This is a genomic window from Streptomyces sp. NPDC093260 (genome assembly GCF_040683715.1).
GTDB classification, from domain to species: domain Bacteria; phylum Actinomycetota; class Actinomycetes; order Streptomycetales; family Streptomycetaceae; genus Streptomyces; species Streptomyces sennicomposti.
On record NZ_JBFBEK010000002.1, the window covers coordinates 399,779 to 446,966 of the forward strand.

A 47,188-nucleotide genomic window follows, 5' to 3' on the forward strand; every position below is an offset into this window, starting at 1 on the left:
CCGGGGCCATGACCTGCCGGGCGTCCGTTTCACGTGGAACCGAGACCCGGTGTCGAAGGAGACCTCCTCACCCCGGGTTCGGGCGGAGGAGACCAGCGGCAGTTGCCGGGCGAGGGCGCGCGCGGGTCGGGGTGTCCTCCAGGGTTGCGTTGAGCCGGCCGGCGGGCCAGGAGACGCGTATCTGCATGGCGCGCAATTCAACGAGTTGTTGAAGTTGTTGCCGAGGGTCTGCCGCTGAGGTCGTGGGGGACCCCCCGGTGACATGGCGAGAATCGGTGCGTCATAATTGCTTGTGAATGTGAACGCGTTCACAAGCTAGTCCGATTGCTGCCCTGTTGTGCAGGTCACATCAGGGCAAACCGCCGTCGTGACCACGACGACGTAAGGAGAGTGACGACGTGAACCTGGCTTTGGCGCCGGAGACACTGGCGCGCTGGCAGTTCGGCATCACGACCGTCTACCACTTCCTGTTCGTCCCCCTGACGATCTCCCTGGCCGCGCTCACGGCCGGGCTGCAGACCGCGTGGGTACGCACGGAAAAGGAGAAGTACCTCAGGGCCACCAAGTTCTGGGGCAAGCTCTTCCTGATCAACATCGCGATGGGCGTGGTCACCGGCATCGTGCAGGAGTTCCAGTTCGGCATGAACTGGTCGGACTACTCGCGCTTCGTCGGCGACATCTTCGGAGCCCCGCTCGCCTTCGAGGCCCTGATCGCGTTCTTCTTCGAATCCACCTTCATCGGCCTGTGGATCTTCGGCTGGGACAAGCTGCCCAAGAAGATCCACCTGGCCTGCATATGGATGGTGTCGATCGGCACCATCCTGTCCGCGTACTTCATCCTCGCGGCCAACTCCTGGATGCAGCACCCCGTCGGCTACCGGATCGACAAGGCCAAGGGGCGCGCGGAACTCACCGACTTCTGGGCGGTGCTGACCCAGAACACCGCCCTCACCCAGGCCTTCCACACGCTCTCCGCGGCCTTCCTGACCGGCGGCGCCTTCATGGTGGGCATCGCCGCCTACCACCTCGCCCGCAAGAAGCACGTCGGCGCGATGAAGACCTCGCTGCGGCTCGGTCTGATCACCGTCGTCATCGCCGGACTGCTCACCGCGATCAGCGGCGACACCCTCGGCAAGGTCATGTTCAAGCAGCAGCCCATGAAGATGGCCGCCGCCGAGGCCCTGTGGGACGGCCAGAAGCCGGCCCCCTTCTCGATCTTCGCCTACGGCGACGTGGATAAGGGCCACAACACGGTCGCCATCGAGGTACCCGGCCTGCTGTCCTTCCTGGCGGACGACAGCTTCAGCTCCTATGTGCCCGGCATCAACGACGTCAACAAGGCCGAGCAGCAGAAGTTCGGGCCCGGCGACTACCGGCCCAACATCCCCGTCACCTTCTGGGGCTTCCGCTGGATGATCGGGTTCGGCATGGCGTCCTTCGCCATCGGCCTGGCCGGACTCTGGCTCACCCGCAAGAAGTTCCTGCTGCCGCAGCACCTGCGCGTCGGCGAGGACGAGGTGCCCCACCTGGTGCTGTTCAAGAACAAGGCACTGGGACCGCAGCTGACCACGTGGTACTGGCGGATCGCCGTCTGGACGCTGGCCTTCCCGCTGATCGCCAACTCCTGGGGCTGGATCTTCACCGAGATGGGCCGCCAGCCGTGGGCCGTCTACGGCGTGCTCCAGACCCGGCAGGCGGTCTCCCCCGGCGTCTCCCAGGGCGAGGTCCTCACCTCCATGGCCGTCTTCACCGCGCTCTACGCCATCCTCGCCGTCGTCGAGGTGAAACTGCTCGTGAAGTACGTCAAGGCAGGCCCGCCCGAACTGACGGAGGCCGACCTCAACCCGCCCACGAAGATCGGCGGCGACCTCCGTGACGCCGACAAGCCGATGGCCTTCTCGTACTAGGCCGAGGGAGTCACTGCCATGGAACTGCACGACATCTGGTTCGTCCTCATCGCCGTCCTGTGGACCGGATACTTCTTCCTGGAAGGCTTCGACTTCGGGGTCGGCGTCCTCACCAAGCTGCTCGCCCGGAACCGGCCCGAGAAGCGGGTGCTGATCAACACCATCGGCCCCGTCTGGGACGGCAACGAGGTCTGGCTGCTGTCCGCGGGTGGCGCCACCTTCGCCGCCTTCCCCGAGTGGTACGCCACCCTCTTCTCCGGCTTCTACCTGCCGCTGCTGGTCATCCTGGTCTGCCTGATCGTGCGTGGAGTCGCCTTCGAGTACCGGGCCAAGCGGCCCGAGGAGAAGTGGCAGCGCAACTGGGAGGCCGCGATCTTCTGGTGCTCACTGCTCCCCGCCTTCCTGTGGGGCGTGGCCTTCGGCAACATCGTGCACGGTGTGAAGATCGACAAGAACCTCGAGTACGTCGGCGGTCTCGGTGATCTGCTCCACCCGTACGCGCTGCTCGGTGGACTGGTCACGCTGACGCTGTTCACCTTCCACGGTGCGGTGTTCACGGCGCTGAAGACCGTCGGCGACATCCGGGAGCGGGCCCGCCGGCTCGCCCTGCGCGTGGGCCTGGTGACGGCGGTCGTGGCGCTGGCCTTCCTGCTGTGGACCCAGGCCGACACCGGCAACGGGCGGAGCCTGGTCGCGCTGGTCGTGGCCGTGGCCGCCCTGGTCGCCGCGCTGGCGGCCAACCAACTGGGCCGTGAGGGATGGTCGTTCGCCCTGTCGGGCGTCACCGTCGTGGCCGCCGTGGCGACGCTCTTCCTCTCGCTCTTCCCGAACGTCATGCCGTCCACGCTGGACCCCTCCTGGAGCCTGACGGTCACCAACGCCTCGTCCAGCCCGTACACCCTGAAGATCATGACCTGGTGCGCGGGGATCGCCACGCCGATCGTCCTGCTCTACCAGGGATGGACGTACTGGGTGTTCCGCAAGCGGATCGGCACCCAGCACATCGCCGAAGCCGCGCACTGAGTCCGGCCGGGGTGTGTTTCACGTGAAACACACCCCCTGGGACCGAAGGGCATGTTCCACGTGAAACCGATCGATCCGCGTCTTCTGCACTACGCACGGGCCACCCGGATCTTCCTGCTGGCCGTCGTCGTCCTCGGCGTCCTCGGCGCGGGGCTGGTCATCGCTCAGGCCATGCTCATCGCCGAGACCGTGGTCGGTGCGTTCCAGCACCGCATGACGGTCGGTGAACTGAGCGCCTTCCTCCTGCTGCTGGCTGCCGTCGCCTGCGGCCGCGCGCTGGTGTCCTGGCTGACCGAGCTGGCCGCCCACCGGGCCAGTGCGGCGGTCAAGTCCGAGCTGCGCGGGCGGCTGCTGGACCGGGCGACGGCACTGGGCCCCGGCTGGCTCAGCGGGCAGCGCACCGGGTCACTGGTCTCCCTGGCCACCCGTGGGATCGACGCCCTGGACGACTACTTCTCGCGCTACCTGCCGCAACTGGGCCTCGCGCTCGTCGTCCCGGTCGCCGTGCTGGCGCGGATCGTCACAGAGGACTGGGTGTCGGCGGCCATCATCGTCGCCACCCTGCCCCTCATCCCCGTCTTCATGATGCTGATCGGCTGGGCCACGCAGTCCCGGATGGACCGTCAGTGGCGGCTGCTGTCGCGGCTGTCCGGCCACTTCCTGGACGTCGTCGCGGGGCTGCCCACCCTCAAGGTGTTCGGCCGGGCCAAGGCACAGGCCGAGTCGATCCGCCGCATCACCGGCGAGTACCGACGGGCCACCCTGCGCACCCTGCGCATCGCCTTCCTGTCCTCCTTCGCCCTGGAACTGCTGGCCACCCTGTCGGTGGCCCTGGTCGCCGTGACGATCGGCATGCGGCTGGTCAACGGCGAGATGGACCTGTACGTCGGTCTGGTCATCCTCGTGCTGGCGCCCGAGGCGTATCTGCCGCTGCGCCAGGTCGGCGCGCAGTACCACGCGGCGGCGGAAGGACTGGCCGCCGCGGAGGAGATCTTCGCCGTCCTGGAGATCCCGGCGCCCGCGACCGGCACGGGCGCCGTCCCCGCCGGGGCACTGGTCTTCGAGAACGTGGGCGTCCGCTACCCCGGGCGCGCCGCGGAGGCAGTCAGCGAGGTCTCCTTCAGCGTGGAACCGGGGGAGACCGTGGCGCTCGTCGGACCGAGCGGCACGGGCAAGTCGACCCTGCTGAACGTCCTGCTCGGCTTCGTCACGCCCACCACGGGCCGGGTACGGATCGGGGGAGCCGATCTGACCGGCCTCGACCTCCAGGAGTGGCGCTCCCGGATCGCCTGGGTGCCGCAACGACCGCATCTGTACGCCGGGACGATCGCCGAGAACGTACGGCTGGCCCGGCCCGACGCCGACGCCGCCGCCGTCCGCACCGCCCTGGCCGACGCGGGCGCGCTGGAGTTCGTGGACGCACTGCCGGAGGGCACGGACACCGTCCTCGGCGAGGACGGCGCCGGGCTGTCCGCCGGACAGCGGCAACGACTCGCGCTCGCCCGGGCCTTTCTCGCCGACCGCCCCGTCCTGCTGCTCGACGAGCCGACCGCCGCACTGGACGGCGCGACCGAGGCCGAGGTCGTCGACGCGGTACGGAGGCTGTCGGCCGGCCGGACCGTGCTGCTCGTCGTGCACCGGCCCGCACTGCTGCGGGCGGCGGACCGGGTGGTGCGGCTCGACGGCACCGAGGCGCGGCAGGTCACGGGGAGCGCCGTATCGGCGCCCGTCCCGAGCCCGGCGCAGGTACGGCCGGACGGGGCCGGCGGACAGGACCCTGATGAGACCGGCGAACCTGCCGGGCCCGGGGCTGTCGTGAAGGCCGGGCGCGGCGGCGTCCTCGCGCGGGTCCGAGCCATGTCCGGACCCCGGCGTGGCCGTTTCGCCCTCGCTCTGCTGCTGGGCACCCTCGCCCTGGGCAGCGCCGTCGGTCTGATGGCCACCTCCGGCTGGCTCATCTCGCGGGCCTCGCAGCATCCGCCCGTGCTCTATCTGATGGTGGCCGTGACGGCGACCCGTACCTTCGGCATCGGCCGGGCCGTCTTCCGGTACGCGGAACGGCTTGTCTCACACGACGCGGTGCTGCGGATGCTGGCCGACACGAGGGTCGCCGTCTACCAGCGACTGGAGCGGCTGTCGCCGGCCGGTCTGCGCCGGGTGCGCCGGGGTGATCTGCTGACCCGGCTCGTCACCGACGTGGACGCCTTGCAGGACTACTGGCTGCGCTGGCTGCTGCCCGCCGGGTCGGCGCTGGTCGTCTCCGCCGTCTCCGTCGCGTTCACCGCCTGGCTGCTGCCCGAGGCCGGTGCGGTGCTCGCCGCCGGGCTGGTCGCGGCAGGCGTCGGCGTTCCGCTGGTCACCGGCGCCGTGTCCCGGCGCGCCGAACACCGGCTGGCCCCCGCCCGCGGAGCCCTGGCCACCCGGATCACCGACCTGCTCACCGGCACCGCCGAGCTGACCGTCGCGGGTGCGCTGCCCGACCGCGCCGCCCGCGCCCGGCGGGCCGACGCCGCGCTCACCCGGATCGCCTCGCGTGCGGCCACCGCCACCGCCGTCGGTGACGGGCTCACCGCGCTGGTGTCGGGCCTGACCGTCACGGCTGCGGCCCTCGTCGGTGCCCAGGCGGTCGCCGACGGGCGGCTGAGCGGCGTCATTCTGGCCGTCGTCGTCCTCACCCCGCTGGCGGCGTTCGAGGCGGTGCTCGGGATGCCGCTCGCGGTGCAGTACCGGCAGCGGGTGCGTCGCAGCGCGGAACGGGTCCACGAGATCCTCGACGCCCCCGAGCCGGTCCGTGAGCCCGACCGTCCGCGGCAGGCGCCCGCACGGCCGTTCCCGTTGGTGGTGAAGGGGCTCACGGCCCGGTACGCGGGGCAGGACCGGGACGCGCTCACCGGTGTCGACCTGACCCTGGAGGAGGGCCGCAGGGTGGCGGTGGTCGGGGCGTCCGGGGCCGGCAAGACGACGCTGGCGCAGGTGCTGCTGCGGTTCCTCGACCCGGAGGCGGGCGCCTACACGCTCGGCGGGATCGACGCCCGGTCCCTGGACGGCGACGATGTACGACGGCTCGTCGGGCTGTGCGCCCAGGACGCGCACCTCTTCGACAGCTCGGTGCGGGAGAACCTGTTGCTGGCCAGGAAGGACGCGACCGAGCCGGAGCTGCGGGACGCGCTGGCGCGGGCCCGGCTGCTGGACTGGACCGACTCCCTGCCCGACGGGCTCGACACGCTGGTCGGCGAGCACGGTGCGCGGCTGTCGGGCGGACAGCGGCAGCGGCTGGCCCTGGCGCGGGCACTGCTCGCCGACTTCCCGGTGCTGCTGCTGGACGAGCCGGCCGAGCACCTCGATCTGCCGACCGCCGACGCGCTCACCGCGGATCTGCTGGCCGCCACCGAGGGCCGTACCACCCTGCTCGTCACGCATCGCCTGGCCGGACTGGAGACCGTGGACGAGGTGATCGTCCTGGACGGCGGCCGGGTGGTCCAGCGCGGACCGTACGCGGAGCTGGCCGCGCTGCCGGGGCCGCTGCGGCGAATGGCGGCACGCGAGGCGGCGGCGGAGGAACTGGTGGGAGCGCGGTAGCGGCAGCCCGCGCCGCCCTGTCCGGCGGGAGCAGCTCCCAGCTGAGCATCGCTCTCGCCACCGGGCACTACGTCCTTCTGCCGGACGCCGTGGTGCCGCCCTCCCGCCGGGTGCGGCCGTTACAGCCCCTCCCCCAGGATCCGCTCGATCACGACGGCGACGCCGTCCTCGTTGTTCGGGGCCGTCCGCCCGGTCGCCGCGGCGACGGCGGCGGGGTGCGCGTTGCCCATGGCGTACGAGCGGCCGGCCCAGGTGAGCATCTCGACGTCGTTCGGCATGTCGCCGAAGGCGACGACCTCCTCGTGCGAGATGCCCCGCTCGGCGCAGCACAGGGCGAGCGTGCTGGCCTTGGAGACCCCCGGGCCGCTGATCTCCAGCAGGGCGCTCGGGCTGGAACGGGTGATGGTGACGCGGGCGCCGACGGCGAGCCGGGCGACGGTGAGGAACGCGTCGGGGTCCAGCGTCGGGTGGTAGGCGAGGATCTTCAGGATCGGCTGGTCGACGGCGACCCCCTCCGGCGCGAGCAGCTCGTCCGCCGGGGCGAGGTGGTCCGGCGTCTCCATGTGCAGCTTCGGGTACTCCGGCTCCTGGTAGAAGCCGTATGTCTGCTCGACCGCGCAGACCGTGCCCGGCGCGGCGTCGCGGATCAGCCGTACCGCGTCCAGGGCATGCTCCGGCGTCAGCTCCCGCACCTTCACGAACCGGTGGGCTCCGGGGCCGCCGTGCAGATCGACCACGGCGGCGCCGTTGCCGCAGATCGCCAGGCCGTGGCCGTGCACATGGTCGGCGACGACGTCCATCCAGCGGGCCGGGCGGCCGGTGACGAAGAAGACCTCGATGCCGGCCTCCTCGGCGGCGGCGAGGGCGGCGACGGTGCGGGGCGACACCGACTTGTCGTCGCGCAGCAGGGTCCCGTCGAGGTCGGTGGCGATCAGCCGCGGCGGAACGAACGGGGCGTCCCCCTGCTCCAGCGAGGTCGAGAGCTGGGAGGAAGCCGGGGTCTCGGACTGTCGGGTCGCTGAGGTCACCGCGCCATTGTCGCGCATATGCCCGCACGTGCGTGCGACAGTGCGCACATTTGAGTCGCCGCCCGTGCCGCCTCGGCTGCTCGGGGCCGGCGGCCGGTGCCCGCGCGTCCCACCTCCGCATCCCGTCACCACAGGCCCCGTCGGCATCGGAACCGTGAGGGAGGTACCGCCCGACCATGCGGGGATGCCCCTGCTGAGCCCGACGTAGGCTCGTTGCCATGAGTCTGCGCCTGAGCACCGTGATCCTGCCCGTCGACCGCTGGCACGAAGCGGGCCGCGCCAAGTGGCAGCGCGCCGAGGAACTCGGCTTCCACGCCGCCTACACCTACGACCACCTGTCCTGGCGCACCTTCCGAGACGGCCCCTGGTTCGGCGCGCTGCCCACCCTCACCGCCGCCGCCACGGCCACGGACCGCCTGCGTCTGGGCACCCTCGTCACCTCGCCCAACTTCCGGCACCCGGTCACCCTCGCCAAGGAGCTGATCTCGCTCGACGACATCTCCGGCGGGCGGATCACCCTCGGCATCGGAGCGGGCGGCAACGGCTTCGACGCCACGGTGCTCGGCCAGGAGGCGTGGACGCCGAGGGAGCGGGCGGACCGGTTCGGCGAGTTCCTACCGTTGCTCGACCGGCTGTTGACCGAGGACTCGGTGTCCCACGAGGGCGACTTCTACTCGGCGCACGAGGCGCGTGACATCCCCGGCTGTGTGCAGCGGCCCCGGCTGCCGTTCGCGGTGGCCGCCACCGGGCCGCGCGGGCTGAAGCTGGCCGCCCGGTACGGACAGGCCTGGGTGACCACCGGCGACCCGGCGCTGTTCGAGACGGGGACCGCGGAGCAGTCGCTGGCGGCCCTGCGCGGCCAGATCGAGAAGCTGGGCAAGGCGTGCGCGGAGATCGGCCGCGATGTCTCGGAGGTCGACAAGATCCTGCTCACCGGCTTCACCCCGGAGCGGAACACGATGCTGGACTCGCCGGCCGCCTTCGTCGACTTCGCCGGCCGCCACCGCGAGCTGGGCTTCACCGAGATCGTGCTGCACTGGCCGATCCCCGACTCGGACTTCGCCGCGGACCAGGCGGTCTTCGAGCGCATCGCCACCGAGGCCGCCGCACAGCTGCGCTGAGGCCCGCACTCCCGAAGGCCGGAGCACCCGCCCGCGCCCGGGGCGCGGAAGAAAAAGGGGGCGGAGATCCGAGACGCGGCAGGTCCGGGGGTGCGGGGCGGCGTCAGGGGCCGCCGGTCCGCCCGGCGCGGTCCGCGCCGCCCGGCTCCGGTGCGTACAGCCCGACGACGGCGGCCGCCGCCGACGCCAGTTCCGCACGGGCCTCGGGCGGCTCCAGCACCTCGACATCGGAGCCGAAGGCGAGCAGCGCGCGGACCGCGCGCAGGGCGGGGAACGCGAGTCCCACCTCCGCCCATCCGTCGTCGCGGGGGACGGGGGCGTCGGTCACGTTCGCGGCCTGGATCCGCAGGAACATGTCCGTCAGGTCCTGACGCACCCGACAGGTCACCCGTACGGCGTCGGTCGTGCGCTCCACCTGCTCCCGCAGCCTCGACCAGACCTCGGCCAGCCCGTGGCCCCGGCGCCGCCGCACCGGCTCGTCGGTCACCGCTGCGGCCGCCACCCGGTCGGCGCGGAACAGCCGCGGCTTCCCCTCCCGGTCCGCCACGAGGTACCAGACACCGGCCTTGTTCACCAGGCCGTACGGATCGACGGTGTAGTCGCGAGGCGCCGTCTCGCCGCTGCGGCGGTAGCTCAGCCGCAGTCGCTGGTCGGCGAACACCGCCTGCTGGAGCGTGCCCAGATCCACCTCGGCCGTGCTGTCACCGCGCCTCCAGCGCACCGGGTCGACCAGGATCCGTTCGCTGGTGAGCTCCGCCGCCGGACGGTGCCCGGCGGGCAGCGCGGCCATCACCTTGCGCAGCGCCGAGCCGATGGCAGCGCCGAGGCCCAGCGCCTCGTACGCCCCGTCGGCGGTGAGGACGAACAGGGCGCGGGCCTCGTCGCCGGTCAGCCCGGGGACGTCGGTGCGGTAACCGGGCAGCAGCCGTACGCCGCCGGTGCGGCCGCGCTCGACCCACACCGGGACGCCCGCCGCGGAGAGCGCCTCGATGTCCCGGTAGATCGTGCGGACCGACACCTCCAGACGGCGGGCCAGCTCGGGGGCCGAGGCGCCGTCTCTCGTCTGGAGCAGGAGCAGGATCGACAACAGCCTGTCGGCCTTCATGGTGGAGGAGTTTAAAACCTGACGGCAGCTGTCATGGATCGGTTGCCACTGTGGACTCACGTCGGCCGGGGCACGCGGTCCCGGCCACCGATCGAGGAGTCCTTCCGATGGACCGCACGTTCGACCCCCGTCCCCTGCTGCTGAGCGCTCTGGACCAGCTGGAGAGGCTGGTGGGCCGCCTCGACACCGCGCGGCTCGACCGGGAGACCCCGTGCGCCGAGTACGACCTGCGGGCCCTGCTCGGCCACACCGTCGGCGCGGTCCACCGCATCGCGTACGTCGGCGAGGGCGGCCGGGGCCTGGACGTGCCGGCGTCGACCGGGGAGATCGCGGACACCGACTGGGGCGGCGCCGTCGGCCGCGCCCACCGGCGACTGGCCGCCGCCTGGGCCGACGAGGCGAAGCTCGACCGGGAAGTGGAGGTGCCGTGGGGACTGGTTCCCGGCCGGATCGCCCTCAGCGGATACGTGATGGAGGTGGTGACCCACACCTGGGACATCGCCCAGGTGATCGACCCGGCGGCGGAGTTGGACGAGCGGCTCTCCCAGGCGGCCCTGGACATCGCGCAGGAGGTGCTGCCGCCCGAGCCGCGAGGCGGAGAGGTCCCGTTCGGGGCGGTCCGGCCGGTGCCGGAGGACGCCGATGTGCACAGCAGGCTGGCCGGCTGGCTCGGCCGGACGGTCTGACCAGCGCCACGAACGATCGGCCGGCCGGGGGACGCCCCCGGCCGGCCGGCCGGAGACCACAGGGAGAGAACCATGACGACCACCGAGTCGGCGTCCGGACGTTCGGTCAACGTACGACTGCCGGTCCGGGAGCCGTACGACTTCCGGTCGGCTCTCGCCTTCCTCGGGGCGTTCCCGGCGATGACGGGACAGCAGGGCGTCGAAGGCGGTGTCCTGACCCTGGCCCTGCGGGAGAACGGCAGCACGCTCGGCGCCCGGCTGCGGGCCGTCCCCGGGAAGCCGGCGCTCGACTGTTCGCTCACCGCGGCCGGCCCGATCGCCCCCGGCACGGTCACCGCGGCCGTCGACCGGCTCGACTTCCACCTCGGTCTGAGCGACGACCTGACGGAGTTCTACGAACTGGCCGACCAGGACGCGCCCTTCGCGCCTGTCCGGGAGCGGCTGCACGGATACCACCAGGTCAAGTTCCCCTCGCCGCTGGAGCTGCTGTGCTGGGCGATCCTCTGCCAGCGGATCCCACTGCCGGTCGCACGGTCGATGAAGCAGTCGCTCGTCGAGGCGGTCGGCAACCGGGTCGAACTCGACGGCGCGGTGCGATGGGCGTTCCCGGACGCCGAGCAGCTGGCCGCGTTCGACGAGGCGGAGTGGCACCGTCTGATCGGCAACCGGCGCAAGGCCGCGTATTTGTACGGTGCGGTGCGGCGCTGGCTGGACCTGGACGAACGGTTCCTGCGGACCGGCCCGTACGAGGAGGTGCGGAAGGAACTGCTCGCGCTTCCCGGTATCGGCCCTTGGTCGGCGTCGTTCCTGCTGATCCGCGGCCTCGGCCGGATGGAACACCTCGCTCTCGACAAGGAGATGGGCCGCGCCGTCCAACGCGTCTACCGCCGACCGGTGGACGAGGACGCCTTCCGGCGGCTGGCCGATCACTACGGCCGGTGGCAGGGCTACTGGGGGCACTACCTGCGCGTCGGCGGCTGACGGTTGGCCAGGACGGTGGGCCGGCACCGCTGTTTCACGTGAAACACCACTACACCTTGCCGAACATCACCGCACCTTGCCGCTGAGCCAGGGGGTGAGCCCGATCATCGGGACGCGCTCCTTGTACGTACGGTCTCCGGGCAGCGGGACCACCAGGCGGTAGCCGGGCGGGAAACGACGTGCCGTGACGAACGCCTGGCCGGTGAAGACGGACCGGAGGAAGGCGGGCACCTCGTCGCGGGGCAGATCGGGGAACTCGACGCCCTCGACCGAGATCAGTGCGTCGTCCTCCGGGTAGAGCCGTACGGTCACGCGGGGCAGGCCGCCGAACTCGACATAGGCCTCGTGCGGCAGCGTGCCGTCCGGGTCGGTGGTGACGCCGACGCCGGCCGCGCTGCGGCGCGAGGTCTGGTCGGCGCCGATGTCATGGGTGACCTCGATCTCCCGCAGGTACTCGGCGGCGAGGGCACGGCACGCCGTGACGGCGGACTCGGTGGTGGAGAGGCGGCTGTCCATGACGTCGATCATGCCGGACGGAGGGCGGCGGCCGAGCGTCAGTGGCCGGAGGGGAACCGCAGGTACTGCGGCGGTACCGCCCTGGTCAGCCAGACGCCGTTGGCGCTGACGTGGAAGACACGGCCGTCGCGGTGCATGGCGGCGGCGTCCACGGAGAGCACGACCGGCCGACCGCGGCGGGCGCCGACCCGGGCGGCGGTCTCCCGGTCGGGCGAGAGGTGCACATCGTGCCGGTTCATGGGCCGCAGCCCCTCCGTGCGGATCGGCTCGACGTAGCGGGCGACGGTGCCGTGGTAGAGGTACGGCGGCGGGGTCGCCGGAGGCAGTCCGAGATCGACCTCGACGGTGTGTCCCTGACTGGCCCGGATCCGGTCGCCGTCGATCGCGAAGCGCTGTTTGTCGTTGGCGGCCACCACGTGGTCCAGCTCGTCCCGGGTGAACGGGAAGCCATGGGCGGCGGCCGCCGTGACCAGCGCGTCGATCGCCACCCAGCCGCCTTCGTCCAGCGTGAGCCCGATCCGCTCCGGCTGGTGACGCAGATGCTTGGAGAGGTACTTCGACACCTTCACGGCACGCCGCTCGTTCATCTCCCCGGCACGCCGGTCGTCCCTCTCCCCGATGCGTCCCGCGCCCCCCTCGTCTTGTCCGGCCGTTCCGCCGGTGTGTCGTCCAGTCATGCCACCAGCGTGCCGGGAGAGACGAGCATCACGCAGGTTGTTTTCCGCGCGGAGGTTTGATCCACAGCAACGTGACGTTATCCACAGCGAAATCCGCGATTCTGTGGACAACCGAGCCGACTCGGGGCTGGACCGGGTTCCCCTAGGGCCTCGTACTACTGGAGTCTGATGCCCGGAGGGCCAAGACGGCTCTGGAGTCTGACGATCCGCGTGGCGCGCGTCACTACTGTCATTGACGTGACTGTGATCGCGACCGAAAGCCTGAGCAAGCGGTTCCCCCGGGTGACCGCGCTTGACCGGCTCTCCGTGGACGTCGGGCCCGGTGTGACCGGACTCGTCGGCGCCAACGGAGCCGGCAAGTCCACACTGATCAAGATCCTGCTGGGTCTGTCCCCCGCCACCGAGGGCCGCGCCGAGGTGCTCGGCCTCGACGTCGCCACCGAGGGCGCCGCCATCCGCGAACGCGTCGGCTACATGCCCGAGCACGACTGCCTGCCGCCGGACGTCTCGGCCACCGAGTTCGTCGTCCACATGGCGCGCATGTCAGGGCTGCCGCCCACCGCCGCCCGCGAACGCACAGCGGACACCCTGCGCCACGTCGGCCTGTACGAGGAGCGCTACCGTCCCATCGGCGGCTACTCCACCGGCATGAAGCAGCGCGTGAAGCTCGCGCAGGCCCTGGTGCACGATCCGCGCCTCGTCTTCCTCGACGAGCCGACCAACGGCCTCGACCCGGTCGGCCGCGACGAGATGCTCGGCCTGATCCGGCGCATCCACACCGACTTCGGCATCTCGGTCCTGGTCACCTCCCATCTGCTGGGCGAACTGGAGCGCACCTGCGACCACGTCGTCGTCATCGACGGCGGCAAACTGTTGCGCTCCAGCTCCACCACCGACTTCACGCAGACCACGACGACCCTCGCCGTCGAGGTCACCGACACCGACGAGCACCCGGACGGCACCCGCGCGGTGCGCGACGCGCTCCACGCGCGCGGAGTGCGCACCGAGGACGGCAGCGGACTGCCGGGCGCCGGACACGTGCTGCTGCTCACCGCACAGGGCGAGGAGACGTACGACCTCGTGCGGGACGTGATCGCGGACCTCGGGCTCGGCCTGGTGCGCATGGAGCAGCGCCGGCACCACATCTCGGAGGTCTTCCGGGACCACGACGAACGAAGCGCCCCCCAGGACGCCCGGGACGGCCAGGACGCCCGGGACGGCCACGGCGGGCAGCGCGACGGAGAGCGGAAGGAGGCGGTCGGCCATGACGGTTGAGCGGCCCACCGGCACACCGGTGACCACGGCGGGCGACCAGACCCGCATCCACAACATCGGCTACCGCAGCTACGACGGCCCCCGGCTCGGCCGCGCCTACGCCCGCCGGTCGCTGTACTCGCAGTCCCTGCGCGGCGCCTTCGGCCTCGGCCGCTCGACCCGGTCCAAGGTGCTGCCGATGCTGTTGTTCGCGGTGATGTGCCTGGTCGCGGCCATCCTGGTCGCCGTCACGGTCACCACCAAGGCCAAGGACCTGCCCGTCGAGTACACGCGCTACGCGATCATCATGCAGGGCCTGATCAGCCTGTACGTCGCCTCGCAGGCGCCCCAGTCCGTCTCGCGCGACCTGCGCTTCAAGATGGTGCCCCTGTACTTCTCCCGGCCCATCGAGACCGCCGACTACGTCCGCGCCAAGTACGCGGCGCTGGCCTCCGCGCTGTTCATCCTGACCGCCGCGCCGCTGCTCGTGCTCTACGTCGGCGCGCTGCTGGCGAAGCTGGACTTCACCGACCAGACCAAGGGATTCGCCGAAGGACTCGTCTCCGTGGCCCTGCTCTCACTTCTGTTCGCCGGCATCGGCCTGGTCGTCGCCGCCGTCACCCCGCGCCGCGGCTTCGGCATCGCCGCCGTGATCGCCGTCCTGGTCATCACCTACGGCGCGGTCTCCACCCTGGAGGCCATCGCCGACGCCCAGAACAACACCGCGGCCATCCCGTGGATCGGCCTGTTCTCGCCGGTCACCCTCATCGACGGGGTGCAGACCGCCTTCCTCGGGGCCACCTCCTCGGCGCCCGGAGCCGTCGGCCCGGACACCGGGCAGGGCGTCGTCTACGTCCTCGTCGTCCTCGGCCTCATCGCCGCCGCCTACGGCCTGCTGCTACGCCGCTACAAGAAGGTGGGACTGTGACAACCCTGCACATCGACCACGTCTCCCGCTGGTTCGGCAACGTGGTCGCCGTCAACGACATCACCATGACGATCGGCCCCGGCGTAACCGGCCTGCTCGGCCCCAACGGCGCCGGCAAGTCCACGCTGATCAACATGATGGGCGGCTTCCTCGCCCCCTCCACCGGCTCCGTCACCCTCGACGGGCAGCCGGTGTGGCGCAACGAGCAGATCTACCGGCACATCGGCGTCGTCCCCGAGCGGGAGGCGATGTACGACTTCCTCACCGGCCGTGAGTTCGTCCTCGCCAACGCCGAACTGCACGGGCTGGGCGCCAAGGCCGCGCAGAAGGCGCTGGCCACGGTCGAGATGGAGTACGCGCAGGACCGCAAGGTCGCCACCTACTCCAAGGGCATGCGCCAGCGCGTGAAGATGGCCAGCGCCCTCGTGCACGACCCGTCGCTGCTCCTGCTGGACGAGCCGTTCAACGGCATGGACCCGCGCCAGCGCATGCAGCTGATGGACCTGCTGCGGCGCATGGGCGACGAGGGCCGCACGGTCCTGTTCTCCTCGCACATCCTGGAGGAGGTCGAGCAACTCGCCCGGCACATCGAGGTCGTCGTCGCCGGGCGGCACGCGGCCAGTGGCGACTTCCGCCGCATCCGCCGCCTGATGACCGACCGCCCGCACCGCTACCTGGTGCGCTCCAGCGACGACCGGGCGCTGGCCGCCGCGCTGATCGCGGACCCGTCGACGTCCGGCATCGAGGTGGACCTCGCCGAGGGCGCGCTGCGCATCCAGGCCGTCGACTTCGGCCGGTTCACGGTCCTGCTGCCGAGGGTGGCCCGGGACCACGGCATCCGGCTGCTCACGGTCTCGCCGTCCGACGAGTCCCTCGAGTCCGTCTTCTCGTACCTCGTCGCGGCGTAGGAGGCCCTGATGTACGACCCCACAGTCGCCCGGCTGACCTACCGGGCCCTGCTCGGCCGGCGCCGAGCCCTCATCCTCGGCGCGCTGCCGCTGCTGCTGATCGTGATCTCCGTGGTGGTGCGCGCGCTGACCGGTGCCGACGACCAGACGGCGTCGAACGTGCTCGGCGGGTTCGCGCTCGCCACGATGGTGCCGATCGTCGGCGTCATCGCCGGCACGGGGGCGATCGGCCCCGAGATCGACGACGGCTCGGTGGTGTACCTGCTGTCCAAGCCGCTGAAGCGGCCGACGATCATCCTCACGAAGCTGATCGTGGCGATCGCGGTGACCATGGTCTTCTCGGCGGTGCCGACCCTGGTCGCCGGACTGATCCTCAACGGCAACGGACAGCAGATCGCCGTGGCCTACACGGTGGCCGCGCTGGTCGCCTCCATCGCCTACTCCGCCCTGTTCCTGCTGCTGGGGACGGTCTCCCGGCACGCGGTGGTCTTCGGCCTCGTCTACGCGCTGGTCTGGGAGGCGCTGTTCGGCTCGCTGGTGCCGGGGGCGCGCACGCTCAGCATCCAGCAGTGGTCGCTGGCGGTGGCGCACCGGGTCGCCGAGGGGGACCTGGTGACCTCGGACGTCGGGCTGACGACGGCGACGGTGCTGCTGGCCGCGGTGACGGTGCTGGCCACCTGGTACGCCGGGCAGAAGCTGCGGTCGCTGACGCTCGCGGGCGAGGAGTGAGCGGGCGGGGCGGCCCCGGCGGGCCGTCCCGGCGGGTTCTTGACGGGGGCTTCACCCCACGGCCGCGCACACTGGACGGAACGGACGACGGGGACGACCGGCAGGACCGGGGAGGACGGGATGGCGGGCGCGACACCGGGGCGCGAGGAGCGCGACGAGAGCGCACCCGGGACGGACGGGACCTGCGCGGACGGGACCTGCGCGGACGGGACCTGCGCGGACGGGACCTGCGCGGACGGGACCGTGCCCGGGGCAGGAGCCGGAGACGGCTGGGACGACGTCGTCCTGGACGCCGACTTCATACGGGCCGCCGCGACCGCAGAGCCGTCCGCGCGGGCCCGGATGCTGGCCGCCCGCTGGCGCCGCGAGCAGCCCGAGCCGCAGCCGTGGCGTTCCGACGAGCCGCCCGCGGGATGGTTCTTCGGCAAGGCGCGCAGACGGCGGTGGCGACGCCGCTGAGCCGTGCCCGGCGGGGCGGAAATTCGGTGGCGCGGGCATCGGCGGCGCGGCACAGTGGTCGTGTCCCCAGCGCCGGATCGAGCCGGCGCCACGTTCTGGGAGAGGAGCGGGGCGATGTCGATGCACGGCAGTACGCCGCGCTCCCGGCAGGGCAGCCCGCGGCGGGCTCCGGAGTAGTTACCCGCTCCGTCGAGTCCGCTGCGCACGGGAGCTGCCCGGGGCGGCCGCTTCGAGCACGCGATCCGCTGTCGCGTGGGCCGCCCACCCGGAGGATTGGCCGAGTGGCAAGGCACCGGCTTGCTAAGCCGTGGTCGGGGGAGACCCCGCGCACGTTCGATCCGTGCATCCTCCGCAGAAGAAACTCCGGCCGAAGGTCGCGGGAACCTCCGGTCGAGCCCGGCCCTTACGGTGCCGTGACGGCGTACGGAACCGCGACGCGGGTCGGAAGGAGAACTCGACTCGCTTCGGACCCGGCGCGCACCGGTGACCTGGGCCGGGGAAGGGACTGCCGCCGGGGCCGAGACCGAGCGCCCGGCCGGGCTCGGAAGCAGAGCGGCGGAAACCATCGCCGACGCGAAGTACGCGGAGACCACCGCCGGAGGCCGCCGCGGTCCCCTCAGCCCAGCAGTCGCTCCAGCACCGCCGCGATCCCGTCGTCGTCGTTCGACGTCGTCACCTCGTCGGCGACCGCCTTCAGGGACTCGTGGGCGTTGGCCATGGCCACCCCGCGGGCGGACCAGGTGAACATCGGGATGTCGTTGGGCATGTCGCCGAAGGCGAGCGTGTCGGCCGCCCTGACCCCCAGCCGCCGGGCCGCGAGCGAGAGCCCCGTGGCCTTGGACAGGCCGAGGGGCAGCAGCTCCACGATGCCCTCGCCGGCCATGGTGACCGACACGAAGCCGCCCGCGGTGCGGTGGGCCACGTCGGCCAGCTCGTCGTCCGTCAGCGTCGGGTGCTGGATGTAGATCTTGTTGAGGGGCGCGCTCCACAGATCGGAGGCGTCCGTGAACGGGGTGGCCGGGAGCGACCCGGTGAGGGCGTACCCCGGGCCGACCACGACGTCGCCGTCGAGGCCGTCCCGGCTCGCCGCCAGGTACAGCGGCCCGGTCTCCGCCTCGATCTTGGCCAGGGCCACCCCGGCCAGCCGCCGGTCCAGGGTCACCGAGGTCAGCAGCCGGTGCGCGCCGGCGTCGTACACCTGGGCGCCCTGGCCGCAGACCGCGAGACCCCGGTAGCCGAGGTCGTCGAGTATGTGCCGGGTCCACGGCACCGCGCGGCCGGTCACCACGAGGTGGGCGGCGCCCGCCTCGGTCGCTGCGGCGAGCGCGTCCCGCGTGCGCGGCGAGACCGATCCGTCGGAGCGCAGCAGCGTCCCGTCGAGGTCGGTCGCGATCAGCCGGTACGGCAGGCCGCCGGACGTCTCGTCGCCGGCGGCCGTGGGAGCGGCGGCGGTCACTTGGCCTGCGGCTCCAGGACCTCCCGGCCGCCGAGGTAGGGACGCAGCACCTCGGGCACCCGCACCGAGCCGTCGGCCTGCTGGTGGTTCTCCAGGATCGCGACGATCGTGCGCGGTACGGCGCACAGCGTGCCGTTCAACGTGGCCAGCGGCCGCACCTGCTTGCCGTCACGCATCCGGATCGACAGCCGCCGGGACTGGAACTCGGCGCAGTCCGAGGTGGAGGTCAGCTCGCGGTACTTGCCCTGCGTCGGGATCCACGCCTCGCAGTCGAACTTGCGCGCGGCCGAGGACCCGAGGTCGCCCGAGGCGACGTCGATGACGCGGAACGGCAGCTCCAGCGAGGTCAGCCACTGCTTCTCCCACTCCAGCAGCCGGCGGTGCTCCTCCTGCGACTCCTCGGGAGCGACGTAGGAGAACATCTCGACCTTGTCGAACTGGTGCACGCGGAAGATGCCGCGGGTGTCCTTGCCGTGCGAGCCGGCCTCGCGGCGGAAGCACGGCGAGAAGCCGGCGTAGCGCAGCGGCAGCCGCTCCGCGTCGATGATCTCGTCCATGTGGTAGGCCGCCAGCGCCACCTCGGAGGTGCCGACCAGGTACAGGTCGTCCTTGTCGAGGTGGTAGACGTCCTGGGCGGCCTGGCCGAGGAAGCCGGTGCCCGCCATCGACTGGGGGCGCACCAGGGCGGGGGTCAGCATCGGCGTGAAGCCGGCCGCGGTGGCCTGTGCCATCGCCGCGTTCACCAGCGCCAGTTCCAGCAGGGCGCCGACGCCGGTGAGGAAGTAGAAGCGCGAGCCGGAGACCTTCGCGCCGCGTTCCACGTCGATCGCGCCGAGGAGCTGGCCCAGCTCCAGGTGGTCCTTGGGCGCGAAGCCCTCGGCGTCGAAGTCGCGGATCGTGCCGTGCGTCTCCAGGGTGACGAAGTCCTCCTCGCCGCCGACGGGCACGTCGGGGTGGACGAGGTTGCCGAGCTGGAGCAGCAGCTCCTGGGTCTCGGCGTCGGCCGCGTCGCGCTCGGCGTCGGCGGCCTTGACGTCGGCGGCCAGCTGGCTCGCCTTCTTCAGCAGCTCGGCCTTCTCGTCGCCGGCGGCCTTGGGGATGAGCTTGCCCAGCGCCTTCTGCTCGGCGCGCAGCTCGTCGAAGCGGACGCCGGACGACCTGCGCCGCTCGTCGGCAGACAGGAGGGAGTCGACGAGCGCGACGTCCTCTCCACGGGCACGCTGGGAGGCGCGCGCACGGTCGGGGTCCTCACGGAGCAGGCGAAGGTCAATCACGCGGTCAAGGCTACCCGTGTGCCGTCGCCGCCCACGACCCAGTATTCCGAACCGCGCCCGGCGTGCCGCCGGACACGGATGGTGGCGAATTGCGGCGGAGTGTCAATAACGCGGCGTGTGCTCCCTGGAGGGAGGCAGGCCGGGATCGTTCGGTTGACCGAATTTCCTTGTGGGGCAGGGGACTTGGCGGCCTTCTTGTCCACAGGGATCCACCTCGGCCGAAGAGTTGTCCACAGGCTGTGTGGAAGATCTGTGGACTTCGGAATTGATCATCCGTGAAGCGTGGCAAGAAGGAAGAATTCCTGCCCCGAACCGGTCCGACGACCACGTTCGGGTGGAAAAAGGTCGCCCCAAAAGATGAACTACAGGAAACGGGTGGACGAAGGGTGACCTGTGGGACGGTGGCCCGACTGGGGAGCCATAGGCCGATTTGTCGACTGAGTCCCGGGTCCGTATCGACTTGTCCCCAGGTCGATCGGCCAGCCTGTGGATAACTCCTGTGGATAACAGCGCCGCGCCCGCGACCCCTGTGAAGGGACCAGTACTGGCTAGAAACGGCCGTCCTGGCAGCGGGCCACCCAGTCCGCGGCGGCCACGAACTCCTCGTCCGAGGTCCCGGTGAACGGCGGCCGCACATCCGCGACCCCGATGTCCGCCCGCGGGTACGAGCCGAGGAAGCGCACCTGGAGACACAGCCGCTTCAGGCCCGTCAGCGCCTCCGCCATCCGGCGGTCGGCGATGTGCCCCTCGGCGTCGACGCAGAAGCAGTAGTTGCCGATGCCCGCGCCGGTCGGACGGGACTGGAGCAGCATGAGGTTGATCCCGCGGGTGGCGAACTCGCCGAGCAGATCGCGCAGCCCGCCGGGATGGTCGGCACGCTGCCACAGGACCACCGACGTTTTGTCCGCACCGCTGGGGGCCGCGGGCCGGGCGGGCCGGCCGACCAGGACGAACCGGGTCTGCGCGTTCTCCGCGTCGTGGATCTCCGTCTCCAGGGCCTCCAGGCCGTACCGGGCGGCGGCGAACTCGCCCGCGAAGGCGGCGTCGTAGCGGCCCTCCTGGACCAGCCGGGCGCCGTCGGCGTTGGAGGCGGCCGACTCCCAGACGGCGTCCGGCAGGTTCGCCTTCAGCCAGTTGCGCACCTGCGGCTGGGCCGCCGGGTGGGCGGTGACCGTCTTGATGTCGGACAGCTTCGTACCCGGCCTGACCAGCAGCGCGAAGGTGATCGACAGCAGCACCTCGCGGTAGATCATCAGGGGCTGACCCGCGACGAGCTCGTCGAGCGTCGTGGTGATGCCGCCCTCGACGGAGTTCTCGATCGGCACGAACGCGGCCTCGGCCTCCCCGGTGCGGACCGCGTCCAGCGCGGACTGCACGGAGACGTACGGGATCAGCTCCCGCGTGGCCGCTTCGGGAAGCGTGCGAAGGGCGACTTCGGTGAAGGTGCCCTCGGGACCGAGATACGCGTAGCTCGCTGGCATGACCTCACCCTAATGGCCCCGCACCGGCTCGGCCCGCGTGTCTCACGCCCGCCCCTCCGGCGGGTGAACCCGCCCGCCCGGGCGGCCGAGCCGGTCGCCCTCCGTCGCCCGCGGTACGGCTCACCTCTGCTGCGGCGCCCGCCTCATCTCTGCGCCACCCCCAGCGGGCGCCCGCCTCACCCCTCCAGCAGCCGCTGCCCCACGTACTCGCCCTTCGCCGCACCGCCCGGCACGGCGAACAGCCCGCTGGCCTCGTGCCGGATGTACGGGGACAGCGCGTCGCCGCGGTCCAGCTTGCGCTGCACCGGCACGAAGCCGCGCAGCGGGTCCGCCTGCCAGCAGATGAACAGCAGGCCCGCGTCCGGGACTCCGCGGTCGTCGAAGCCGTCGTGGTAGGAGAAGGGCCGCCGCAGCATCGCCGCGCCGCCGTTCCGGTCGGGCCGGGTGATCCGCGCGTGGGCGTTGACCGGGACGACGTAGGAGCCGTCCGGGCCCGTCTTCTCCAGGTCCATCTCGGTGGTCTCGTCGCCCCCGCTGAGCGGCGCGCCGTCGGCCTTGCGTCGCCCGATGACGTTCTCCTGGCTGCTGGGCGACAGCTTCTCCCAGTCGTCCAGGAGCATCCGGATACGGCGGACGACGGCGTAGGAGCCGTTCGCCATCCAGGCCGGGTCGCCGTCGGCGGGGACGAAGACGCGCCGGTCGAAGTCGGAGTCGGACGGCTTGGGATTGCGGGTGCCGTCGATCTGGCCCATCAGGTTGCGGGCCGTCATGGGGTGCGCGGTGGCCCCCGGCGAGCGGTTGAAGCCGTTCATCTGCCAGCGGATCCGGGCGGCGCTGCCCGTGTCCTTCTGGATCGCGCGCAGCGCGTGGAAGGCGACCAGCGCGTCGTCGGCGCCGATCTGCACCCACAGGTCGCCGTCGCTGCGCGCCTTGTCGAGCTGGTCGGAGGAGAAGTCCGGCAGCGGGGCCAGGGCGGCCGGACGCTGCTTCTGGAGGCCGGTGCGGTCGAAGAAGGTGCGTCCGAAGCCGAAGGTGAGCGTCAGCGACGACGGTCCCGCGTCCCGGGCGACGTCCGTGTCGCCGTGCGCTGCGGGCTCGCCCGCCATCAGCCGCTCGGCCGTCGTCGACCAGCGGCGCAGCAGCGCGGCGGCCTCCCGGCGGCCCGCTCCGGCCGCCAGGTCGAAGGCGACGAGATGGCCGCGCGCCTGGAGGCCCTCGGTGATGCCGGGCTGATGTTTCCCGTGAAACATCGCCCGTCCGGCGCCCAGCGAGGTGAGCGGGGCGGCCCCGGCGGGCGCCGCCGCGTACCCGGCGGCGGCGCCCGCGGCGCCCAGGACGAGACCGGTGGCACCGGCCGTGCCGAGCAGCCGCCGGCGCGACACACCCGCAGCGGCGGGGGTGTCGGCCTGCCGTGGTGCGGGCAGCGCGGACGGGTCCTGGATGGTCCGGTCGGTCATGGTGGTTCAGCCGATCTGCGCGTTCTTGGTGACGGTCATCTGGTCGATGTCGGAGGTCCGCACGGTCACGGCGACCTGCCAGTCGCCCGCCATCGGGATCTCCACCCCGCTCGCCGCCCAGTGTCCGGTGGTGATGTGGTCGGGGGCCACCGGCAGCGGCCCGATGCTCTTCGCGGTCAGGGTGAGGGCGACCTTGACCTCGGGGACGTCGAAGGCCTTGCCGTCCGGCCGCTGCACATAGAGGTGCATCTCGTTGCCTCCCACGCGCGCGGGGTCGATGTCGAGCCGTACGACGCCCTTGCCGTTCCGGCCGCCCGTGTCGAAGGGCATGTCGAGGGTGACGGTCCCGCCCGAGGACGACGAGGACGAGGAGGACGACGAAGAGGCGGCCGCCGCGGCCTCCTCCACGGTGCGCCCGGGCTCGGTCTGCGTCAGCACGGTCGTGACGACGAGGAGGACCACGGCGACGCCCGTCTCGGCCAGTACCGAGCGGCGCAGCCCGGAGCGGTTCGGGTCGGCGTCGCGCTGCCGCTTGAGCCGGGCCGCGTCCATGGCGGCCCGCTGCCGGGCGAGCTGGGCGGACCGCCGCGCATCGCCGCCGGCCGCGGCCTCCGTGGACTGCTCGCCCTTCGTGGCGGCCTCGGCAGGCGGCTTCGCCGATGCCTTCGCCGGCCCCTCGGCGGAAGCCGTCGCGGAAGCCGCCGAGGACTCCGTCACCGTCTCCTTCGTACGGCTCTCGCCGCCCGCCTTTCCGGAACCGGCGCCGGCCTTTCCGGCGCCCGCGCCCGCCTTTCCGGCGCCCGCACCGGAGGTCACCGCGGCCTTGTCCCCCGTCGCCCCGGCCAGCCGGGCGGTCCAGCGCCGGGAGAACGACGCGATGGCGACGAGCACCAGCACCAGGGCGACCTTGACCAGCAGCAGCTGTCCGTAGCGCGTCCCGGTCAGCGCGGACCAGGAGCCGAGCTGGCGCCAGGACTGGTAGACGCCGGTGGCGATCAGCGCGACGACCGAGCCGAAGGCCAGGCGGGAGAAGCGGCGTACGGCGGCGGGCTCGACCGGCCGGTCCGCGGGCGCCCGGTACAGCGCGACCAGCAACGCGGCGAGCCCGCCGAGCCAGGCGGCCACGGCCAGCAGATGGACGACGTCCACGGGCATCGCGATGCCCGGCTGGAGGCCGACCGAGGCGTGCTCGGCCAACGCCCAGCTGGCCGCGAGCCCGGCGGCGACCACGGTCCCGCCGATCGCGAGCCCGAAGGTCAGGTCCCGCTTCTCCTCGTCCTCGCGCTTCTCGTACACCCCGAAGAGCACGGCCACGAACAGCGCCGCGGCGGCGAGCAGCAGCAGCCGGGAGACCAGGGCGGCGCCCGTCTTGGTCTGGAGCACCTGCCCGAGCAGGTCCAGGTCGACGATGTCCCCGGCCTTGCCGGAGGTGGTGTAGGAGCCGCGCAGGAGCAGCAGGGCGAGGGTGGCCGTGGTGAGCGTGAGCCAGCCGGAGACCACGAGCCGCTGCACGGCCCGTACCCCGGCCCCGCGCTGCCAGCAGGCCAGCACGAAGGCGGCGCCGCCGGCCAGCACGATGAAACCGGCGTACGAGGCGTAGCGGCCCACGCCGTACAGCAGGCCGACGAGCCCGCCGCCCACCTCCTGGCCGCCGGTGACGACCGACGTCCTGGAGGGCGCGCCGATGGAGAAGGTGTAGGCGCCGCCGACGGGATGGCTGTCGGCGGAGATCACCTGGTAGGTGACGGTGTAGGTGCCCTTGGCCAGGCCGCCGCGCAGCCGCACGGCGTACGTGGTCCCGCTGATGTCGGCCGGCTTGCCGGTGTCGACCCGCTTGCCCGCGGGGTCGAGCACGCGCAGCGAGTCGTCGCCCAGGGCGACCTGCTCGGAGAAGGTCAGCGACACCTGGGCGGGCGCCTGCGGGACCACCACCCCCTGCTGGGGGTCGCTGCCGGTCAGCGCGGCGTGCGCGGCGGCGGGCCCCGCACCGGCCAGCAGCAGGCCCGCGACGGCCAGGAGAAGCAGCACCAGGGGCCGGGCGGCCCGGGGGGTGATGGTCCGTGTCAAGGTGGTCCCTCCCTCAGTGGCCGGTCGACGGGTTGAACGTGGCCGGCTTGACCGGCAGCTCAACCCGCAGTTCGCCGGACTTGGCGAAGTGCAGGACGACGGAGACCGTCTGGCCCTGCTCGGGCCTGCGCTTGAGGCCGTCGAACATCAGGTGGTCGCCGCCGCTCCTGAACTCCAGCCGGCCGTGCGCGGGCACGGTGAGCCGGTCGGCCTCACGCATCGTCCCGCCGACGGTCTCGTGCGCGGTGACGGAGCCGGCCGCGTCGCTGGTGACCGAGGTCAGCTCGTCCGCGGCGCCGCCCTTGTTGACGATGGTCAGGAACCCGGCCGCCATGGAGTCCGACACCGGCTGGGGCATGTAGGCGGAGCCGACGGACAGGTCGGGCCGGGCCCCGGAACCGTCGGCGGAGGCGGAGGCCGAGCCGCCGCACCCGGTCAGCAGGACCGTGCCGGCCAGCGCGCCGGCCGTGAGGAGAGCCGTCGCCGCGCGCCTCACGGGTTCTGTCCCTTGACGATCTTGGGCAGGTCCCTGGTGAAGTCCTCGACGGTGGTGCTCTCGCCGTAGACCACGTAGCCGGCGTCCGTCTTCGGGGAGAAGGCGATCACCTGGGTGCCGTGCACGGAGACGAGCTTGCCGTTCTTGTCCTTCCTCGTCGGCTCGATGGCGATGCCGACGCTGCGCGCCGCGGCCTGGATGGTGGCGAAGTCGCCGGTCAGCCCGACGAACTGGGGGTCCATCATGCCGAGCCACTTGCGGAGTTCGGCAGGGGTGTCACGGGCCGGGTCGGTGGTCACGAACACCACCCGAAGCTTGTCCCGGTCCGCCTTGGGCAGCGACTTCTTGGCGACGGCGATGTTGCTCATCGTCAGCGGGCAGATGTCGGGGCAGTGCGTGTAGCCGAAGTAGATCAGCGTGGGCCGGCCCGCGGTCTCCTTGCGGAGGTCGTACTTCTCGCCGTGGGTGTCGGTGAGCACCAGATCCGGCTTCTCGAACGGCTGGTCGAGGACCGTGGCGGCCTGCTGCGAGGACTGCTCGGCGACGACCGTGGCGGGCTTGTCGCCGCCGCCGTCGCTGTCGCAGGCGGACAGGGCCATCAGGGCGGCGGCGAGCAGCGCCGTCGCGGCGTACGTCTTCTTGCGCATAGAGAAATGTCCCAGAAGTGAGGAATCCGGCGCGCACCGGGGTCGTGCAACGGAGTCGCACGACCCCGGTGCGCGCTGCGGACGGAGGATCAGGCGGCCGTGGTCCGCCGGCGCCCGGCGAACACGCCGTACGCCACGCCCGCGGCGCCGACCACGATGCCCACGATGCCGAGGACGCGGGCCGTGGTGTCGGTGCCGTTCTCGGCGGTGGCGGTGCTCTGGGCCGCGGGCTTGGCGTCGGCGCTGGCGGCGGCGTCCGGGGCCGCCGCGTCATGGCCGTCGGCCGCGGCGGTCAGCTGGAGCGTGGGCGCCGGGTTGTCGGGCTCCTCCTGGCCCTTCTGCTGCACCTCGATCCAGCGGACGACCTCCTTGTCGGAGTACGTCTGCAGCGCCTTGAAGACGAGCTGGTCGGTGTCCTCGGGCAGCGCGCCGAGGGAGAGCGGGAACTTCTGGAAGTAGCCCGGCTCGATGCCGTCGCCGGCGGCGGTCCAGGTGACCTTGGTGACCGCCTCGGTGATCTTCTTGCCGTGCATCTCCAGCGGCTTGGCCAGCGCGGACTTGGTGACCTCGATCTTCCAGCCGTCGATGGGCTGCGGCATCACCGAGGCCAGCGGGTGGTCGGCGGGGAAGTTGACCTCGAGCTTGGTCGTGGAGGCGTTGTCGCGCTCGTTGGGGACCTTGAAGTCGACGACCGCGTAACCGCCCTTGGCGGCGGCGCCCTCCGGCTGCACGGTGACGTGCGCGAACGCGGGGACGGACACGGCGAGGACGGCGGTGCCGGCGAGGGCGCCGACGGTGACGAGACGGGAGGTCCTGCGGCTGATGGCCTTCATGACGAAGTGCGCTCCGATGCGAGTGGGTGTTCCGGTGATCGGGGGAAGGCGCGTGCGTGAGGCGGTCGGCCGTTCGGCCTTCCGGGCCCGGGCACGCGCGCGTGCCGCGCGACGGTGGCCCGCTCCCCCGGCCGGGCCCGCTCGGCGGGCTCGCTGGACTCGATGGGGTGCTGGTCGCGTCGCGTCAGGCGGCGAGGGCGAGAGCGGCGGCCGGCGGGCCGCGGCGGATCACCGTGTGCAGGAGTGCGGTGGTGGGGGGTGTGAGCGGGGTGGAGTCGGCGGTGCGCGCGAAGCGCGGGCCCGTCCCGGGCGCTGCGGGCAGACCGGCGCACAGGGCGCACACCAGCGCGAGCGCCCCGCGCAGCGACCGCACGAGCGCGCCCTCGGCGACCCCGTGCGCCGACAGTTCGATCAGCCGTAGCAGGGCGAGGTCGCCGCGCCGCAGCAGCCAGCCCGCGGCGAGCGCGGCCAGCACGTGGCCGAGCAGCATGGGCAGGGACGGCAGCAGCGAGGCCGCCGCACCACCCGTGGTCGGGGCGTCCGCCGGGTGCTGCGCGGCGGACGGGGCCGGACCGGAGTAGAGGTGCGCGTCGACCAGGATGCGGTAGGCCCGGGCGGGGCTGATCGCCGCGCCGGTGCCGCCGCAGACGTAGTGCGCGGCCCGCTCCACGAGCGTGGCGTCGGACAGCGCGTGCGCGTGGTTCATGGCCGCCATGGGCCCGGACGAGCCCAGGCCCGCCATCGAGCCGGACGCCGTACCGGGCATCCCGGCCATGCCGTGCTGTCCCAGCCCGAACAGCGTGTGCAGCAGGGTCTGGCCGAGTGCGAGCAGCGCCGCGATCCCCGGCAGCGACCGCGCGCGGCCGGCGAGCGGCGCCACCAGGACGAGCGAGCCGAGGAACCCCACGACGAGCGTCCACAGCGGAACCGTGGCGCAGGAGGCCAGCGTGTGCCCGGCCGCGGCCAGCACGACGCAGACCGCGGCGAACACCGCGGCCCGCAGCAGGCGCAGATCGCGTCCGGCGGTGGCCGTGCGCGCGTGGGGGGCTGTCATGGCGGCCCCATCATCCCACCGACCCCGCCCGTGCCGTACGCCAGGTCCGTGAAATGAGGTACGTACCCCTGGGTCCCCTTTTCGTCCGGGGGCCGTCCGCTTTTCGTCCGGGGGCCATCGGGCATACACCGGTTCCGTTTCCCCCACATCCGCCGATCGGGCGGCCGGGTGCGAACGCTGTGCTTACGTTCGAGTGCACCGGGCAATACGTAACGGTATGTCGAGCCGCGGCCGGGAGGCTGGAGAGCATGAGCATCTGGTGGTCACTCCATCTGCGGCGTGACGCTGCGAGTGTGCCGCTGGCCAGGCGGCTCCTGCTGGGCGCCATGGAGACCGCGGGCGTCGACCCCGACATCTCCTTCGACCTGTCCGTCGCCCTGAGCGAGGCGTGCGCGAACGCCGTCGAGCACGGCGGGGACGACGACCGCTCCGAGGCGTACCGCGTCACCGCCTATCTCGACGGGGAGAAGTGCCGGATCGAGGTGGCCGACGCGGGGCCCGGTTTCCCGTCCGGCGTGCGCCGCGCCCCGGCCCGCACCGCGCACACCGAGGCGGAGCACGGCCGCGGTCTGTGCCTCATCCAGGAACTCGCCGACCACGTCCACTTCGCCAACCGGCCGGGCCGGGGCGGTGCGGTGGTGAGTTTCGACAAGATCCTCAAGTGGCGTGAGGGCGCTCCGCTGATGGCGGTGTAGGCGCCGCCGGCCCCGGTGCCCCCGCTCAGCTTCCGTCCAGCACCTTCGCCAGCGCGTCCAGCGCCTCCGGGTACAGCCGTTCCCTCGGGGTGCCGTAGCCGACGATCAAGCCCTGGGGGCGGCTCTCGTCCGGGCTGTGCCAGTGGGCGGTGAGGCCGCCGAGGGCCAGGCCCTCCGCCTCGGCGCGGGCGAGGACCGCGGCCTCGTCGGGGACGTCGACCAGGGCGTGCAGCCCGGCGGCGATCCCGCGCACCCGGCGGGAGCCGAGCCGGTCCAGCAGCTGGTCGCGGCGCCGCCGGTAGCGCAGCCGGCACGCGCGCACGTGCCGGTCGTAGGCGTGGCCGTCGATCAGCTCGGCGAGCGCCAGCTGGCCGATGGACTCGGTGTGGTGGTCGCTGTGCAGCTTGGCGTCGGCCACCGCGTCCACCAGGTGCGGCGGCAAGACCATCCAGCCCAGCCGCAGCGCCGGACCGAGCGTCTTGGACGCGGTGCCGAGGTAGGCGACGTGACCCGGCGCCATGCCCTGGAGAGCGCCCACGGGCTGGCGGTCGTAGCGGAACTCGCCGTCGTAGTCGTCCTCGACGATCAGGGCTCCACGCGCGCGTGCCCAGTCGGTGAGCGCCCGCCGCCGCTCGGGGTGCAGGGTGACCCCGGTCGGGTACTGGTGGGCGGGTGTGACGACCACGGCCCTCTCGTCGCCGAGATCCCGCACCCGTACTCCGCGCGCGTCCACGGGCACCGGCACCACGGTGCCGCCGCCGCGCCGCACCACCTCGCGGTGGAACGGCAGTCCGGGGTCCTCCATGGCGACGGCGCCGCCCTCCAGTACGCGTGTCAGCAGCGCCAGTCCCTGCACATACCCGGAGGTGATCACGATGCGCTCCGGCGGAGCGATCACCCCGCGCGCCCGCCCGAGATAGCCCGACAGCGCGGTGCGCAGCTCGATCCGGCCGCGTGGATCGCCGTAGTCGTACGCCAGCGAGGGCGCCGTGGCGATGGCGCGGCGCAGTGCCCGCAGCCAGGCCGCGGCCGGGAACGCGCCAACGTCCGGGCTGCCCGGCCGCAGGTCGAAGCGGGGCGCACGCGCGCGTGCCGTCGCGTCCGGCTCCTCGGCGGGTACGGCGGGCAGCGCGGCGACCCGGGTCCCCGAGCCCTGCCGGGCGGTCAGGTACCCCTCGGCGACCAGCTGGTCGTAGGCGGCCTTCGCGGTGCCCCGCGAGATGCCGAGTTCGCCGGCCAGCCGCCGGGTCGCCGGCAGCCGGGCGCCCGGCGTCAGCCGCCCGTCGCGCACCGCGTCCCGGATGGCCTTCTCCAGGCCCGCCCGGCGGCCCGCCGCCGCGTCCGGTTCCAGATGCAGGTCCACCCCGACACCGGACCAGAAGTCGTGCACGTCCACGAGACCCCTCCCCCTGGGCACGTGAACGGCCGGACACCGCGCGGGTGCCCGGCCGTCGCTCTCGAATCGGCTCCCGGATCAGCCCGTGAGCCGGGCCATCCAGGCCTCGACCTCCTCGGCGCGGCGCGGCAGCCCCGCCGAGAGGTTACGGTTCCCGTCCTCGGTGACGAGGATGTCGTCCTCGATGCGGACGCCGATGCCGCGGTACTCCTGCGGGACCGTCAGGTCGTCGGCCTGGAAGTACAGGCCCGGCTCGACGGTGAGGACCATGCCCGGCTCCAGCGTGCCGTCCACGTACGTCTCGGTGCGCGCGGCGGCGCAGTCGTGCACGTCCATGCCGAGCATGTGGCCGGTGCCGTGCAGCGTCCAGCGGCGCTGGAGACCCAGCTCCAGCACCCGCTCCACGGGGCCCTCGACCAGGCCCCAGGCGACGAGCTTCCCGGCCAGCACGCGCTGCGCGGCGTCGTGGAAGTCGCGGAACTTGGCCCCGGGGCGCACCGCCGCGATACCGGCCTCCTGGGCCTCGTACACGGCGTCGTAGATCTTGCGCTGGATCTCGCTGTACGCGCCGTTGACCGGCAGTGTGCGCGTGACGTCGGCGGTGTAGAGGGAGTGCGTCTCCACGCCGGCGTCCAGCAGGAGCAGGTCGCCGGAGCGGACCGGGCCGTCGTTGCGCACCCAGTGCAGGGTGCAGGCGTGCGGGCCGGCGGCGGCGATGGTGCCGTAGCCGACGTCGTTGCCCTCCACGCGCGCGCGGAGGAAGAACGTGCCCTCGATGTAGCGCTCGCTGGTCGCCTCGGCCTTGTCGAGGACCTTCACCACGTCCTCGAAGCCGCGCACGGTGGAGTCGACGGCCTTCTGGAGCTCGGCGACCTCGAAGTCGTCCTTGACCAGGCGGGCCTCGGAGAGGAAGACGCGCAGTTCCTCGTCGCGCTCGGCGGTGACCTTGTCGGTCAGGGCCGCCTCGACGCCGGCGTCGTGGCCGCGCACGACGCGCACCGGGCCGGTGGCCTCGCGCAGCTTCTCCGGCAGCTCGCGCACGTCGGAGGCGGGGATGCCGTACAGCTTCTCGGCCTCGGTCAGGGAGTGGCGGCGGCCGACCCACAGCTCGCCCTGCCCGGAGAGCCAGAACTCGCCGTTCTCCCGGTCGGAGCGGGGCAGCAGGTAGACCGTCGCGCGGTGGCCGCCGGCGGTGGGCTCCAGGACCAGGACGCCGTCCTCGGTCTGGTCGCCGGTGAGGTAGGCGTACTCCACCGACGCCCGGAACGGGTAGTCGGTGTCGTTGGAGCGGGTCTTCAGGTTGCCCGCGGGGATCACCAGGCGCTCGCCCGGGAACCGCGCGGACAGCGCGGCGCGGCGGCGGGCGGTGTGCTCGGCCTGCTCCACCGGCGCGAGGTCGCGCAGCTCGGTGTCGGCCCAGCCGGACTTCATGTTCTCGGCGAGCTCGTCGGACACGCCCGGGTACAGGCCGTTCTTGCGCTGCTTGATCGGCTGCTCTTCTTCGGAAGTCTCCGGGGTCTCCGGCAGCTCCTCCGCCACGGTGTTCCTCCTCGGTACGGGCACTGGACCACCACCCATCGTACGGTCGTGCGGAAGGGGGCCGACGGCGGTAGTGCCTGTTACCGGAAGACCTCCGGCCGACTCGCCGGGAGACCTCCGGCCGGCCGCGCCCGACCGCGCCCGCACCGGGGGCACTTGGGACCGGACGCACTCTTCCCGGGGGCCTTCCGGGCCACGCGCGCCCACCCGGAGCGCTCCGGCCGACGCACCTGTTCCCGGCGGCCCACCGCCGGACGCGCGCCGCCATCCTGCGCGAAGCGCCCGCCCTACTCGAAGCGCGCCGCCAGCAGGGCCACGTCCTCCGCGCCGTCGCTGGCGTCCAGGCCGTCCGGCAGCACCGTGCGCAGGACGTGGTCGGCGATCGCGCCGGGGTCGTGGCGCGCGGCGCGCGGGACGGTCGCCGCGGCGGCGTGCAGCCGGGCGAACGCCCGGTCGACCCGGTCGCCGGTACGGTGCAGCAGCCCGTCGGTGTACAGCAGCACCGTTTCGCCCGGGGCGACCTGGAACTCCACGCTCGGCGCCTCCCAGCAGGAGAGCATGCCGAGCGGCGCGGACACCGAGGTCTCCACGTACTCGGTGCGCCGCTCGCCCACCAGCAGCGGCGGGCTGTGGCCGGCGCCGGCCAGGGTGATCCGGCGCAGCGCGGGCTCGCAGTAGGCGAACAGGGCGGTGGCGCTGCGCGCGGGCTCGGTCAGCCGCAGCAGCAGTTCCAGGTCGGACAGGACGGCGACCGGGTCCTCGCCCTCCATCACCGCGTACGCCCGCAGCGAGGCCCGCATCCGGCCCATCGCGGCGACGGCGCCGGGCCCCGCGCCGGTGACCGAGCCGACCGCGAGGCCGAGCGCGGCGTCGGGCAGGGGCAGCGCGTCGTACCAGTCGCCGCCGCCGCGCGGGCCGGTACGGTGCCGGGCGGCGAGCTGGACGCCGGGAATGCGGGGCAGCCGGCAGGGCAGCAGCTCCTCGTGGACCGTCGCCATGCACGCGCGCGTGCGTTCGCCCTCCAGCAGCCGGGCCAGGTGCTCGGTGGCGAAGCGGACGTAGAGGCCGGCGAGGTGGCGCTGCCGCTCGGTCGGCGCGGCGGGCTCGTCGTAGAGCCAGCCGGCGGCGCCGAGACGGCCGGCGGCCTCGGTGGACAGGGGCAGCGCGTAGCCGGCGGCGTAGCCGAGCCGGACGGCCACCTCGCGGTGGCGGGCGTCGAGGCCCTCCTCGGCGAACAGGTCGGGGCACACCACCTCGCCGGCGCCGCCGGGGAGGCCCGCGACGGTGTCCAGGAGCACGCCGTAGGGCATGGCACCGCGCGGCACGGTCTCGATGTGGCCGAGGTCGGCGCGGCCCAGGCCCAGCCCGACGGTGGTGTCGGGGCCGAGGCCGTCGTCGGGTTCCAGCACGACGAGTCCGCGCCGGGCGCCCACCAGGGCGGCGCCGGCGCGCAGGAGTTCTTCCAGGGCGGTCTCCAGCCGACAGGTGCGGTTCAGCCGCTCGGTCAGCTCGTGCAGGGTGGTGAGGTCGGAGACCCAGCCGGCGAGGCGGTCCTGGAGGAGGGCGCCCGGCGGGTCGGGGTGGTGCGCGGTGCCGCCGGTGGCCGCCGGGGCCGTCGGGACGGTGCCGGGGCTTGCGGTCGCGGGCGCGACAGTGTGTGCCGGGGCGGGGACCGTCGAGTCGATTCCGGCCACTTTCGACGGGTGAGGGGCGTTCATGGCGTCCGGCTTTCCGACCGGTGCGTACTGCTCAAAAGCATCGCAAACCCCCATGTCATTCTGCGCGGCCGGCAGTGTCTCCACATGTACACGCACTCGTGAGGGGATGTCCAGCATTGTCCTGCTGGGTTTCCTGGTGTCAGTGGGTTGTGCCGGTCTTCCTTCGAACCTCTTGCGTCACAACGAAGTTGGCTTGAAACTGCCTCGGGTGACGACCTGTTGCGGTCGACTGGGTTTGCTCCACAGAGCGTCACAGCGGTCGTGATGGGTACGTACTCGGAGAAGGCCGGGGGTGGTTGGCAGCCACCCGGAACCCGGCGACGGACCCGGGCGTCCTATCCACCGACGACCGTGCCCCATCCTCGCGTGACGGCGGCGGAGAGCAGAACGCGCGACGGCGAAACGCCAGGCTCCGCCACTCCACGCCACGCCTGTGCTCTCGGAAATCGCAGTACGGGCGGGCTGCCGCGACAGCAGCCGATGCTCGGCCCATAGGGGTTCCCCGTGCCCGCGGGCAGGGGTGTGATGCGCCATCAGGTACGCACAGTGAAGTGATCGACACATGGTGTGATGTGACCACGGTGTTGCCAGCGGTGCAACGGAAAGGACGAGCGCTCATGCGCGAGATCCCCGGAAGGCGACGCAGGCTCCTGTCCCGGCGCGGTACGGACGGGACCGAGCCGGTCGGCGCGGCTTTGACCTTCACGACCCGGTGGCAGTGGCCGGTGGTGCCGGGCGTGGCGCCCGACCCACGACGGCCGGGCCGGTGCGGCTGCCCCGACGCGGAATGCACGGTGCCCGGCGCCCACCCCTTCGACCCGGGGCTCCTCGCGGCCACGACGGACGACCGGATGGTGCGCTGGTGGTGGACCAACCGGCCCACCGCGCCGATCGTCCTGGCCACCGGCGGCAAGGCGCCCTGCGCGGTGAGCCTGCCCGCCCTCGCCGCCGCCCGCGCCCTGGCCGTGCTCGACCGCGCGGGGGTGCGCCTCGGCCCGGTCGTCGCCACGCCCACGCGCTGGGCCGTTCTCGTCCGGCCGTACTCCATGGAGCAACTCGGCGAACTCCTCTACGCCAAGGACTTCGTGCCCGGCTCGCTCCGCTTCCACGGCGAGGGCGGCTACCTCGCCCTGCCGCCGTCCGAGACGGGCGCCGGTCCGGTCCGCTGGGAGCGCGCGCCGCTGCCCGGCTCTGCCGCGCCCTGGGTGCCCGACGTGGAGGCCGTGGTGGACGCCGTCGTGGACGCCCTCACTCGTACGGGTGTGAGCGCGCCCGAGTTGTAGGGGCGTCGGGCGCGGGGGAACGCCGGTGCCCGGTTGCCTCGTTATCGTCCCTTCATGCCGCGTCAGCCCTTGCCCCAGCCCCAGCCCCGGTCCGCGTTTCGCTCCGGGGACAGCAACGGAAGCCGGTCGCCGCGGCGCGGCGGGCCGGACCCCCGACGGGCCCGGCTGCTCGCGCTCGCGGCCGTCGTCGTGGGCGCCGCGGTGCTGCCGCTGGCCGTCGCGTCGGCGGAGCAGGTGGGCGACCGAGGTGAGGTGACGGCGGCGGGCCGCGCGGGTGCGCCGGCCGGTGCGGTCGCGGGCGGTCCCGGCGGGGCGTCCGCGGGCCGGGCCGACGGCGCCGGTGACGCGCCCGCCGGGCGGGCCCACGACATCGACGACGCGACCGCGCACCGGGCCGACGGCCGGACGACCGACGGCCGGGCCGACGCGTCCGCCGGCCGGGCGGGCGGTCCGAGTGGTCCGGGCGGTGCGTCCGCCTGGCCCGCCGTACGGTCCCTGGCGGGCGACGACGACAAGATCCCCGCCGCACCGCGACGTTCCACGCCGCTGCTCGGCATCGGCCCGGCGACCGCCGTCCGCTGCGGTCCGGAGGTCTCCGCGCCCGACGGCGTGGAGGCGCAGACCTGCGTGGTGAACCAGGGCGACGAGACCTGGGCGCGCACCTACTACCGCAACACCACCGGCGAGCCCCTGGCCGCCGCCCTGACCCTCATGGGCCCCGGTGACCGCACCGTGCGCACCCGCTGCGCGCCCGGCGGCGACGACGAGCCGGAGACGTGCGAGACCCCGCGCGAACACACCCGGGGAACGCCGGCCGACTACACGGCCGTCGCGGAGTTCGCCCGGCCGGGCGGCGACGGCGCGCTGCTGCTGCGGGCCGGGAGCGACATGGCCGCCGACAACAGAAGGTGATGTCCCGTCGGAGCGTCGGCCACCGGTTCGCCGACGCACTGTTGATCTCCGGCAGCGGTCGGTGAACTGCCGCGCGCATGGAAAGACCCGGTTGCTGGCGACGGGGGATGCACCAGCAACCGGGCTACTGGAACGGTAACAAGAGATCGCCGGTTCGCAAATTCGATCTCGGCTTTCCGGTCACCGGCTTGGTTGCCTTTCCGGACACCGACTCACCTCTGTACAGGGGCAGTTGTGGCGGAGGCGGCCGTTCCGTGCGAAGGTGTTCGGCTGACCGACCAGTCAGCCGAACCCGTCCGGGGCCGGTCAGCTGAGCGTGACCTGCCGGTTGGTCAGACCGCCGCGGGCCCGGCGCTCGTCACCGGTCAGCGGCGCCTCGGCGGCCAGCGCCTCGGCCAGCCGCTCGGCGAACTCCGCGGCCGGCTTCTCCACGTCCTGCGCGCCCATCTCGCTGGGCAGGTCCCAGACCGGGACCGTCAGACCGTGGGCGCGGAAGGAACCGACGAGGCGGGTGCCCTCGCCGAGGCGGGAGCGGCCCGCCGCGTGCAGCCGGGCCAGCGCGTCCAGCAGATGCTCCTCCGGGTACGGCATGACCCAGCGCAGGTGGTTCTTCTCCGGCGTCCGGCACCAGTACGCCGCGTCGACGGACTCCAGGCGCACGGTCGGGATGGCCGCGGCGTTGGCGCGCTCCAGGGAGGCGGCGACCTCCGACGTGGCGTTCTGCGCGTCCGGGACCCAGAACTCGAAGCCCTCGTGCACCACCGGCTCGAAGGGGGCATCGGGGTCCAGCAGGTCCTGGAGTCGGGGCCCGTCGGCGGGGGCGCGGCGGCCCTGCACCGGGTTGCCGGGCTCGGCCTCGAGCGCGCGCAGGAGAGTGTCGGCGAGGTCGCGGCTGATGTCGCCGGACGCCGTGTCGTTCTGCAGGCCGATCAGCACCGAGCCGTCGTCCCGGCGCAGCGCGGGCCAGGCCATCGGCAGCACCGTGGCGAGCGTGACCGAGGGGACGCCCTCGGGCAGGCCCTCGCGCAGCGTCAGGGCGACCGTGGCGGCGGGGACGAGCTCGCGCAGCGCCACCCAGTCGCACTCACCGGGCAGCCCCTCGAACGGCCGCTGCACCAGCTCGGTCGCCGCGTGCGCGGCGGCCCGGCCGTGACAGGCCTTGTAGCGCCGTCCGCTGCCGCAGGGGCAGGGCTCGCGGGCGCCGACGACCGGGATCTCCCCGTCCGTGAGCTGCGGGCGCTTGGCCCCCGTCTGGGGTCGCTTCTTGGCCATCTGGGTGTCTCCCGGTTACGGCTCGTCTCGTACGGGCGGGAGCCTAGTCGTTCACGCCCCCGACGACGGGGAGCCTGTGGACAACTCGGTGAATGTGGCCACGGGAAGCCGGTGGGCCGGCAGAGGAGGGCGGCGTGGGAGGGGGACGAGCACGGCTGCGACACGTACGGTCTCGTACGTGTCGTGGGAGTGTCGCCGTGGTGTCGCTCGACCGGCCCGCGCGGCGGCTCAGTCCAGGTCGTCGAAGGCGTCCGCGAAGGCCAGTTCGGGCAGGGCCGCCACCGGCGGGGCGGCGACGCGGGTGGCGAAGTCGGCGCGGCGGCGGCCGGCGTCCGGGTCGTGCACGTCCTCGTGGACGACCACCCAGACGGTGACCTCGCCGCGGACGTCGTCCCGGACTCCCCAGTCGTCGCAGAGCGCCGAGATGATGTTCAGACCGCGACCGCCGTGCGCGGTGACCGAGGGCGTGGCCGGAGCCGGGCGGGTCGGGCCGCCGCCGTCCGTCACCTCGACGATCAGCCGGCCGCCCGCGTCCACGCGCCAGGCCGCCCGCACGTCGCCGTCACCGGCGAGCGCGCCGTCCAGCGGCCTGCCGTGCTTGCAGGCGTTGCTCAACAGTTCGGAAAGGATCAGTACGGCATCGTCGATGACCGATTCCGCCACGCCGCCGCCGCGCAGCTGCTCGCGCATCCGGCGCCGCGCCGCTCCCACGCCCGCAGGGCCATGGGATACGGCCATGCACGACGACGTGGGCACCTCCTGTGCCACCACCAACGCCACCCCCGAGACCTCCTTCGCCCCACGCCACGGTGTGGATGCCCCATCGGCCTGAACCGGAAACCGGCCGCTTCCCGCCCGGCGGTGCACTCTCCAAGGCCGAACACGCACCGAACGCGCCGGAGCACTCCCTGTCGACACATGGCTGGATTTCTACGGTGTGGCCGGAACCGGAGCTTGGTGGCAGGAGGCCGCCCCGGTCAAGAGCCGCGACGCATCGGTGACGGATCAGCGGCCGAGCTGTTGCAGCACCGCGCGCGGACGGTTGGTGATGATGGCGTCGACGCCCAGCTCGACGCAGAGATCGACGTCCTCGGGCTCGTTCACCGTCCACACGTGCACCTGGCGCCCGGCCTGCTTGAGCCGCTCCACGTACGCCGGGTGGCCGCGCACGATCCGGACGGAGGGGCCCGCGATGCGCACCCCGGCCGGCAGGCGCCCGTCGCGCAGCCGGGGCGAGACGAACTGCATCAGGTAGACCGTCGGCAGCGTCGGCGAGGCCGCCCGCACCCGGTGCAGGGAGCGGGCCGAGAAGCTCATCACCCGGACCGGCGACTCGGCGGCGGAGGCCGGGGCGTCCAGACCGAACCGCTTCAGCAGCTCCAGCAGCCGTTCCTCCACCTGCCCGGCCCATCGGGTGGGGTGTTTGGTCTCGATCGCCAGTTCCACGCGTCGGCCGGCGTCGGCGACGAGCTCGAGCAGCCGCTCCAGGGTGAGGACGGAGGTGTCCTCGGGGTCCTCGGGCCGCACCTCCCAGTCGGGTTCCTCGTCCCGGCCCCGCCAGGAGGCGCGGGTCCGCAGGGCGCCGAAGTCCAGCGCGGCGAGGTCGGCGAGTTCCAGCGCGGACACCGCGCCGCGGCCGTTGGACGTACGGTTGACGCGGCGGTCGTGCACGCAGACGAGATGGCCGTCGGCGGTGAGGCGTACGTCGCACTCGAGCGCGTCCGCGCCGTCCTCGATGGCCTTCCGGTAGGCGGCCAGCGTGTGCTCCGGGGCGGCCTCGGAGGCGCCGCGGTGGGCGACTACCTGGGGGTGGTGCTGCCGTGCGTGGGTCACCGCGTCATGGTGCCATCGTCGGGGGGTGGGCGTGACGGCGAACGGGTGTCGATGATGTGTCCGTTTCATGCGAGATGACCTATATAAGGAACAGAGTCGGACCCACAGCCACGGCTTATGGTGCTCTGACGGCCGGTGGGAAAAGCTGACTACCTACACATGTCCATGCACAGCTGGAGCACGCCGGGTCGTCGGCAGGCATGAGCGAGCGTGACCTAGTGCGACCGACAACAACAGCCGTGGATCGAGGAGAAGAGCTGTGAGCACCGAGAACGAGGGCAACGAGGTAACCCCGGCCCCGTCCGCGCCTCCCGTGCCGGTGGAACCGTCAGCAGCCTCCCCGCAGCAGGCCGCCGCCCCGCGGAGCGGCGGCGCGCCCACCCCGCCGCCGCCCAGCACGCCCCCGCACGTGCCGGGCGCAGCGCACCAGCCCGCCCAGGCCGTACCCACCGGCGGACCCGGAACCCCCGGTGGCCCCGGTGCTCAGGGCGCCCCCGGCTTCTCCGACGCCCCCACCGCCACCGGAGCCCCGGCCCCGGGCGCCCCCGGCTACGGCGGCTCGCCCGCCGACGGCTCCTGGCCGCCCCCGCCCCCCGCCACGCCCGCGTACGCGGCCGGCGGCGAGGGGTACGGCCCGGGCTCGGGCGAGGGCTACGGACCGGGTCACGGCGGAGGCCATGGCGGTGGTCATGGCGCGGGACCCGGCTGGGGCGCCGGCTGGGGAGCGCCGGGGCAGCCCGAGCAGAAGGCGCGCGGCCGGCGCGGCGGGCTGATCGCCGCGGTGCTGGTGGCCGCGCTGGTCGCCGGTGGCCTGGGCGGCGGCCTCGGCTACACCCTGGCGAAGAACGACGACAACAGCGGCTCCACCACGGTCTCCGCCTCCGACTCCGGCGCCGCGCAGGTCAAGCGCGACCCGAACTCGATCGCGGGCGTGGCCGCCAAGGCGCTGCCGAGCACCGTCACCATCGAGTCCGAGGGCGCCAACGGCCAGGGCGGCACCGGAACCGGCTTCGTGTTCGACACCCAGGGCCACATCGTCACCAACAACCACGTGGTGGCCGACGCCGTGGACGGCGGCAAGCTCACCGCCACGTTCCCCAGCGGCAAGAAGTACGACGCCGAGGTCGTCGGCCACGCGCAGGGCTACGACGTCGCCGTGATCAAGCTGAAGAACGCCCCCTCGGACCTGAAGCCGCTCGCCCTCGGCGACTCGGACAAGGTGGCCGTGGGCGACGAGACGATCGCCATCGGCGCCCCCTTCGGTCTGTCGAACACGGTGACGACGGGCATCATCAGCGCCAAGAACAGGCCGGTCGCCTCCAGCGACGGCAGCTCGGACAGCAAGGCGTCCTACATGAGCGCCCTCCAGACGGACGCCTCCATCAACCCGGGCAATTCCGGCGGCCCGCTCCTGGACGAGCGCGGGGCGGTCATCGGCATCAACTCCGCGATCCAGTCCTCCAGCAGCGGCGGCCTCGGCGGCTCGGGCCAGTCCGGCTCGATCGGCCTGGGTTTCGCCATCCCGATCAACCAGGCCAAGTACGTGGCCCAGCAGCTGATCAAGACCGGCAAGCCGGTCTACGCGAAGATCGGTGCCTCGGTGTCGCTGGAGGACGGCTCGGGCGGTGCGACCATCACCGACCAGGGCGTGGGCGGTGCGGCGTCGGTGGAGTCCGGCGGACCGGCCGACAAGGCGGGTCTCAAGTCCGGCGACGTGATCACCAAGCTCGACGGCTCGGTGATCGACTCCGGGCCCACCCTGATCGGCGAGATCTGGACCCACAAGCCCGGTGACAAGGTGACGATCACCTACAAGCGCGGCGGCAAGGAGCACACCACCACGGTCACGCTCGGCTCCCGCATCGGCGACAACTGACCATCGGCCTGACGGGGGCGGACGCCGGTCAGGCTGCCCGGCCGCCCCGCCCCGCGCCGTAGGTGATCGACGGCGCGGGGGAGGACCGGGAGGGGGCACCCTCCTCGGATCAGCCGGCGCTCGTCGTCCTGGAGCCGGTTCCCGCCCGGCTCGGGAGAAACGGCCACGCGCGTTCCCTTGCGGTCAGGCCGACTCGGGCCTCCGCGTGGACCTCACCCCCGTACACAGCGAGAGGCCGGTAGTCTGTACCCGCTCCGCTCCAGGTGGGCGAGGAGCGAGGTGGGTTGCCCGAGCGGCCTAAGGGAACGGTCTTGAAAACCGTCGTGGCGCGAGTCACCGTGGGTTCAAATCCCACACCCACCGCACAGGTGAACGGCCCCTGACCAGGCAAATCGGTCGGGGGTCGTCTTGTTTTGAACTCCCCGTGAGTCACCGCCGCTGCCCGTTGCATCCCGAGAGATCGGGCACGGGAAGGGCACGACGCCTGTTAGTTCGTGCCGGCGCATTCGGCGCGGCGGGTAACCACGTGATCTCGTTACCGGTGAACGTTGAGATACTCCCGTCTGGTCGTTTGTTCGAATCGGAGGCAACCTCGATTTTGGGTGCCTATGGCTTATTTGCGGCGTACGTCCCTTCACTTCCAAGGTCGAACGCGTCGATCGGGCAGGTAAGGGCAGGGGTGTGTTCGGTAAGTGCGTTTAAACGTTGCCACGTACTTTGGCGTTCGGTGTGGTATCTTCAGGATCATGGGAGAGAACCAGACACTGCGGAGTGCGTTGGAGGTGGCGCAGCGACAACTCGCGGAGGCAGAGGCCGAGCTTCGAGACGTCCAAGAGCGGGTGCGCAATCTCCGGTCCGTGGTGTACGGACTCAAGCAGATCTTCGAGCCGGGAGATGTGGACCTGTCCGCCGAGCTGCGGCAGGCTGCGGAAGGCGAAGCGCCGACTCGTAAGGATGTGCATCCGAGGAGGAGCCAGTCCGCTTCCTCGCGCAGGGCGGTCCAGCTTCTGACCGAAGCTGACAGGCCGATGCGTATGCCCGAGATCATTGAGGAGTGGCAGCGCCGGGGCTGGGTCGACCCTTCCTGGAGGACGCCTAAGTCTGCGATCAACATGATCTACCAGCGTGCTCTGAGGGCAGGGCTCGTAGACCGTATGCCCGACCGCTCATGGGTGCTGTCGTCGATCACGGTCGATGACCAGGCTGGTCCTGCTACCGGAGGGGGCGGCGAAAATCAGTAAATCGCTAGCGCGGAACCCATGGGGTTCCACACTCCATGCAGTGTGGCTGACCTGCGTATCCCGACACTGTGCCGTCCGGGCGAAGACACACGGCACCTTGCTTGGTGGTGCCGGGAACCCTCAGTTCGAACCAGCCGCTCCCGCACTCGCAGATGGCAGCGGTCACGTCCCCCTGAGTCGCGGTCCTCCGTGCACTCAAGTCAACGACGTTCATTGATCAACTCACAGAAAGAGGAAGCACATGACGCGACGACACGGGCCGATGGGCCCCAACGGAGAGTGGAAGACCGGCCAGCGGGTTCCGGCAACCGGCGTATACACCGATCAGTACGGCGTATCGACCTTCCATGAGGCTGGTGCTACGTTCCCGCCGTGCATCGACCGCAAGGGCGAAGCCGCCTACCGGACGCTTGACCAGGCGCGTACTGCCTAGCCGAGGCGCTTGATGGTTGCAGCCATCTAGCGCCAGATTCTCCCGTGAGGGGTGGAGGGCCATCACAGGCCTTTCACCCCTCTTCCCTTTGCCCTCGCGGTCGTGCATCGAGCCGTCCGGAGGAGAGCCATTGCATCTGATCGTGGCTCTCCTGTCTAGAGGGCCACGTCTCTCTCACTCGAACGATCCCGGTAGACGCACTGTTCAGCGTACGACGTCCGTCCCTGACCTCGCGAATTGGGTGCCCTGGAATCCAGCTTTGCACCCCACAACCTTCCCAACTCCCATCCCGTCCGCCGTCGACCCACACACCGTGGAGCGGGCGTGGTTCAGGGGCGTCAAGGTGGAGCGCGCCACTGTACGAACGACCTTGACGCCCCTGGGCCGCGTCTGCTCGGCTCTGCCTGGGTCGACGGTGGACGGGATGGGAGTACCCCGCGCACGCCCCACCGTGCCCGCGGTCGGCGACGGCGCCCCCTCCATCCCGGTGCCGGCCGATCCCCCGCCGGAGGCATCGTCTTGACCGTGGGCCGCGCTCCGCGGTGCTCGACTCATGGCCGCCGGCCCTATCCACATGTGGGCGCGCGTCGGCGCAGCCCGCGCGGAGCGGGCCGAAGGCAGGAGCGGCGCGCGGAGCGGAGCCGGGAAGCGCGCCCGGCGGAGCGGAGCGCAGCCGGGGCTTGATGAGGTAGAGAAACCTGTAACAGCTTGGTCCTGTAGTCGCTGGCGCAGCTCACGCAGCCGGCGCGTCAGGGACTCGGCCGTGTTCAAGGTAGATCGGCGTGGCGCTCTCGCGCGCCTTGGCGGCAGTCTGGATGCGGCGGGTCAGTCGGGGGATGGTCCTTTTCTCTACGTCCGCCAGGGACACGAAGTGGAAGCCGCGAAGTTCGTCGGCCTGTAGCGTGATCCGGCTCGTCAGCGCTGGGGTGAGCTGTCCGCCGTCGAAGAGGTACAGGACCTTGTCGCCCTCGGCATCGTTGGGTGCCCAGTCGACGGCCAGCAAGCGGCTCAGCGGAGGAGTGATCCCCAGCTCTTCCCGAACCTCTCGAACCACGGCTTGCAGGGGGGATTCCCCAGCTTCGACATAGCCACCGGGGATGTCCCAGTACTCCTTGTACGTGGGCTCCACCATGAGGACCCGCCCGTCGGCATCAAAGAAAAGCGCACCCGCGGCCATACGCGGATGCGCCATCTTCGCTTCGTGCTCGTTCACCGCCATGCAGCCGAGCGTACCGATCTCAGACCACATGCAGCCGGTCGGCAAGCTCGGCCAGGGGTCGGCTCGGCCGGCCACGCTGGTTCCGGACCCAGGTGAGAACAAGTTCCCGAGCGAGGTAGTGGCTGCGGACCTGTTCCGGTGCCCACTGCTCGGCTTCGAGGATCATGGACAAGGCGTCGTCGGCCCGGTTGTGTGCGCTGAGCGCGCGGGCCACTTCCAGGTTGTGCCGGGTCCGGCGCTCGGTCGGCAGACCCCTGGTGTCGATCTGTGGGCCGAGGTCCATCGCCACCTGCATGTCTCCCAGCTCCGCCGCCGTAGCCACCTGGTGAATCGCGACGTTCGTCGGCCCGAACGCGGTCCACATGTGGTTGGCGTCGTGCCCGAGCTGCCGTGCTGCCCGGTCGGCCTCGCCGAGGAAGGCACGGGTCGTGGCCCGGTCGTCGGCGCGGGCGGCTGCCATCGAGCCTGCGAGGAAGAGCGTCCCGTAGATCGACAGGAACTCGGCGTCGGCATTCCTGAGCGCCGGTCGCAGGTAATCGGCGGCGTCACCGACCAACTGTACGGCGGCGTCAAACCGTCCGTTGGACAGCAGGCAGTGAGCCACGGAACGGAACAGCGACCCAGTCACGGCCATGTTGTCCGACTGCTGAGCGGCGGACAATCCGCGGTCGGCCGCGATCCATGCAAGGTCTGTTTCGCCGACCTTGGTCAACACCATGGCGGCGCCCTGGTAGGTCATCGCCACCAGCTCGTGTGTTCGCTCGCGGTCCCGGCCTTGCTGGGCTTGGGCGGTGATGAGCGCGTCAGCCAGTACGAGGGGGAGACGCCGGGTCGCGAAGCCGTATCGGGAATCCTGGTACGCGTCCCAGACCTCGGCCACGCTGTTCTTCAGCTCGTCCAGGGAAGTCGGCTCGCCCTCGGTGGTAACGCCCAGAAGCGGCGTGAGGTGTCGGTAGTTCATCAGCGCGGATCGAAGAGCCGGCACCGTCCGGGTACCGCCGTCGGCCGTCCACTCCATGAGCGTCGGCTCGGCGAGAAGATCCCCAAGAGTGACGTCCAAGGCATCGGCCAGGGTCTTGATGACCGACAGCCGATCCAGCTCGATCCGGTTGTTCTCGGCCTTGCTCAGCCAGTCGACCGTACGTCCGACCAGACCGGCCAACACTTCCTGGGACATGCCGCGTCGGCGGCGGTACCAAGCGACTCGCTCACCGATCGTCAGGTTCGTCGTCATTCCTCGCATGGGAAGAGCCTCCCCCTGTCTTCTCGCGCGACCCCGGAGAGAAATTCCGGGGTGGTGAGCCGGGCTGGTCCTAGCGTTGCTGGCAGATCAGGGAGTTGACAGACCACGAGAGCAACGAGGGGGCCGTGGTGGCGCTGACCCCAGAAGAGCGACGGGAACTGATCAGCCGGATAAGGCAGGTCGGCGGCGAAGTGGCGGAACTGGCGCGCCGGGCTGATGCGCTGGTCACTGCCTTGGAGCCTGCTGCCGTACCAGTTGCTCCAGCTGGTCCATCCGCTCCGCAAGACGGCGCACGTCTTGGCGCACCTCGGACAGGAAGTCCGTGATCTGCTCGAACTCGGGACTGTGCTTCGCCGGCCGATCCTTGCCGGGGAGTGCGGCAAAACTGCCCTTCCCCTGTTGGGAGATCGCGTAGCCGTCCTCTCGGAGACGGGAGATCGCTTGTCGAGCGACAGTGCGTGATACGTCGTGCTGCTTCATCAGCTCTGCCTCAGAGGGAAGTTTCTCCCCTGCGGGGATCTCCCCCGAGCGGATCTCCCCCTTGAGTTCATCGGCGATCTGCAGATACAGCGGTTGTCCCGTCAGCCCGGCCATGGCCCCTCTCCTGGTTGTCGTACCAAGTGCACCACATCGAGATAGACCCCGTCGAGAAGCCACTTGACATACTTGGTACGACAAGTGCACTCTCAATGGCGGAAGACCTAACGCACTAAGTGCAACAGGTACCGACTCGCAGGGAGTGACGTATGCCGTCGTTCAAGATCGACCTTTCGACCGCTGTGGTGTTCGTGGCGACCGCGCCGACGCCGAAGCTGGCCAACGCGAAGACGGGTGAGCGTGCGATGGACCGGGAGACCGGTGCGCCGCTGTCGACGGTGGGCCTGCTGATCTCGGACGAGGGGGAGGGCAACCTCTACCAGGTCACCATCCCGGAGACGGGCTTCCCGGAGGGTCTGGCACCGGGCATGCCGGTGAAGGTCGTGGGCCTCAAGGCGCGGGACTGGGAGAACGAGTTCAACGGGCAGAAGCGGCACGGCATCGCGTTCCGCGCGGTCGCGATCACTGCGGCGGCCTGACCATGAGTGACCTGTCCATGGTGCTGGAGACCACGGGAGCCCTCGCGGGGGCCGGCGGTCTCGGGGTCGCGAAGGTCCGCGCGCCGCGCGTGTACTGGTCGCTGGTCGGGCTGCCGGTCACCTGGGGCCGGTTCACCCTCTCCTACCGCTCCACGATGGACGTGTGCGGGCTGACGGTCCAGCCGTCCCGCCTGCGGGCGTTCATCGCTCGGAACGTGACCCGGCGTGAGGTGCTGCCGGTCCCGCCGAAGATCCGCCGGGTGCAGGGCACGTCGACCGGGATGCGGGTGACGCTGCGGCTTCCCGCCGGCCTGGAACCGGCCGACCTGACGGCCGCCTCCGAACGGCTGCGCCACGCCTGGGGCGTCCACTCCGTCACGATCGCCGAGACCAAGCCCGGCTACGTCCAGCTCCGCATGACCGGCTACGACGTGCTGCGCCGCGTCCGCATGCCCCGCACGGCCCGCCCGGAGGGCCTGGCCGTTCCGGTGGCGCTGCGCGAGGACGGGACCGCGTTCGTCCGCGACTACCGCAAGGTGCCCATGGCGCTGACGCTGGGCGCGAACAACTCGGGCAAGTCCGTCTACCAGCGCAACCTGATCAAGGGCCTGGCCACGCTGCCGGTGGCGCTGGTCGGGATCGACTGCAAACGCGGCGTCGAACAGTCCGCCTACGCGCCCCGCCTGTCGGCCTTGGCCACCACACCGGACGACTCGGCCTCGCTGCTGGATGTGCTGGTGTCGGAGATGGAAGCCCGCTTCGACCTACTGAGCGGGCACGGTGTCTCGGACATGTGGGACCTGCCCGAAGAGTTACGGCCGGTGCCGGTGGTCGTCCTGGTGGACGAGGTGGCGGAACTGTTCCTGATCTCCTCCAAGAAGGACGAGGAACGCCGGGAGCGGATCGTCACCGCGTTGATCCGGCTCGCGCAGATGGCCCGCGCGGTCGGGATCTACCTGGAGGTGTGCGGGCAGCGCTTCGGCTCCGAGCTGGGCAGGGGCGCGACCATGCTCCGCGCGCAGCTCACCGGCCGGGTGGTGCACCGGGTCAACGACAAGCAGACGGCCGAGATGGGGCTCGCCGATGTGGCCCCGGACGCGGTGATGGCGGCCGGTCTGATCCCGGCGGAGCGTCCCGGAACGGCGGTCGCCGCCGACTCCTCCGGGGGCTGGGCGAAGATCCGCACCCCGCACACCTCCCGCGACGACGTGACGGCAATCTGCCGACAGTTCGCCCATCTCGTTCCCGACCTTCCCGCGCTCGCCCCGTTCCGCCCGCTCGTGCCCGCGGACGCGCCGGCTGCCGGTCCGTCGCTGGTCAAGCCGCTGCCGGTCACGGACTGAAAAGGGGGACACGCCATGGCCACGCGTAAGAACGCCAAGCCCGTGCCGGTGCTTTGCCCGGACTGCGAGGGCAAGGGCGAGACCAGCGAGACCGTCCGCGTCGGTGCCCGGAAGGGTCGCGCCACCGATGACCGGCAAGCCGCCCTGTGCCTGGCCTGTCTGGGCACCGGTGAAGCATCTGCGGACGGGGCGTGATCGCCGTGAACCGCTCGATCCGCCTTGATGCCGTCCTGATCCAAGCCGTGATCGCAGGAGCGTTGTCCTTCGCGCACCTGCACGACTTGGCGGCGGCGGCCGGGCAGTCCGGATGGAAGGCGTGGGCCTACCCGGTCTCGGTCGACCTGCTGTTGGTCGCCGCCTGGCGTCGGCTCCGCGCCGGCCGGGACCGCTCCTCCTGGACCTGGTTCACCATCGCCCTCACGGCCTCACTCGGCGCGAACGTC

The 47,188-nt window shown here is 72.0% G+C and carries 43 protein-coding genes and 2 tRNA genes (1 of these 45 only partly in view); 22 read left to right on the top strand and 23 right to left on the bottom strand.

Going from position 1 to position 47,188, the window contains the following annotated elements; genetic code table 11:
* Positions 1-264: the 5' portion of a cyclophilin-like family protein gene (locus AB0N63_RS03990; protein WP_365523828.1), read on the bottom strand. It extends 189 nt beyond the left edge of the window; the window shows 264 of its 453 coding nt (coding positions 1-264); the start codon lies at positions 262-264; its stop codon lies beyond the left edge, outside the window.
* Between the two features lie 134 nt (positions 265-398).
* Between AB0N63_RS03990 and AB0N63_RS03995 the strand changes: the two genes are divergently transcribed.
* Genes AB0N63_RS03995 through cydD form a run of 3 tightly spaced genes read left to right on the top strand, consistent with a single transcriptional unit; the run spans position 399 to position 6,509 of the window.
* Positions 399-1,907 carry a cytochrome ubiquinol oxidase subunit I gene (locus AB0N63_RS03995; RefSeq protein WP_365523685.1) on the top strand — a complete coding sequence of 503 codons (1,509 nt, stop codon included), beginning with the start codon at positions 399-401 and terminating at the stop codon, positions 1,905-1,907.
* Between the two features lie 18 nt (positions 1,908-1,925).
* A complete protein-coding gene (gene cydB / locus AB0N63_RS04000) occupies positions 1,926-2,930 on the top strand; it encodes a cytochrome d ubiquinol oxidase subunit II (protein WP_365523687.1) in 1,005 nt (334 codons plus the stop codon).
* 51 nt (positions 2,931-2,981) lie between these two features.
* Positions 2,982-6,509, top strand: a complete 3,528-nt coding sequence (cydD, locus tag AB0N63_RS04005) for a thiol reductant ABC exporter subunit CydD (protein WP_365523689.1) — start codon at positions 2,982-2,984, stop codon at positions 6,507-6,509.
* A 119-nt stretch (positions 6,510-6,628) separates the two neighbouring features.
* Here cydD and AB0N63_RS04010 read toward each other — a convergent pair whose 3' ends face one another.
* The gene (locus AB0N63_RS04010; RefSeq protein WP_365523692.1) at positions 6,629-7,555 is read right to left on the bottom strand and encodes an HAD-IIB family hydrolase; all 927 of its coding nucleotides are present in this window, start codon (positions 7,553-7,555) and stop codon (positions 6,629-6,631) included.
* 200 nt (positions 7,556-7,755) lie between these two features.
* Here AB0N63_RS04010 and AB0N63_RS04015 point away from each other — a divergent pair, with 200 nt between their 5' ends.
* Positions 7,756-8,658, top strand: coding sequence for an LLM class flavin-dependent oxidoreductase (locus AB0N63_RS04015; RefSeq protein WP_365523695.1), 903 nt, complete (start codon positions 7,756-7,758; stop codon positions 8,656-8,658).
* Positions 8,659-8,761: 103 nt separating this feature from the next.
* Here the strand turns inward: AB0N63_RS04015 and AB0N63_RS04020 are convergent, their stop codons facing one another.
* Positions 8,762-9,763, bottom strand: a complete 1,002-nt coding sequence (locus AB0N63_RS04020; RefSeq protein WP_365523698.1) for a WYL domain-containing protein — start codon at positions 9,761-9,763, stop codon at positions 8,762-8,764.
* Positions 9,764-9,870: 107 nt separating this feature from the next.
* On the opposite strand from AB0N63_RS04020, the gene AB0N63_RS04025 reads away from it, so the two are divergent.
* Both AB0N63_RS04025 and AB0N63_RS04030 read left to right on the top strand, forming a co-directional pair.
* Positions 9,871-10,449: a TIGR03086 family metal-binding protein gene (locus AB0N63_RS04025; RefSeq protein ID WP_365523700.1), complete on the top strand. Its 579-nt coding sequence runs from the start codon at positions 9,871-9,873 to the stop codon at positions 10,447-10,449.
* A gap of 72 nt (positions 10,450-10,521) precedes the next feature.
* Positions 10,522-11,430, top strand: a complete 909-nt coding sequence (locus tag AB0N63_RS04030; protein ID WP_365523703.1) for a DNA-3-methyladenine glycosylase 2 family protein — start codon at positions 10,522-10,524, stop codon at positions 11,428-11,430.
* Positions 11,431-11,496: 66 nt separating this feature from the next.
* On the opposite strand, the gene AB0N63_RS04035 is transcribed toward AB0N63_RS04030, so the two are convergent.
* Positions 11,497-11,958 (bottom strand): hypothetical protein, encoded by a 462-nt coding sequence (locus tag AB0N63_RS04035; RefSeq protein ID WP_365523705.1) that lies wholly within the window; start codon positions 11,956-11,958, stop codon positions 11,497-11,499.
* A gap of 26 nt (positions 11,959-11,984) precedes the next feature.
* Complete coding sequence (locus AB0N63_RS04040) at positions 11,985-12,533, bottom strand: RNA 2'-phosphotransferase (protein WP_365523831.1); 549 nt, start codon at positions 12,531-12,533, stop codon at positions 11,985-11,987.
* Between the two features lie 258 nt (positions 12,534-12,791).
* Between AB0N63_RS04040 and AB0N63_RS04045 the strand changes: the two genes are divergently transcribed.
* The 6 genes from AB0N63_RS04045 (at position 12,792) to AB0N63_RS04070 (ending at position 17,253) form a co-directional block, all read left to right on the top strand.
* Positions 12,792-13,898, top strand: coding sequence for an ABC transporter ATP-binding protein (locus AB0N63_RS04045; protein ID WP_365523708.1), 1,107 nt, complete (start codon positions 12,792-12,794; stop codon positions 13,896-13,898).
* A complete protein-coding gene (locus AB0N63_RS04050) occupies positions 13,888-14,805 on the top strand; it encodes an ABC transporter permease (protein WP_365523711.1) in 918 nt (305 codons plus the stop codon). The genes AB0N63_RS04045 and AB0N63_RS04050 overlap by 11 nt, the downstream gene beginning before the upstream one ends.
* Positions 14,802-15,713: an ABC transporter ATP-binding protein gene (locus AB0N63_RS04055; RefSeq protein ID WP_365523713.1), complete on the top strand. Its 912-nt coding sequence runs from the start codon at positions 14,802-14,804 to the stop codon at positions 15,711-15,713. Before AB0N63_RS04050 ends, AB0N63_RS04055 begins: the two co-directional genes overlap by 4 nt.
* Positions 15,714-15,722: 9 nt before the next feature.
* Positions 15,723-16,442, top strand: a complete 720-nt coding sequence (locus AB0N63_RS04060) for an ABC transporter permease (protein ID WP_365523716.1) — start codon at positions 15,723-15,725, stop codon at positions 16,440-16,442.
* A gap of 243 nt (positions 16,443-16,685) precedes the next feature.
* Positions 16,686-16,901: a hypothetical protein gene (locus tag AB0N63_RS04065; protein ID WP_365523833.1), complete on the top strand. Its 216-nt coding sequence runs from the start codon at positions 16,686-16,688 to the stop codon at positions 16,899-16,901.
* 267 nt (positions 16,902-17,168) lie between these two features.
* A tRNA-Ser gene (locus AB0N63_RS04070) sits at positions 17,169-17,253 on the top strand.
* A 264-nt stretch (positions 17,254-17,517) separates the two neighbouring features.
* Here AB0N63_RS04070 and AB0N63_RS04075 read toward each other — a convergent pair.
* The 9 genes from AB0N63_RS04075 to AB0N63_RS04115 form a co-directional block, all read right to left on the bottom strand.
* Complete coding sequence (locus AB0N63_RS04075) at positions 17,518-18,357, bottom strand: HAD family hydrolase (protein WP_365523718.1); 840 nt, start codon at positions 18,355-18,357, stop codon at positions 17,518-17,520.
* The gene (gene serS / locus AB0N63_RS04080; RefSeq protein ID WP_365523720.1) at positions 18,354-19,631 is read right to left on the bottom strand and encodes a serine--tRNA ligase; all 1,278 of its coding nucleotides are present in this window, start codon (positions 19,629-19,631) and stop codon (positions 18,354-18,356) included. Before serS ends, AB0N63_RS04075 begins: the two co-directional genes overlap by 4 nt.
* 548 nt (positions 19,632-20,179) lie before the next feature.
* On the bottom strand, positions 20,180-21,112 hold the full coding sequence (gene pheA / locus AB0N63_RS04085) for a prephenate dehydratase (protein WP_365523722.1): 933 nt from the start codon (positions 21,110-21,112) through the stop codon (positions 20,180-20,182).
* Positions 21,113-21,288: 176 nt separating this feature from the next.
* Complete coding sequence (gene efeB / locus AB0N63_RS04090) at positions 21,289-22,569, bottom strand: iron uptake transporter deferrochelatase/peroxidase subunit (RefSeq protein WP_365523724.1); 1,281 nt, start codon at positions 22,567-22,569, stop codon at positions 21,289-21,291.
* Between the two features lie 6 nt (positions 22,570-22,575).
* Positions 22,576-24,636 carry a copper resistance protein CopC gene (locus tag AB0N63_RS04095; protein ID WP_365523726.1) on the bottom strand — a complete coding sequence of 687 codons (2,061 nt, stop codon included), beginning with the start codon at positions 24,634-24,636 and terminating at the stop codon, positions 22,576-22,578.
* Between the two features lie 13 nt (positions 24,637-24,649).
* Complete coding sequence (locus tag AB0N63_RS04100) at positions 24,650-25,132, bottom strand: copper chaperone PCu(A)C (protein ID WP_365523729.1); 483 nt, start codon at positions 25,130-25,132, stop codon at positions 24,650-24,652.
* Entirely contained in the window at positions 25,129-25,779 is a 651-nt protein-coding gene (locus tag AB0N63_RS04105) for an SCO family protein (RefSeq protein ID WP_365523732.1), read from the bottom strand. Before AB0N63_RS04105 ends, AB0N63_RS04100 begins: the two co-directional genes overlap by 4 nt.
* An 89-nt stretch (positions 25,780-25,868) precedes the next feature.
* Positions 25,869-26,612: a YcnI family protein gene (locus AB0N63_RS04110; RefSeq protein WP_365523735.1), complete on the bottom strand. Its 744-nt coding sequence runs from the start codon at positions 26,610-26,612 to the stop codon at positions 25,869-25,871.
* 184 nt (positions 26,613-26,796) lie between these two features.
* On the bottom strand, positions 26,797-27,666 hold the full coding sequence (locus tag AB0N63_RS04115; RefSeq protein ID WP_365523737.1) for a hypothetical protein: 870 nt from the start codon (positions 27,664-27,666) through the stop codon (positions 26,797-26,799).
* Positions 27,667-27,914: 248 nt separating this feature from the next.
* On the opposite strand from AB0N63_RS04115, the gene AB0N63_RS04120 reads away from it, so the two are divergent.
* Positions 27,915-28,361: an ATP-binding protein gene (locus tag AB0N63_RS04120; protein ID WP_365523738.1), complete on the top strand. Its 447-nt coding sequence runs from the start codon at positions 27,915-27,917 to the stop codon at positions 28,359-28,361.
* 25 nt (positions 28,362-28,386) lie between these two features.
* Here AB0N63_RS04120 and AB0N63_RS04125 read toward each other — a convergent pair whose 3' ends face one another.
* The 3 genes from AB0N63_RS04125 to AB0N63_RS04135 all read right to left on the bottom strand — a co-directional run bounded on the left by AB0N63_RS04125 (position 28,387) and on the right by AB0N63_RS04135 (position 33,131).
* Positions 28,387-29,751: a PLP-dependent aminotransferase family protein gene (locus AB0N63_RS04125; RefSeq protein ID WP_365523834.1), complete on the bottom strand. Its 1,365-nt coding sequence runs from the start codon at positions 29,749-29,751 to the stop codon at positions 28,387-28,389.
* Positions 29,752-29,835: 84 nt separating this feature from the next.
* Positions 29,836-31,296 carry an aminopeptidase P family protein gene (locus tag AB0N63_RS04130; RefSeq protein WP_365523741.1) on the bottom strand — a complete coding sequence of 487 codons (1,461 nt, stop codon included), beginning with the start codon at positions 31,294-31,296 and terminating at the stop codon, positions 29,836-29,838.
* 287 nt (positions 31,297-31,583) lie between these two features.
* Positions 31,584-33,131, bottom strand: coding sequence for a PP2C family protein-serine/threonine phosphatase (locus AB0N63_RS04135; RefSeq protein WP_365523743.1), 1,548 nt, complete (start codon positions 33,129-33,131; stop codon positions 31,584-31,586).
* A 500-nt stretch (positions 33,132-33,631) separates the two neighbouring features.
* Here AB0N63_RS04135 and AB0N63_RS04140 point away from each other — a divergent pair, with 500 nt between their 5' ends.
* Both AB0N63_RS04140 and AB0N63_RS04145 read left to right on the top strand, forming a co-directional pair.
* Positions 33,632-34,297, top strand: coding sequence for a bifunctional DNA primase/polymerase (locus tag AB0N63_RS04140; protein WP_365523745.1), 666 nt, complete (start codon positions 33,632-33,634; stop codon positions 34,295-34,297).
* 54 nt (positions 34,298-34,351) lie between these two features.
* Positions 34,352-35,209 carry a hypothetical protein gene (locus AB0N63_RS04145; RefSeq protein ID WP_365523748.1) on the top strand — a complete coding sequence of 286 codons (858 nt, stop codon included), beginning with the start codon at positions 34,352-34,354 and terminating at the stop codon, positions 35,207-35,209.
* A 306-nt stretch (positions 35,210-35,515) separates the two neighbouring features.
* Here AB0N63_RS04145 and AB0N63_RS04150 read toward each other — a convergent pair whose 3' ends face one another.
* From AB0N63_RS04150 to AB0N63_RS04160, 3 genes are all read right to left on the bottom strand, one after another.
* Complete coding sequence (locus AB0N63_RS04150) at positions 35,516-36,481, bottom strand: DUF5926 family protein (RefSeq protein WP_365523751.1); 966 nt, start codon at positions 36,479-36,481, stop codon at positions 35,516-35,518.
* A 228-nt stretch (positions 36,482-36,709) separates the two neighbouring features.
* Entirely contained in the window at positions 36,710-37,261 is a 552-nt protein-coding gene (locus AB0N63_RS04155) for an ATP-binding protein (protein ID WP_365523753.1), read from the bottom strand.
* Positions 37,262-37,486: 225 nt separating this feature from the next.
* Entirely contained in the window at positions 37,487-38,314 is an 828-nt protein-coding gene (locus AB0N63_RS04160) for a glycerophosphodiester phosphodiesterase (protein ID WP_365523755.1), read from the bottom strand.
* Positions 38,315-38,573: 259 nt separating this feature from the next.
* Between AB0N63_RS04160 and AB0N63_RS04165 the strand changes: the two genes are divergently transcribed.
* The 3 genes from AB0N63_RS04165 to AB0N63_RS04175 all read left to right on the top strand — a co-directional run bounded on the left by AB0N63_RS04165 (position 38,574) and on the right by AB0N63_RS04175 (position 41,431).
* Positions 38,574-40,190: a trypsin-like peptidase domain-containing protein gene (locus AB0N63_RS04165; protein ID WP_365523758.1), complete on the top strand. Its 1,617-nt coding sequence runs from the start codon at positions 38,574-38,576 to the stop codon at positions 40,188-40,190.
* Positions 40,191-40,468: 278 nt separating this feature from the next.
* Positions 40,469-40,553: transfer RNA gene (locus AB0N63_RS04170), tRNA-Ser, on the top strand.
* A gap of 383 nt (positions 40,554-40,936) precedes the next feature.
* On the top strand, positions 40,937-41,431 hold the full coding sequence (locus AB0N63_RS04175; protein WP_365523761.1) for an HTH domain-containing protein: 495 nt from the start codon (positions 40,937-40,939) through the stop codon (positions 41,429-41,431).
* Positions 41,432-42,597: 1,166 nt separating this feature from the next.
* On the opposite strand, the gene AB0N63_RS04180 is transcribed toward AB0N63_RS04175, so the two are convergent.
* The 3 genes from AB0N63_RS04180 to AB0N63_RS04190 form a co-directional block, all read right to left on the bottom strand.
* On the bottom strand, positions 42,598-43,083 hold the full coding sequence (locus AB0N63_RS04180) for an NUDIX hydrolase (RefSeq protein ID WP_365523764.1): 486 nt from the start codon (positions 43,081-43,083) through the stop codon (positions 42,598-42,600).
* Between the two features lie 19 nt (positions 43,084-43,102).
* Positions 43,103-44,317: a helix-turn-helix transcriptional regulator gene (locus tag AB0N63_RS04185; RefSeq protein WP_365523766.1), complete on the bottom strand. Its 1,215-nt coding sequence runs from the start codon at positions 44,315-44,317 to the stop codon at positions 43,103-43,105.
* A gap of 234 nt (positions 44,318-44,551) precedes the next feature.
* On the bottom strand, positions 44,552-44,920 hold the full coding sequence (locus AB0N63_RS04190; RefSeq protein WP_365523769.1) for a winged helix-turn-helix domain-containing protein: 369 nt from the start codon (positions 44,918-44,920) through the stop codon (positions 44,552-44,554).
* A 152-nt stretch (positions 44,921-45,072) separates the two neighbouring features.
* On the opposite strand from AB0N63_RS04190, the gene AB0N63_RS04195 reads away from it, so the two are divergent.
* From AB0N63_RS04195 to AB0N63_RS04210, 4 genes are all read left to right on the top strand, one after another.
* Entirely contained in the window at positions 45,073-45,402 is a 330-nt protein-coding gene (locus tag AB0N63_RS04195) for a hypothetical protein (protein WP_223003610.1), read from the top strand.
* A gap of 2 nt (positions 45,403-45,404) precedes the next feature.
* Entirely contained in the window at positions 45,405-46,745 is a 1,341-nt protein-coding gene (locus AB0N63_RS04200; RefSeq protein WP_365523772.1) for an FtsK/SpoIIIE domain-containing protein, read from the top strand.
* Between the two features lie 15 nt (positions 46,746-46,760).
* Entirely contained in the window at positions 46,761-46,940 is a 180-nt protein-coding gene (locus tag AB0N63_RS04205; RefSeq protein WP_365523775.1) for a hypothetical protein, read from the top strand.
* Positions 46,941-46,945: 5 nt separating this feature from the next.
* Positions 46,946-47,188: DUF2637 domain-containing protein (locus AB0N63_RS04210; RefSeq protein ID WP_365523836.1), on the top strand; the 243-nt coding region annotated here is incomplete at its 3' end.

Bases quoted from the DNA above. Each gene is read 5' to 3' on its own strand.
- cydB (WP_365523687.1), top strand. From the start codon at position 1,926: ATGGAACTGCACGACATCTGGTTCGTCCTCATCGCCGTCCTGTGGACC.
- cydD (WP_365523689.1), top strand. From the start codon at position 2,982: ATGTTCCACGTGAAACCGATCGATCCGCGTCTTCTGCACTACGCACGG.
- AB0N63_RS04010 (WP_365523692.1), bottom strand. From the start codon at position 7,555: ATGCGCGACAATGGCGCGGTGACCTCAGCGACCCGACAGTCCGAGACC.
- AB0N63_RS04015 (WP_365523695.1), top strand. From the start codon at position 7,756: ATGAGTCTGCGCCTGAGCACCGTGATCCTGCCCGTCGACCGCTGGCAC.
- AB0N63_RS04020 (WP_365523698.1), bottom strand. From the start codon at position 9,763: ATGAAGGCCGACAGGCTGTTGTCGATCCTGCTCCTGCTCCAGACGAGA.
- AB0N63_RS04025 (WP_365523700.1), top strand. From the start codon at position 9,871: ATGGACCGCACGTTCGACCCCCGTCCCCTGCTGCTGAGCGCTCTGGAC.
- AB0N63_RS04030 (WP_365523703.1), top strand. From the start codon at position 10,522: ATGACGACCACCGAGTCGGCGTCCGGACGTTCGGTCAACGTACGACTG.
- AB0N63_RS04035 (WP_365523705.1), bottom strand. From the start codon at position 11,958: ATGATCGACGTCATGGACAGCCGCCTCTCCACCACCGAGTCCGCCGTC.
- AB0N63_RS04040 (WP_365523831.1), bottom strand. From the start codon at position 12,533: ATGAACGAGCGGCGTGCCGTGAAGGTGTCGAAGTACCTCTCCAAGCAT.
- AB0N63_RS04045 (WP_365523708.1), top strand. From the start codon at position 12,792: ATGCCCGGAGGGCCAAGACGGCTCTGGAGTCTGACGATCCGCGTGGCG.
- AB0N63_RS04050 (WP_365523711.1), top strand. From the start codon at position 13,888: ATGACGGTTGAGCGGCCCACCGGCACACCGGTGACCACGGCGGGCGAC.
- AB0N63_RS04060 (WP_365523716.1), top strand. From the start codon at position 15,723: ATGTACGACCCCACAGTCGCCCGGCTGACCTACCGGGCCCTGCTCGGC.
- pheA (WP_365523722.1), bottom strand. From the start codon at position 21,112: ATGCCAGCGAGCTACGCGTATCTCGGTCCCGAGGGCACCTTCACCGAA.
- efeB (WP_365523724.1), bottom strand. From the start codon at position 22,569: ATGACCGACCGGACCATCCAGGACCCGTCCGCGCTGCCCGCACCACGG.
- AB0N63_RS04105 (WP_365523732.1), bottom strand. From the start codon at position 25,779: ATGCGCAAGAAGACGTACGCCGCGACGGCGCTGCTCGCCGCCGCCCTG.
- AB0N63_RS04110 (WP_365523735.1), bottom strand. From the start codon at position 26,612: ATGAAGGCCATCAGCCGCAGGACCTCCCGTCTCGTCACCGTCGGCGCC.
- AB0N63_RS04115 (WP_365523737.1), bottom strand. From the start codon at position 27,666: ATGACAGCCCCCCACGCGCGCACGGCCACCGCCGGACGCGATCTGCGC.
- AB0N63_RS04120 (WP_365523738.1), top strand. From the start codon at position 27,915: ATGAGCATCTGGTGGTCACTCCATCTGCGGCGTGACGCTGCGAGTGTG.
- AB0N63_RS04135 (WP_365523743.1), bottom strand. From the start codon at position 33,131: ATGCTGGACATCCCCTCACGAGTGCGTGTACATGTGGAGACACTGCCG.
- AB0N63_RS04140 (WP_365523745.1), top strand. From the start codon at position 33,632: ATGCGCGAGATCCCCGGAAGGCGACGCAGGCTCCTGTCCCGGCGCGGT.
- AB0N63_RS04145 (WP_365523748.1), top strand. From the start codon at position 34,352: ATGCCGCGTCAGCCCTTGCCCCAGCCCCAGCCCCGGTCCGCGTTTCGC.
- AB0N63_RS04150 (WP_365523751.1), bottom strand. From the start codon at position 36,481: ATGGCCAAGAAGCGACCCCAGACGGGGGCCAAGCGCCCGCAGCTCACG.
- AB0N63_RS04175 (WP_365523761.1), top strand. From the start codon at position 40,937: ATGGGAGAGAACCAGACACTGCGGAGTGCGTTGGAGGTGGCGCAGCGA.
- AB0N63_RS04180 (WP_365523764.1), bottom strand. From the start codon at position 43,083: ATGGCGGTGAACGAGCACGAAGCGAAGATGGCGCATCCGCGTATGGCC.
- AB0N63_RS04185 (WP_365523766.1), bottom strand. From the start codon at position 44,317: ATGACGACGAACCTGACGATCGGTGAGCGAGTCGCTTGGTACCGCCGC.
- AB0N63_RS04190 (WP_365523769.1), bottom strand. From the start codon at position 44,920: ATGGCCGGGCTGACGGGACAACCGCTGTATCTGCAGATCGCCGATGAA.
- AB0N63_RS04195 (WP_223003610.1), top strand. From the start codon at position 45,073: ATGCCGTCGTTCAAGATCGACCTTTCGACCGCTGTGGTGTTCGTGGCG.
- AB0N63_RS04200 (WP_365523772.1), top strand. From the start codon at position 45,405: ATGAGTGACCTGTCCATGGTGCTGGAGACCACGGGAGCCCTCGCGGGG.
- AB0N63_RS04205 (WP_365523775.1), top strand. From the start codon at position 46,761: ATGGCCACGCGTAAGAACGCCAAGCCCGTGCCGGTGCTTTGCCCGGAC.